Origin of the sequence: Microcystis wesenbergii FACHB-1317 (assembly GCF_014696875.1) — a bacterium.
GTDB lineage: Bacteria > Cyanobacteriota > Cyanobacteriia > Cyanobacteriales > Microcystaceae > Microcystis > Microcystis wesenbergii_A.
Genome location: NZ_JACJQV010000085.1, coordinates 1 through 40,730, shown reverse-complemented (window position 1 = coordinate 40,730; position 40,730 = coordinate 1). Strand labels below are relative to the sequence as shown.

Genomic DNA, 40,730 nt, shown 5'->3' with positions numbered 1-40,730 from the left:
TTCTCCCAATCCTTTTCTGATCGGCTTTTGGCTAGTTGCTCAAGCTGGATTGTTTCTTCCACACCCCCTTCTTTTTCAATAATTACTTTTCGATTTTTGGCCAATCCTCCTAATGGGACTTAGACAAAAAACAAATCGAGAAAAGCCTCAACTCCAATCCCCGCTTGGGATTTACTTCGAGAAGCCCAAAATCGCTGAAACCCAGATATATCAAGGAAAATCATAAATCGAGGTTAACCCTTTGTCCCGTAATGGTTTGAGCCTTTTTTGCTGACCGAAAACGCCTAAGTCCCATTAGACTAAAAGGATAACTTAATAAAAAATCCCAATGTTAAACAAACAATTTGAGTCCAATCTAAAAGATGCAGCCTCTAAGCTAACAGGCTTCAAGAAACGAGCTTTCATGGCGCAAGTAGCTCAAGATTATTTTCAATCTTCGCCAAGAAAAACGGAAAGTCAATTAGGATGGTCAAGAAAAGCGATAGCGACTGGATTAAAAGCAGAAGTGTTGAACGGGGAAAAAAGTCGTACAAAATTTGATATTATAGATAAGAAAACAAAGTAAATATACACCAATAAATGTGAATAAGCCATGCTAACAATTTTCCCAAAACTAATGAAAGAGCTTCTCAAGCCACTCCCCAAAAATGACTATCCCGCATTAAGTACATTTACTTTTGTGTCCTGTTGGATAGGTTTGGCGCTGGATAAAAGTATCGTCAGCATGAGAGACTTAAGCGCACGCCTGAAAATGCAAGGAATTAATGTCAATACGTCAACTTTTTCTAAGGCGAGTAAAATCCGAGAGACAGAACCATTTGAGAAAATCATCAATAAATTAAATAAAAGTTTAGTAAACAAAAAAGGAAAAGAAGCAGCTCAAGCTTTATTTCCAATTGACTCGACAATAATCTCACTGACAAGTAAACTGTTGTGGACAAAAGGATGGCATCAAGTAAAATTATTTTGTGGACTAAATAGTATCACCACAGAAGTGGGGGGGATTGTGAGCAATTTTGGTCAAGGACATGACTCTAAAGAAGGGAAAAAAACTAGAGAAGAAATTCCTGTAAATGGAGTTGGGGTAATGGACAGAGGCTTTTCTTCTAATGAAAGAATCAGAAAATTATTAGAGAAAAAAGACAAGCACTTTGTTTTAAGGGTAAAAAATGATATGAAGCTAGAAATGCTGGAAAATGGTCAGAGCAAGCTAGGAGCAGAAAAAAGAGAAGTAGAGGTAAGAATCGTTGAGTTTTGTGATCTAGAAAGTCAAAGTGAATTTCGGATAGCGACGGACTTACCCTTAGAAGGAGAAGGGGGGGTAAGTAATGAGGAAATTGCCGAAATGTATCGACAAAGATGGCAAATAGAACTTCTTTGGAAGTTCTTAAAAATGCACCTCAAGCTTGACCGTTTAATCACAAAAAACGAGAGAGGAATTCGGATACAAATTTATAGCTGTATCATCGCTTATTTAATTTTACAGCTAATAGATATTGAAGAAGTATTTGGCAAAAGCTTATTAGATAAATTGCGCTATTTACAGAGTTTTATGTGTCAACATATCAGCTATGTACACTGGTTTAGGAAAATTGTCTATTCAATCTGAAAAATGGCGTTCTGGGGTTGTCATGTTCTTAAATGTAAAGTTTTGTTACGAGATTCAACATTTCTGGATTAAAAGAACTAGAAACAGGAATCACTTGTGGGGATAATTATAGAGCAAGAGGGCGGAAAAAAACGGAAGAAATCCTGATAAATTTAGAAGAAGAGATTAAAAGTTTAGGGTCAACCTATTCGCCAGCTGACCCTAAATTTCAATCAACATTTGCTTATGCTAAAATCAGTGCTAGAGCCGTGGAAGAAGCTTTAATCGAAGAAAAAGGGGATAAAGATGAGGAGTTACCTTGTCGTCAAACCATTGGGGATATTTTAAATCGGATGGGATACCGTTTAAAAAAACACAAAAAGTGAAGCCTTTCAAGAAAATTCCCGAAACAGATAAAATCTTTGAGAACCTAGCTAAAGCGAATAAAGAAGCCGATGAAAATCCGAAAAGAGAATTTCTCTAGATTCTAAAGCCAAAGTAAAAATTGGGGATTTATCAAGAGAAGGAAAAAGAAGAATCCGAGAACCAATCAAAGCTTTAGATCATGATTATAGCGGTTCTCACACCTGTGTGGCACAATTAAACCTTTGCTGATTAAGCTTTTCAACATCGATAATGTACCTCTTGCGAACAGGAAACGCTATATCAATGTTCTGGGGTTTTAGTTCCATTAGGAATTCTGGATGTTCAAGGAGGAAATTTTTCAATATATTTTGGGACTTCAGCCGAAACATCCGATTTTATTGTTGATTGTTTGACCTGATGGTGTCCAAAAAATCAGGCTAAATATTTAGGAATAGAAGAGTTAGCAATTAACTTAGACAGTGGGATGGCGCAGCGTAGTAATAGAAGTCAATTTATTAAGCGAATAGTTCAGTTTTATTTAGAAACAAAACTAAGAATTCGTTTAATTTATTATCCGCCTTATCATAGTAAATACAATCCGATTGAGCGAGGCTGGGCTATCTGGGAAAACTCCTGGAATGGAGCGATTTTCGAGTCAAAAGGAACTGGATTATCTTGGGCATCTAATCTGACTTGGAAAGGCAATCATCCTCAGATTCATCTAATAGAAGAAAATTATGAAAAAGGCATAACTGTTAAGTCTTCCGAATTGGAATTTTTTCAACAATTCTGGCAATCTTCTGAAAGTTTGCCGAAGTGGGATGTGACTATTAGCTCTCCTGCAAACAGCAAAAATCTTCCCTTAGGTGAGGAGACGGTCGACAGCTTATCAGGGATCAGATTTGAGTTTTTAGTTCACTGTTTACTAATCCGGTGAAAAAGCGTTCGACTGACGGCTGACGGTTTAGATGGATAATTAATTAAACCTCTTGCATAATTAATTTTTCATGGTTCAAAAACGGCAAAAATAAGGATTAAATGGCATAAAATCTGTAAATAGACCATTTAATTGATTAATGCTCATTTTTAATTCTCCTGACTACTGGCTACTGACTCCGTTCGGACCTCGGCGTGAGCTTTTGTCGAACGCTGATCTCACGGCCGAAGCCTAACCCTAACAACGATTTTTGATTTCTGCAAGAGGTCTATTGTTCCCCCTTAGGATTTGGTACATTATTTTAGCGCAAGTCTCTTGATTCATGAATCGACCTACTATGAGTTGATTCATGAATCAACCTACTATGACTGGACCTGGGGAGCAGGGTAGGGCTGATTCATTCTCCGAATCTAATTCTTTTTTTGCTACCTTTAATCGCTTATGAGGTAAGCAAAGCACGACGTTTTGACAAATTTTCAGCAAACCCTACCTACTTAGTCAATAGCTTAGTAGGGCAAAGTAAACCAAAATTGTGAACCTTTTTCGTCATTATTCATAATGCCAATTTCCCCTCCGTGACCATGGATAATTTGACGACATAGATATAAACCTAGTCCTAAACTAATCTGATTATTATTATTGCCTCGTTGATAGCGATCAAATAATTGTTTTCTCTGGGTTTCGCTAATTCCCACCCCATTATCGGCAATAGTACACCGGAGATAATTGCCCTCTAGTCTAGCTGACAAAGTGATAATTATCCCTTGGGGATTGTGTTTAAGGGCATTGGCTAATAAATTCTCAAAAACTCGCCAGAGATGGTGAGCATCGGCATTAACTAAGGGTAAATCGGGGGAAAAGTTATTAATTAAAGTTGCTTGATTTTCCCTTAATCTTAACTCCCATTCCTGACTGATTTGTTGACCAATTTCGTAGAGAGATAAAGGCTTTAGTTCTAGGGAAACTCCCCAAAGATCATTCTGTCGGCTTTCGACAAGAGAATCAATTAAAGTTAATTGTCGATCGCAACTGTTGGCCATCTGTTGTAAAATCTTCCGGGATACTTCTTTAGTTTCTCCCTGAGAATTTTTAATTAAATTATTTAAGATCATTGACATCCCGATCACGGGATTGCGGAGATCATGAGAGACAGCATGAAGATAAATTTCTAAGGTTTCCTCAGCTTTTTGACGTTCTTGAATTTCGTTTTGTAGTTGTTTTTTTTGACGAGAAATAGTTAATTGATTTTCGATGCGGGCCATCACTTCTTCCCCTTGAAAAGGTTTAGAAATATAATCGACACCTCCCACTTGAAAAGCTTTGACTTTATCTAAGACATCATCAAGAGCGCTGATAAAAATCACGGGAATTTCTCTGGTTTTTTCATCAGCTTTTAACTGTTCACAAACTTGATAACCATTGAGATCGGGCATATTAATATCAAGGAGGATCAGATCGGGAATTAGCGATCGCACTGTATTCAGGGCCATCTGTCCATTAATCGCTTTGCGTACCTGATATCCCTTCTCGGTGAGCATAATCGACAATAGCCTCAGATTATTGGGCAAATCATCGACAATTAAGACACTAGAGCGCGGTGTGAGTTGAGTCATGCCGGTTATTTTATAACTCAAACTATTTAGTAAAAGTGTATAAAAAAACAGACGCGACACTCGCATCTGTTACAAAATTAACTATATTTTGAGGACAAGAACATCTAAGGATTTTCACCACCCACAGCGATGCCTGTACCATAAATCTGAGCATTTGTCAAGTTAATTCTTTCCATTGATGCACCCGTCACATCAGCATCATAGATCATGGCACTGGTGAAATTAACGCCATTGAGATTAGCTTGATTCAAACTGGCATTAGTCAGAAGAACTGCGGTCAAATTTGCGCCTTCTAGGTTAGCATCGGTCAAATCTGCGCCCTCTAAGTTAGCTTCCTCCAGATTAGCTCCCTGTAAATTCGCTTTTCTCAAATCTGCACCGATTAGATGCGCCCCTCTTAAATCGGCACCCCGGAGATCACACCCCGGACATTCCCCCGTATTCAATAATTGTTGCACCTGTCGGGGATTTTCCGCACCGACGGGGTTAATCAGCAGTAAGGAAGCTAGGGAACCTAGGGCAATCATTAAAGTCCTTTTCATCGTTTTAGCCTCCTCTTTCGTTTTCTTCTCTACTTTTAGGATAGGAAAAAAGCTGCTAACCAACTTCCCCCGATCGGGCTAATTCTCCTGTTATCTCACTTTTGCTTGCTTTTGCTAGTCGATCTCTCCTTTTATTACTGTTGCGATCGCATCTCGGGCATTTTCCTTAAATTCCTTCACATCAACCCGACTTAATAACCAAACTGCTAGGATCATTCCCAATGCTTGCACGAGAAAAACTAAGCTATAGGCTAAAACCGGACTAGAAAAGATAACTTTACCGATATTTAAAATCGTACCGCCTAAAACCGTGGCTAATCCCCGGGCGATCGCTTGTGATAATCCCCAAGCGCCGATAAAAGTTCCCGCAGTTTCGGCAGCGGTTAAATCTAACATTAAACTGGTAGCTCCAGCAGTAATCATTCCCGAAGCTAAACCGAAAAAGAGCAAGCTTGATTTTAATAAACTTTGATTAGCAGAAAATCCGGCAAAAATCAAGATAATAAAACAAATTGTTGCAAAAATACAGCCATATTTAGTGGTTTTTTGTTTACCGACGCGGGGAATGAGCATAAATCCCGTGGCAGCGATACCAAAAAGGGTTCCGGTTCCCCAAAAAGCGTTTAATTGGGTGGTTTGGGCGATACACATCCCAAAAACCTCGCCCCCAAAAGGTTCCATAATTGCATCCTGCATAAATAAACTCAAAGTCATCATCAGCAGAAAGGTGAAAAATAAACCAGTTTGCCGACTAGCGGTGAGAACCTGTAACGCATCCTTGAAGGTAATTTGATCCTCTCTTTGCACAAGAGTGGAACGGGAACTAAAACGAGAATATTTTTTTTCTACGCCAAAAGTCGCTAAAATACAGAGAACAAAAACGATAGCGGGCATGATCGCAAACACGGGGTTAATATTCGCCTGTAGTTGCGGAATATTGGCTATAGGGGCTGATTGAGTCGGAGCATAGGTCAAAATATTTGTACCGCAGATATTGGGAGTATCCAGCAAACGAGAACTAACGATCGCCCCGACGACAATTCCCACCATCAGCATTGACCAAACTATACCAACTAATTGCGATCGATTATCTTCATCGGACACATCCACTAAGAGGGCAGCAAAAGGGGTAGAACTGGCACTTAAAGCGAGTCCGTAGAGGGCGAAAATTAAGGCTAAGAGGGCAATCCAAGCGTAGGAAATGGTATTCCATCCCGAAGTTTGAATACTAAGTCCCAATTGCCAGACTACCTGCAAAGCAATAAAAGCTAAAGCGGTAAAAACTGCCGCCCCAATCCAGACATAACCGCTGCGATGATGACCGAAAATAGTTTTACCGTCGGATCTTTGCCCAAACCAGATGCGTGCTGGACTAACAAACTGGTGCATAGCGATCGCAGCTGCGGCAAGAAAGGGTAAAACTTTCAACTCATCGATCATAATCCGATTGAGAACCCCCAAAGTCAGCAGGGACATAATACCTAGTCCCATTTGAAAGAGTCCTAAGCGAAACATGGTGAAAAGTCCCAGTTTTGGCAGGGGTTTTGGGGATGAGTGAGTAGAATGGGGAATATCGCTGGTAGCCATGGTTAAATCAATACGGGAAAAAAGCCGGTATTTAAAAATTTAACGCAGGACGAGCAGACATCTTCTGGGGATTTAAATTTCTATCTCCGATAACCAAGTGGTCAGATCTGTCAAGCTGGTAAAATCGAGCAGCGCTTCTCCTAAAGTTTCTAATTGTTCTAGAGATAGTTCTCGGATTTGTTGGCTTAAAGTCGAGGATATTTCACCTAAACGACGGTTAAGTAGCCGTAGAATCAAAGAAACCGCTTCTTCTCGTCTTCCTTCCTCTCTTCCTTGTGCTTTTCCACTTTCCCGGATATCCTGATAAATAACTGATTCGCGCATAATTTCTTCCCTTAATAAACTTCCGATGATTTCCTTACTTAATACTAACCCCGCCAGAATTGCTGTAGCGGCGGCTAAATTGCTTTTTTCAGTTCTACCCTCGATATTATCAATTTTTGCGGCTACTTGTCGTAGAATTTCGGGACGATTAGGGGTTTTTCCTAGATTGGCCAAGGGTAACAATCCTGATAATCCTAACATTTTCTCGGCTGGAATTTCCCAAAGACGAAGCACTTCGTATTCATGACGGGTATTGGGAAGGATAAAAGCGTTTTCCTGCACCAAAGGTGATGAGGTTTCTTTCAGGTAAATTACCACTTGTCGCATGGTTTTTTTGGGGAAGCGACGATAGACTCTAGTACGATAATCTAACATCCGAAAGGACATTTTTGGGTCAGGATCGGTCTGGAATTCGAGATGAAGAATAATCTGATCTGATTCTAACAAAATCAGGGCATCGGCCCGAATCGGTTCTAGAGACAGTTCCGAGGGACTCAATTGGGTGAAGGAGAGGGGTTCTCCTAATAACCATTGGGCAAAGTCACGACTATAATTTTCGGCGAGAAATTTACAGACATTATCATACATTTCTTGATTCTAATCAATGAGATATTTAAGTAGGGAGGCACAATCATTTGTAGGATGGGTTAGCGGTAGCGTAACCCATCGGGGCGTTGGGTTTCATGCTTCAACCCAACCTACGTTCATCTTATATTTAATTCCACCCACCTACTTATAGTGCTTCTCATCAGTATAAAGTGTAACCTAATTTGGTATCAACAAGCGACTACCCAAAAGGAAAACTTTGTACCTCATCATTAATATAACTGTTGTAAATTCGATCGAGAGATGGGGAGAGGAAAGTGTAGATAACAATAAAACTGAGCCTCAAGGAGACTCAGTTTCTAGTTTTTTAAGAGCGGGAAATTAACGAATGTACTCTTTGAGGATACTATTACGGTTAGGGTGACGCAGTTTCCGCAGGGCCTTGGCTTCTATTTGACGAATGCGCTCGCGAGTGACGTTGAAAATCTGGCCGATTTCTTCGAGTGTTTTCATCCGGCCGTCATCTAAACCGTAGCGCAGCCGCAGCACATCGCGTTCGCGAGGACTCAGGGTATCGAGGACATTTTCTAAATCCTCGCGTAATAGATTTTTAGAAACTTCATCTTCTGGGGTTTCCCCATCCGCTTCGATAAAGTCTCCTAAACGGGAATCTTCTTCTTTACCGATGGGAGTCTCTAGAGAAATAGGTAATTGGGCAGATTTGGCAATAAAACGCAGTTTTTCAATGGTCATCTCCATCTTGGTGGCGATTTCTTCCTCGGTGGGTTTGCGACGCATTTCCTGAGAAAGAATCTTGGTGGTTTTTTTGATCCGGGAGATGGTTTCGTAGAGGTGGACGGGGAGACGAATGGTGCGGGATTGATCGGCGATCGCCCGGGTGATGGCTTGACGAATCCACCAAGTGGCATAGGTGGAGAATTTATAACCCTTTTCGTGGTCGAATTTTTCGGCGGCGCGGATCAAACCGAGGGAACCTTCTTGAATTAAATCTTGGAAGGAAAGACCGCGATTCATGTATTTCTTGGCGATCGAAACCACTAAACGCAGGTTCGATTGTACCATTTTTTCCTTAGCGCGACGACCATGGTACAAACGACGCTTAAAGGCCGATAAGTATTCCTTTGATTTCGCCTGCCATTCTTCCAGCATGGGAGCCATTAGCTCCGTTTTAGCTAAATAAGCCTTAATATCCGATAATTTCGCTTCTTTTTCCGATTTTTCAGCGATAATTTTCTCGATGCCCTCGAACAAGAAAACCTGTTTTCCCCATTCGGCATCGCTATAGAGGCGAAAGTCCTCGCGAATGCGTTCTAATTTCAGTAGATCGGCGATTTTTCTCGCTAATTCGATCTCCTCTTCCGCTCTCAATAACCGAATCCTGCCGATCTCTTGCAGATAAATCCGAATCGAATCTTCTGTATAGGGTTTTTTTCTAGCGGCGTCGCGACGACGAGCGCTGGCAAGGCGGCGGGTTTTTTTGCCATCGTTGCTATCGCTGACTTCTTCTAGCTCTAACTCGATATCCTCATCATCGAAGTCTTCGTCTAGGTCAATCAAATCTAAATCCAATGGCGGCTCGGTAAGGGTTAGTACATCGTGGGCCTGCATCATGCCGTTTTCCTCTTGCTCCTTCTGTGCAAAACTAGAAGATCGAATCTCAATCTAGGTGATACTGAACAAATTTGTGTCTCAAATCCGAGACGGGGAAAGACTTTTCCGATTGTAGCTTTAATTACAACAAATGGGAGAAGATTTTTGCTTAAATTCTCTTGTGTCGATGGGATTTTAGCGACACGGAATGCTGTTTTAGCTCGGTCAACTCATAATCTGGCTCCTGCAAAAATTGGATAAATGGCTGGAGGACTGAAATCCGATCGCTCGATTGTCTGCGGTGTTGACCAGATAGCTAAGTATCAAAGGAATTATGGGGTGGGTTAACTGTTCCCATTGACAAGGGGAACAGCATCCCTAGGTGCCTTTGCTAATTTTTTCTAGTCCTTAGCCATTGTATTTAATTTGATCGGATTCTTGCGGATAAATTTCATCCCTCATTGCTTTTACGGGAATCTAATCTTAATACAAATGTATTAAGATTGTTAGAGCGCAAGCTCATAATATTAAGTTAGCAACATTTTAGAAATTTGCGAGACAAATTTAAGATTTTCTCCAATAGCACCGTGGGGTGTGGGGTGTGGGGTGTAGGGTGTGGGGTGTGGGGTGTAGGGTGTGGGGTGTAGGGTGTGGGGTGTAGGGTGTGGGGTGTGGGGTGTGGGGTGTGGGGTGTGGGGTGTGGGGTGTGGGGTGTGGGGTGTGGGGTGTTTTCTCAGTGAACTGATAACTGATAACTGATAACTGATAACTGACTCCTAACCCCACGGACCAACTTGTTCAGCAAACCCTATCTAGACTTGTAGCATTTCTGGGGTTTTTTCCTTCTGCTGCAGTGCCACGTGGAGACGGTTTAAGGCGCTGACGTAGGCACGAGCGGAGGCGACAATAATATCGGTATCGGCTGCGCGAGCAGAATAGGTGCGTCCTTCGTAACGGAGACGGATAGTCACTTCTCCTAAAGCATCGATTCCCTCGGTCACTTCTCGCACCGAGAAAGAAATTAATTCGTTCGGAATCTGCACCACTCGATCGATCGCTTTGCAGAGAGCATCCACTGGCCCTGTCCCAATGGCCGCATCGGATAACTCGCTACCGTCGGGATTGCGAATTGTTACCGTGGCCGTGGGTCTGGCGTTATTGCCACAGGACACTTGTACTAATTCGAGGCGGAAGTGATCGGGAACCGTATCGATTTCATCGTTAACAATCGCTTCTAGATCGCGATCGGTGATTTCCTTTTTGCGATCAGCCATTTCCTTAAACTGGATAAAAGCGTTATTAAGTTCCGTTTCCGAAAGTTCAAAACCCAATTCCTGTAACCGAGAGCGAAAAGCGTTGCGGCCAGAGAGTTTACCGAGAACGATCTGATTATGGGTTAAACCGATCGATTCTGCATCCATAATCTCATAGGTGAGTTTATGTTTTAACACCCCGTCCTGATGGATTCCCGACTCGTGTGCGAAAGCGTTAGCACCGACGATCGCCTTATTCGGTTGCACGATCATGCCGGTAAGATTAGAAACTAGGCGAGAAGTGCGATAGATTTCCTTGGTGTTGATCTTGGTTAAAGGTTCTGTGGACTCTGGGGGACGACCGAGGAAAGGATTAAAATAGGAGCGCCGCACATGAAGGGCCATCACCAATTCTTCTAGGGAAGCATTACCGGCACGCTCACCGATACCATTAATAGTACATTCCAACTGTCGAGCGCCATTTTTAACCGCTTCGAGGAAATTAGCCACCGCTAACCCTAAATCGTCGTGACCATGGACGGAGATAATCGCTTGGTCGATATTGGGGACATTTTCCTTAATACCACGGATTAAAGCCCCAAATTCGCTAGGGGTGGTATAACCGACGGTATCGGGAATATTGACGGTGGTGGCTCCTGCGGCGATCGCTCTTTCGAGGACTTGATAGAGGAATTCCGGATCGCTGCGGCCGGCATCTTCGGGGGAAAATTCCACATCATCAACGAAGGATTTGGCATAGGCCACCATTTCCGGCACAATCTCAAGAACTTCCTGACGAGTCTTCTTAAGTTTGTATTGGAGGTGGATATCAGATGTGGCTAGGAAGGTGTGAATTCTGGGCTTGGCGGCGGGTCTGAGCGCATCGGCGGCTGATTTGATATCTTTTTGAGTAGTGCGGGCTAATCCGCAAATAATCGGGCTATCAGCTTCGCTGCCGACGCTGGCGGCAATTTTCTGCACCGCATCAAAGTCCCCCGGACTAGCGTGGGGAAAACCCGCTTCAATGACATCAACTCCCAGTCGTGCCAGTGCGCGTGCTATGGTTAGCTTCTCATCCACATTTAAAGCGGCACCCGGGGACTGTTCCCCATCTCGAAGGGTGGTATCGAAGATAATCACACGATCTGGACTGGTATTCATAGTTTTTTTGTACCGTTAACGAACTTGGGAGTTGTTCCTCTAATTATAGCAGCCGAGGCCGCGGGGATTGTTAAGGAAAATTGCCCTGAGAATTTCTCGACTTGCTCGCGCTTTTCCGGCTTGCCCTCTTTTTGGCTACCATAGAGGATATAGATAAATTGGCGAGGTAGTTAACAATGTTTGGCAAACCAGCGAAGGAACCGAACCCACCGGAGGTAAAAGACCTACAGGAAGTGATGTTTTCAATTAAGCAAAATCTCGAACCAGATCAGGATAAAGCTGATATTAATCTTGTTGAGACTCCTACTCCAGAGGTGGTTACTGTAGTTGAGAATATTAGTAAAATTCTCTCTCCCTATTTTATCGTTTTGGTGGGTTTATTCCTCTATGATCGGAATAGTTTTATCGGTTTTTTATTAGTTTTTACGGGAGTTTTGGCAATTTTTGGGGTTTCTCTCAAGGATATTAATAAACTCATTGAAGAAGGAAAAAAGTTTTTCCAATCTAAGTAGTTTTCTCCTCTGGATAGAGCAGTGATCTTAATGGTGAGGTGGCAAGTCTCTACTGTTAGGAAACGACTAGAGGGATGTTTTTTTGAGTGATCAGTCAGTAAACAGTGAACTGATAACTGATAACTGATAACTGATAACTGATAACTGATAACTGATAACTGATAACTGATATAAGATTATGTCTTTAGTTGCATCTTTACTTGATCGAGTATCTCCTCAGAGTTTACAACAATTGCGAGCCAGTGATCGAGCTTGGCAAGCTTTGCGTTTAGAAAATCCAGTTATTCCTACGGTAATTAATCAAAGTCAAGAATCTTTAGGAGAGACGGATTTTGATCTAGTTATTGCGGGGGGAACCCTAGGAATTTTTATCGGGGCTGCTTTGCAAACTAGGGGCTGGCGTGTGGCATTATTAGAAAGAGGTATTCTGCGCGGTCGTGAACAGGAGTGGAATATTTCCCGTTTAGAACTAAGCAGTTTTTTAGAGTTAGATTTATTGACCGAAGCTGAATTAAATCAAGCAATAGCGACGGAATATAATCCTGCTAGGGTGGGATTCTATCAAGGTTATGAGCTTTGGGTTAGAGATATTTTAAATATTGGTGTTGATCCAGTTTATTTGCTAGAGACTTTAAAAACTAAGTTTTTGCAAGCGGGAGGAAAGTTATTAGAAAATTCGGGGTTTAGGGAGGCGATTATTCATCCCGATGGGGTAATGGTTAAAACGGGAGAAGTAACTTTAAAAACCCGTTTATTAATCGATGCCATGGGTCATTTTTCGCCAATTGCAAAACAGGCAAGAAAAGGAGAAAAACCCGATGGAGTTTGTTTAGTGGTGGGTAGTTGCGGTCAGGGTTTTCCCAGTAATGAAACTGGTGATTTGATTTATTCTTTTACCCCAATCTTGCACCAATGTCAATACTTTTGGGAAGCATTTCCCGCTAGGGATGGTCGGACAACTTATTTATTTACCTATCTCGATACCCATCCCGATCGCTTTAGTTTAGAATTTTTGATGGAGGAGTATTTAAGATTACTGCCGGAGTATCAAAAGGTGGATTTAGAAGCGGTCAAATTTCAGCGTTTTCTAGCGGGTTTTTTCCCTGCCTATCGTCAAAGTCCTTTAAAAATGCCCTGGTCAAGAATTCTGGCAGTGGGAGATAGTAGTGGTAGTCAATCTCCAGTAAGTTTTGGTGGTTTTGGGGCAATGGTTAGGCATTTAAAAAGGCTAACTTTCGCCATTGAGGAAGCTTTACAAATCGATGCTTTAAACCGAGAAGATTTAGCTCTTTTACAACCTTATCAACCGAATATATCGGTAACGTGGCTATTTCAAAAAACCATGAGTGTCCCGATGTCTGCTAACCCTAATCCCAATCAAATTAATGACTTAATGAGTGGAGTTTTTCGGGTAATGGATAAGTTGGGAGATGAGGTATTAAAACCGTTTTTACAGGATGTGGTGCAGTTTTCTTCCCTCTCAAAAACTTTGCCTTTGGTTAATCCTCAATTAGTTTTACCGATGATTCCGCAAGTGGGTATCAGTCCTTTTATTGATTGGACGGGACATTATTTTAATTTAGCTTTGTATAGTGGTTTATATCCCTTAGCAACCACCTTAAAACCTGTTTTAGAAAAGTTACCCGACAAGCAAAAATATCTTTATCATCGTTATTTGGATAGTTGGAAATATGGCTCTGGGGGAGATTTTATCAGTAAATCCGTTGAGTAACGCACAGAAAACGGGTTTCTCGGAGAAACCCGTTTTCTGCTGATTTAGTATGATAACTGATCACTGATTTAATCTTTATCTTGAAAAAATTGTTGATCGAGATAATTGACTTTAGCATAGGGTTCTAAAGCGGAGAGAATTTGTCGGCCATAACTGCGAGCATTGACACGATTATCAAGAACAGCCACACAACCTTGACACTCCCGGAGAGACTGAACAGATTTCTGAATTTCCCTCACTGCTGTGGGTAAAAGATAGGCACGAAACCAGTCGAGATGTTGTCGTTTATAGTAGGCAATTTTGCCAGCAACGAGAGGATTTTCGGGGGAAGGTAAGGGTAAAGTTGCGATAATTAATAAACTGGGAGTAAGAAATTTTTCTTGATGGGTTTGCCAGAATTGCCAACCACAAACCAGAATAGTATTACTATTAATCTCAGTTTTTTCCACTTGCACTCGCGAACCGTAATCGGCTGCGATTTGGGTGGCAATTTGTGCCTTGAGGGGAACATCTTCAATCAGGATTACTATCGGTTGTTCACTGGTATGATTAGCACTAACTAATTCCCGCACTTGCTTTAATAACATCGGTTGAAATTCGGGAGTATTGGGGGCGCTGATGCGATCGGGTAGATATAAATGAATATATTCACTTTCGCGATCGGCTGCAAACTTTAGAGTTAAAATATCTCCGATACCCTGATTTTGACGGTATAAATTAGCGGATTTTTCGCTATCTAAAAAACTGCCGATTAAAACAAAGGGTTGCTGCTGCCAAATTGGTTTGAAAAAACTAGCCACCTCCAAAGGACTGATTTTTAGGGTGAATTCTTCTCGCTCTCGATCTACTGATGTCCAGAGGAGATAATTATGCTCGGGGATTTTTGCCGCTAAAAGTTGCCAAACAGAGTCAGTGGTTAAGTCTTGATGCAAGCGTTGCAGTAGAGCAATTATATATTCTTTTTCCTTGGCATCAATAAGATAGCAATTATAGGGATTTATTGGATGACCAAGAATACTTTGGCTAAGTTGTGCTTTAATTAAGTCTATAAACTCTCTATGCTGGGGATATGCTGACTCTAAAGCGAACCATTGTTCGGGAGTAATGGTGACGGTGAGATAGTTGACTAGACAAGTTTCTAAATCTTCGGCTCGATCGATTATCGTGGCGATATTCTGGGGAAAATGACCGAGATTGCCCAATTTATCCTCTAACCATTGTTGGGGTGTGGTGAGGAGTAAACCGGTAAAATTAGCGGGAAAGCGATCGCTTTTGAGGATAGCTCGCTGAGTTTGTAACCATGTTTGCAGATGGGGGATTTCCACTTCTAACAGTAGATTTAATTCTGACTCGGGGGCAACTATCAGAACAGGTGTATTACCTAAAAGAGCCGGGGTGAGATAACTGAGACAATAACGGGTGAGAGTGGTTCCAGTTTGTATGAGAGAGGACCGTTTTAAGCGTAAAGCTCTAGCCACCAGTCGCCCCATAGTGAGATGATGAGACCAGTAAAAGCGTCCTTGTTCGCGTAAAAAAGCGCGTAGGGAAGAATGAACCGCTGCTTCTAATAAAACCATCTCATCTCAGTTATTGGTTATCAGTAGTCAAACCCACCCCCGCGAGTTTACCGTGGATACTTTAAGTTTATGGTGTCCCATCTGCTTTTTACTTGCGACTTGGTGTGAGATGATTTAGAAATGTCTATTTTATGAGAAGGATAAAGAAAAGTAATGGCAGAAATTCAGTTTTCCAGGGGGTTAAAAGAACCGGTTGTTCCCGATATCCGCTTAAGTCGCACGAAAACGGGAGAGAAGGGATCGGCAAAATTTTACTTTGATCAACCGACTATCCTCGGAGATCAACAAACCGAGGAAATCACGGGGATGTATCTCATCGATGAGGAAGGAGAAATCGTCACCAGGGAAGTAAAAGGCAAATTTATCAACGGTAAACCCATGGCGATCGAAGCTACGGTTATTTTTAATTCTCCCGCAGAGTGGGATCGTTTTATGCGTTTTATGGAACGTTACGGTAGCGAAAACGGTCTAGAATTTACTAAATCTTCCTGATTTGGCCCTTAGCTTTCGGCAATTTGTCAAAAAACCCGCATTCGGGATCGATGCGGGTAGAGGTGAAAAATCAGAAGAAAAACCTATTTAACTGCCAACAATTCCACATCGAAAAGTAAAGTCGCGTTGGGAGGAATCACCCCACCGGCACCCCGCGCACCATAACCTAATTCTGGGGGGATAATTAAGGTACGCTGCCCCCCGACTTTCATCGATGCGACTCCTTCATCCCATCCTTTGATCACTTGACCAACTCCAATGGTAAAGGTAAAAGGTTGATTGCGATCCTTGGAACTATCGAATTTTTTGCCGTCTGTCAGGGTTCCCGTGTAGTGAACAGTTACTTTTTGACCTTTTTGGGGAGTTTCTCCAGTTCCTTCCACGATATCGATGTATTTTAGTCCCGAATCGGTGGTAACTGCTTGATCTAAATCCATGGAGATGATTTCCTTATTAATAGTTTGAGTGATAGGGGGTGGATTGGTTTCGGCGGCGATCGCATTGTTTTTTTCCCCTCCACCAAAGAGGGAAGCAGCGATTAAAAATAAGCCACAAACCGCAATAATAGCAAAACTGAGCAAGATTTCGCGCATTGATTTCATAGTTCCCTAACGCCAGAGTTTATTCTCTAAGTCTCTCACCTGTCGTTCTAATCTATCAATCCTTCCCCGCAGTTCATCCATTTCCGATTGTCGGGGAACCCCTAAATCCTGCAAGATCTGGCGAATATAGCGTTCTAAGTTGTTCTCGAAGCTCCCCTGTTCAGACTTCATCTGTGTCATCAGATCATCGACAAAGTTTTTAGCCTGATCAGAATTGATTTTACCGTCTTTGACTAATTCGTCGCTCACTTCTTTGATCTTTTCTGCCACCATGGAAGTGGTGCCAATACCCATCAGCAGCAATTGTTTAATCCAGTCGCTATTATCCATTGTTTTCACACTTTTCAAGGAGACGGGGATAAAAATATCCCTATTCCATTATGGACTTTTGCGGCGGTAACGGCAGAGCGATCGAGCAGATAACCCGCCAAGGCTATTCCAGTGGAACTACCACCATCTAGGTTTAAACCGTCTTTTGCCGCCATTAACAGCAAAATTCGGGCTAATTCGCCTAAAGTTGCCCCCCTTCCCCCGACGCGATTATGGATAGCAACTAGCAGAATTTTTCCTTCTTGGCTAACTGCGATCGCACTGCGGGAAGCTTGTTGATTTTGGAATGCCGGACTAAATTTTTCGGCATTTCCATCCAAAACTATGCGCCCATTCTGCAATAATAGGGGTCCAGCACCTAAAATCTGGGGATAATTGGCAAAATCTCTCGGTAGGGTGACGCTATCGAGGTTGACTGTCTCACCAATCTTTAAATTAATATCTGTCTTTCGGCAGATGACTAAATAGCCATTTTCCGGTATGTCTATACTATCCTGTGGCAAAAGATTATTTAATTTCTCCGTTATGCGATCGCCTTGCACGACTAACCCAGTTTCGCGCTCGGTGAGGGGATGATAATTATTTCCCCAATCACGAGTATAACGACTGCAGCCGGCTGCTACAAAGGCACTATTTAACTGGGTTAGGGGAAAACGTTGTCCGGTGGCATTAATCAGGGTTTCCTCTAAACTCAGGCGATCGATTCTGATTTTACCACGATTATCCCATGCGATCGCTCCTCGGTTTAAAATTGGTCCAGATAACCATTTGCCATCCACACGAATTGCCCCCAAAGGTAACTGATTATTACGATTAAAAAAGCCGCCATTAATCATCGCTACCGCATTACTTTCGCTATTAATCGTGATCAGAGGATTAGTACCGCGCATTGAGGTGGAATTAGCGGTGATTGGTTTAATAGTTATCTGAGGATTTCTGGGATCGATTTCTAACCAAGTCACGGGAAACCAATCTTTGTCTAACTGGATATATTTTTGATTCCAGATTAACCCTGGTTGCCAAACAATGCGCTTTTCATCCATAGCATCGGGACGAGAATCAATGATAATTCGGGGAGGATTATCCACACTGCCGATCTGTAATCCGTAGGCAGTGGGAAGGTTAATTTTTAAACGACTGATCACCCCATTATTTTCTAAGGAAGTGATCTGAGTGGGTAAGTTATTATTAGAGTTTCCTAGATCATCTTCATCGTTATTTGGGTTACTGTTGCTGATAGTTTTGGGTTGAAACCTAGAGATAAGTGATTGTTGGGCATTTCCTTCTAGGGTAATCACTGCTTGATTTTTTGCCTGACTAACTTGCCAAAAGGTCGGGCGATCGAGTTGAATAATAATCCTTTGTACTGCTCCATAATTTTCTAGCTGAATATCTTGAATCTGGGGAGCAGGAAAGTTAATAGTTAAACTATCGCCATTAATAGTGGTTGTTGCCCCCATTGTTAGTAAAATATCCGTAACGTCTAGCCAGCGATCGGAATTGATCAAATTAGCTGATAAAGTTTGTAAATTAAACCAGCTTATCGGTTGCTTTTTCGGATCATTTGTGCTAAGAAAATCCATGCCGAATAATTGTCTTGCTCCCGTGTCACTCATGGCAATTCTGGTACTATTTGCTGCTGTCCACTGTCGCCAAGATACGGGCAAAGAACGACCATTAAGAATAATTGTTCGTCCCTGTTGCTGGTTTGATAAATCCCGAGAAGCTAAAGTTATTGGTGATCTATGATCGGCTAAAGATATAGCTGGACTGCCAAGAATTATCAAGGAAGTTACCGTTAAACAGATAGATTTGATAGTCAGGTAATTTAACTTCATAATTATCTCCCTAAATCACCTTGTTTAAGGGGAAATTTGACGATTTATATCCTTGGCAAGAGAGGCTAGAAAGGAGGCTATTTTCTTGATGGATAACCTCTAATAATTCTTCAGGTGTTACTACCATAGGTTTAGAGTTATATAGATAACTAGAGGCTTTTTTAAGTTGTTGATCGTAGGTAACTAAATAATCACAATTAGCGGCACTACTTAAAATTAAAACATCATTCGATTGTACCAAAATATTGCGAATATCTCTAGCATTTTGCCAATATTGATCAAGGTTAACTAAATCAAAATCCAAGATAGTCACCTTTTCTTGAATCCGATCGACTATTTCAGGATGATTACGAACTTCTGCCAAAAATAATAACTCTTGTAAAACGATCGCATTAAGAGCAAGACAAACGCGATCGAGTGTTTCTCGATCGAATAAATGTACACTGGCAAGATCTCCTCGTAGATAAGAAGCCAAAACATCAGTATCTAAAAAAACTAGAGGTTTTTCCATTGATTTTCTTTTCCTATTTTCCCAGAAACAATATAATTATAGCGTTTCTCAAATAGATGAGGTTCGTTCTTGTAGCTGAAATAGTTGATATGTGCTTCACCTTGACGAGAAAGGCTAGATCATCGACGGCAATAACAAATTATAGCAATTGTCAGCTTTTTTGATAACGCACCTGAATGGTGATTACTGACGACTGATGCTAATATGGAAAGATAAAAAACTAGCATCCGCAGGGAAAGGGTTGTCACATTGACGCACACTTTTTTATTAGAACCGGGACGATGGAAATTAGAGGGAAGTTGGTTAGAACGAGATCAAATGCCCAGACCGATCAAGGGTCGCCTACTAATCGCTTGGAGTCAAGACAATTGGTTTAGTTTAGTCAGTAAATTAATCTTTCCTGATGGGGAAAAAGAAGACATTTCCTTTCAATACCGCGGTCGTTTGGGAACAGGAAAAAGAGAATATACTTTTGTGCTGCAACAAAGTATTTTAGGACAAATCGAAGGAGAAGGTTGGATCGGTGCTGATACTATTATCCAACGTCATTGGGTATTAACAGACAGCCGGCGCGGGGGTTTTGAAACCTTTTATCGCATTAATAACAACAGTTATCATCTTGCCAGTGGTATTCTCAATGGTCACTACCTAATCAGTACCATGGAAGCGATTCTGGAACGTCAACCTTAAACTGAAGACTGATGACGGAGAAACGCTGGCAAATCGGTCGCATTTACAGGTTTTAGCTAGGTAAATGCTGATAAAAGAGCGATCAATCTTAATACAATCAAAGGGATACTTTCTTAAATAACTTCAAGGGGAGAATAAATAAAAGCAATCTCCTGACTTCTGACTTCTGAATCCTAACCCCACCAACAAACTTTTTGCCGCAAACCCTAATTAATTCTGTCTAGGTACTGATCATTCTTTTGACCTAAAGATGAGTGTGCTTGAACCTTGATGATAAAGAGCAATGATTTTTTCCGTGACTTCTGTAATAGTGAGATGATCGGTATTAACTTCGATCGCATCTGCGGCTTTTCGCAGGGGTGCTAGGGAGCGATTACTATCCAAATAATCCCTTTTTTCAATCTCTTGGGTTAATTCTGCGAGACTAATCCCCCCATTTCCCTGCGCTTCTAAGTCTTTTAATCTCCTTCTCGCTCTTTCTTCGGCTGTCGCTGTCAAAAAAATCTTTAATTCCGCTTCTGGGAAAACATTAGTACCAATATCCCGACCTTCCACAACTATTCCCCCCGACATTCCCATCTGTCTTTGCAGGGTGACTAACTGCTCTCTCACCGCTTTTTGAGCGGCAATTCTGGACACTTGCGAGGTAATTGCGGGAGAGCGAATCTCTAAAGTCACATCCTGCCCATTAATCTTCACTATAGTCACATTTTCGGGACTATCGGCCGGGATTATTTCTATCTTCGCTAAAGATAATAACTCGGCGATGGCCGCTTCTGCGGACAAATCCAGACCGGAATTCACCACTAACCATGTCACCGCGCGATACATCGCACCGGTATCGAGATAGGTTAACCCCAATTTTTCCGCTACTAAGCGCGTTACCGTCGATTTTCCCGCTCCAGCAGGCCCATCAATAGCGATAACTGGCCGACGTTGACGCAAGATTATATTATCAATTAAACGGGTTTGGCCGACCGATCCAGCGATCGCTAATAAGCCCTCTGTCTGGATCTGCTCGATCGGTTGTAAACTCTGGGGATGGACTAAATCCAGATACTGAGGGCGAAATTCTGGTACTCTGTCGAGATTTTTTTGCACAATAGCCAGTAGTTTTTCCCTTTGTCTTTCCCCTAAACGAAAACTTTCGAGAGCTAATTGCAAACTTTGAGGGATAATTGTCGCTTTTTCCCTTTCTGTGACCGATAGATACTGATTGCGAGAACTAAATGCTAATCCCGATGTTTCTCGCACTGTAGCACAAGGGCGAATCTCGATCGCTAAATTTAAATCCCTGACTAATTGCCGGATAACCGCTAACTGTTGGGCATCCTTTTCGCCAAAATAGGCGATCGTCGGTGCAATTATATTAAATAACCTGGTGACAATTGTGGCTACTCCCTGAAAATGTCCCGGACGAAAAGCACCACATAACCCGCTAGTCAGAGAAATCGGGGGAACAACTGCGGTTATCTCCTCAGAATCACCAATTCCTAAAGTTTCCGCACTGGGAGCAAAAATAGCAGCAACTCCCAAAGATTCACACAATTGGCGATCGCTGTCAAGGCTGCGGGGATAGCGAGAAAAATCCTCTGTGGGGCCAAATTGTAGAGGATTAACAAAAATACTGACCACAGTTACCTCCGCTTCCGTCACTGCGCGTCGAATTAGACTAGCATGACCTTTATGGAGGGCGCCCATGGTTGGCACGAGGGCAATACTGTGATCATGGCGATAATCAGCCAAAAAAGTGCGTAAACCGGGGATTGTTGTGAATATTTGCACAGGGTTCACTCCTTTAATAGCCTATTCCACTACTATTCGCCAGGGGATGCTGCCCGATGATCGATTCGGCTGCTTCCGGGGAATCGGCTTTAAATAATAACATCCCATCGCCTCTTTCTGTCCAATGATTCCCTTTTTGCCTCCTGTCCTGTCTCGGTTAACCGCTGCATATATGCTTGTTTAACAAACTAGGGCATAATTTTTTTCAGGACAATGACTGGTGAGCAGCCCGACAATTATATAGATTAATGGCAAAAAAGACTTGACAAAATCCCTCGATTTGACCTATACTTTCTAGTATAATGGGAATCCGTGCCGAAATATATATAAGCCTTTTTAGTCCAGACTATTTCAAAAAACTTTCTGCAATTACAACCCCAAAAAAAACTTGAAACAATATCAATTAATACACTTGATCGGTGAATCGAATACGGAACCTTCGATCGAGTCGAGGGCGAATTAATCAGCAGTAATCAAGTTCCCCTATTCGTTGTCACGATTTGGCTAAAACGAAACCTAGATCATCAATTTCAATTTATCACCCTCAAACCCCGAAAGGAAAAATAAACCATGGCGCAACTATACGAAGAAGTGACCCTAGCCCGCGACGTTCCCGAATACAATCTTAAGCAGGGTGATTCGGCGATTCTTGTTGATATAGTTGCCCATCCGAAGGGGGGTGAGGAAGGATATGTTTTAGAACTATTCAACGAAGTCGAAGAATCGGTTAACGTCGTCATTGTCCCGAAATCGGCGATTGAAGAAGAGGAAAAAGAAGGTTCCTCGTTACTTGGTATGGTTCGATATGGGGGCATAAATTGACTAAATCCTTATCTGGCAAGAGACTTAATTGATTAGTTCGTTCTAAAGCGAAAACAATTGACAAAAATCGCAGCAATGTCTGTCTCTATCGGGGTTTCATTCCTTATAACCCCCTCCACTGCATAACACAAATAGATTAATGGCGAAAAAGAGTTGACAAAATCCCTCGATTTGACCTATACTTTCTAGTATAATGGGAATCCGTGCCGAAATATATATAAGCATTTTTACTTCCGCTATAAGTTTGTCCGAGAACCAATCGAGAAAACCATAAACGGGTCATTGGAGGAGCCTTATGCCAGAATCTAAATCTGAGATTATTTCAGTTAAAGTTAAAGAAAATGTCACCATGTTAGTGGAAGCGAGAAGTTTCGGTGGTGAACGGGAAGTATCCGATCAAATATTTGACTTTCAAAGTGTGGCTGATACAATTGAGGCAGTTACTGAATCGATCGCTGCTACGATAAGTAAAGTGAAACCCAAAAAGGCCACCGTAGAATTTGGGGTAGAAGTCAGGGTAAAATCTGGTAAACTAACCGCTTTAATTGTGGAAGGTGAAGGAAAGGGAAATTTAAAAATTACTCTGGAATGGGGGGGATAAATTGATTAAATGCTTACCCCGGAATCTCTACCCCCGTACACTGTCAGGTTAAAGTTAATCTATGGGTCAGGAACAGGCTTTTTTGTGGGACAAGGGTTAATTTTGACCTGTCTTCATGTGGTAAAAGATGCGCGGGATAATCGCGAGACTATCGAGATAATTTGGCAAGGTCAAATTTCTGGGGCTAAAATTATCGACTTACCGAATCTAGATGGGATCGATCTGGCTCTTTTACAATTAAACTCGCCTTTAGATCACAAATATGTCGATTTTGATCACGATTTACAATTAACAGATAAATTATACACTTTTGGCTATACCAACGATTATCCGAACGGTGATCCTAGTGACTTTGAGTATATAGGTTTAACGGGGGATGAAAACCCCTTAATCAAGTTTAAATTAGGGCAAGTACAACCCGGTTTTAGTGGTTCACCTCTGTTAAATTTACGCACGGGGAAAGTGTGCGGAGTGGTGAATAAAACCAGAGATGAGTTTACTGATTTAGGAGGAAGAGCGATTCCAGTTCAGACTATTTTTAAATATTTTCCGCAATTACAACCCCAAAAAAATGCCCATAATCCTTTTAAACCCACTTCCGGAGGTATTGAAGAAATTCAGCAGATTTTTGGCCGGGAACAAGAAATTAAAGATATTTTTGAGGTTTTAAATTCCGGCAGTAGTGCTGCTATTATCGGGGAAAGGGGAACGGGAAAAACCACCCTGCTTTGGGGAATTTACCATCAAGCAAGGGAGTATTTACTTAGTCAGCGACAACCCTTGTATTTAAACTTAGAAGGATTAGCAGGAGATAAGGATTTTTATTATGAATTATGTAATCAGATTGGTATAGCTGCGAATTACGATAAACCGCTCAAAGGAACTAGATTAACTAGGGAATTAGAAAAACACAAAATCCTGTTATTATTGGATGTGGTAGATAATATGACTCAAAAATATTTCAGCTATCAGCTTAGAAGTCAATTAAGAGAGTTGGCCAATCGTCCCGATCCACCTTTAAGATTAGTAGTAGCGGCTAATCGTCCCCTTGATGTTTTATTTCCTGATAACAAAGGAGGTGACTCACCTTTCGAGGGAATTTGTCAACAATTTTCGATTAAATTATGGGATGAAGCTAAAATTAAAGAGTTTATTAGTCATCGTCTAAGTCAAACCAGAGTGACTTTTACTGAGGAGGAAATAAGTTCTCTTGTTAGGCAAAGTCAAGGAAAGCCGCGAGAGGTGATGCAAAGTTGTTTTAAACTTTATCAAACCAAAGTCAATAACTCAGCATCCCGAACTTAGGTTATAACTAAATAATAAGTTGATTTAATTTTTGGGTTTGCTCCTACCTTGATAAGGGGGGTTTGATCCCCCCTACCCCCCTTGATAAGGGGGGTTTGCTCCTACCTTGATAAGGGGGGGTTGATCCCCCCTGCCCCCCTTGATAAGGGGGGTTTGCTCCTACCTTGATAAGGGGGGTTTGATCCCCCCTGCCCCCCTTGATAAGGGGGGTGTTTGACAGTTAACACCTAACTACTTAATAAACCATCACCGGGTAAATAGCTAGAGATAGAAATTATGAAGGAAAGCACCGTCCCCAGAATTAATCTCGCTCCTAAACTCAAACGCGATTTATCTTTATGGAATCCTTTTGATTATCTTTTGCTGTTGTACTGGGTGTTTTATTTTCCCCAAGCAGTGCGCTGGTATGTGGAAACGAGAGGCGGCGGCGATGAATTAAAAGAACAGAAAACATGGCGCGATAAAATACAATTTCTCCGCGACCATCCCGTACAATTGCGTCTAGGTATTCAGGGTCTTCTCTTAACTGTAATTACCCCTCTGATTATCTGTAGCATAGCGGCAAATTTAGGACTTTCTGTTAATTGGGTGGGCGTGGGGTTCGGCGTGGTGTGGGGCGTGGTGTACGGCGTGGGGGCCGGCGTGGGGGCCGGCGTGGGGGCCGGCGTGGGGTTGGGCGTGGTGTCGGGCGTGGTGTGGGGCGTGGTGTGGGGCGTGGCGAACGGCGTGGCGAACGGCGTGTGGAACGTGGTGTGGGGCGTGGTGTGGGGCGTGGGGTACGGCGTGGGGTACGGCGTGGCGAACGGCGTGTGGAACGTGGTGTTGGGCGTGGTGTACGGCGTGGGGTTCGGCGTGGGGTTCGGCGTGGTGTCCGGCGTGTGGAACGTGGTGTCCGGCGTGGGGTTCGGCGTGGTGTCCGGCGTGGTGTTGGGCGTGGGGTGGAGTGTGGTGTTGGGCGTGGTGTTGGGCGTGGTGTTCGGCGTGGTGTGCGGCGTGGGGTTTATATTCGCCTTTTTCCGTCTTGATAATTGGCTAATCGGGCTTTTGGCTGGTCCCCAAGGGCGACTTTTTCCCCGTATTACCCTTCTACCGCTGCCGGGGTTAACCTCGACTCTACAACAATGGTTACAGCAAGACTGGGAAACGGCTATTAATAACCTCAATCAATACCTTCGGTACAGCCGCCAGTTTATTCCTGTCCTTGCCGCTGTTAATCGCGTTTTATCGCAATTCCCAGAGGCAGAAATTATCTATCGCGTCTCCCGTCTGGCAGAAAATCCCTCCGATTGGCAATTGTTAAAATATGCGTCCGCGAAACCGTTTTCTTTTCCTGACAGCAAAATCCGTCTAGATACCCCTGCTCGTGCCGCCGCCGCCGGTTTTTGGTATCTTCGCCAACAGGACACCGAAAAAGCCGAAAAAGCCTTTGCTGTGGTACGTTCCCTCGCCTACGGGGAAGAAATGTATAGCCTCGCCCAAACTTTACACCGATTTAGTCAGGCAGCAACTCCCGATAGTATCGCTTCCCTGGAGGTTGCCCCCATTGCCCCAGAACCGTCATTACGTCCGCAAACTTGGCAAGCTATCAGCAGTTTAAATCGAGTTATCGCAGAAATGGCTTTAGTCCAGAGAAGTTACTCCCAACAGACCAGATCCCTCGCTCTTAATCGGATTATCGGGGAATTAATCGATATAGCCGACCAACAGGCGGCCAATTTACCCCCAGCAGAAAAAGAATTAATCCTTTCTATCGTCCTAAAATGGCTAAAAATTAGCGCATCCATCGCGGGAACGGTGGGAACGGTAACTATTACCCAACCGATTCCTAATCCCTACATTATCGGTGATCCGGTGATCGGTCAACGCTTTGTTGGTCGTGGGGATATCCTGCGGGAACTTCAGTCAATGTGGTCGGGAGATAACCTATCCTCCGTAGTTCTCTATGGTCATCGTCGCATGGGTAAAACTTCGATTCTACGCAATCTGGAGGCCTATCTTCCACCAAATGTCTCCGTTATCTACATTAATTTACAGCGCTTGGCCACAGTAACCAGCCTAGCCGAAGTTCTCCTGACTATGGCTGAGGAAATCGCCCAAACTTTGGCAATTGATGCCCCAGAAGAGGAAAAAATCTGCCAACATCCAGAAATGTATTTTAATCGTTATTTAGACCGTCTGATGCGCCAGATTCTGGCGGAAAAAGCTAAAACTGGTTTAATTATTGCCCTCGATGAGTTCGAGATAATTGAGGATTTAATCGAAGCGAATACCCTCCCCCAGAATTTCCTCGGCTATCTGCGTTCCCTTGTCCAGAGTAGTCCGCGTCTAGCTTTTGTTTTTGCCGGATTACATACCCTAGAGGAGATGACTGCCGATTATTTTCATCCTTTTTTTGGCAGTGTTTACCCGATTCCAGTTAGTTTCCTCTCTCCTGAGTCCACTCGCGTTATCCTCGCTAATCCCGTTGGGGAAGACGAGGATTTTCCCCTAGACTATACCCCATCTGCTTTGGACAAAATTTATCAACTTACCCACGGTCAACCCTATTTAGTACAATTGATCGGCTTTCATCTGGTACGTTTTTATAATAAACAGGTCTTTGAGTTGCAACGTCCCCAAGATATTCGTTTTCAGGTGGAAGATGTGGAAAAAGCTATCGATGACGAGTTTTTTCAAAGGGGGAATTATTATTTTACGGGTGTCTGGAAACAGGCTAAACAAGATGCGGCCGGACAAGGGGAGATTTTAATAGTTCTTTCTCCCCATCTGCAAGGATTAACCCGGGCAGATTTACTGTCCAGCACCGGACTAACTGCCACAACTCTCGACCGGGCCCTAAAAACCCTTGAAAATCATCATGTCATCGAATGCCAAGACTCTCGTTATCGGATTGCTGTGGAATTATTCCGCCGTTGGGTATCGGAAACAATGGCCTAAATTCTTTTGTTATATTTTTGGCTAATATCTCAGCCCCAAATAGGGGGGTTACAGGGCAGCACGGATTCCCACTATAACAAAATAATAGAGCAAATCTGGAAATTTGTCAAGGCCTTGGCAATTTTCCGATTAAAATTGTTTGTTGAGATGGGGTAAGGGACAAAACCCGCCCAGCCTCGACGAAAAACTTTAGTATAATCAAGAATATTTAAGTAAGTGGTTTCAATTAAATTGAAGATAGATTTTGTCCTTGATCCCCCCTGCCCCCCTTGATAAGGGGGGTTTTGATCCCCCCTGCCCCCCTTGATAAGGGGGTTTTGATCCCCCCTGCCCCCCTTGATAAGGGGGGTTTTGATCCCCCCTGCCCCCCTTGATAAGGGGGGTGCCGATAGGCGGGGGGATCCCCCTTGATCATGGGGGTGTCTGACAATTTTTAATACCCACCTACTTATTATTTATTAGCTTTTCTGTCTAAGATTGATGTTAAAGGCTGTTCTGTTCGATTTTAATGGGGTGATCATCAATGATGAACCAATCCATCAAGAGTTAATCAATGAAATCTTGCTCGGGGAAAATTTACTGCCCCTAGGGTCGGAATTTGCGGAGTTATGTCTGGGAAGAAGCGATCGCGTCTGTTTGCGTAATGTTCTCACCCGTCGCGGTCGTCAAGTGACCGAGGAGTATCTGACTAAGTTAATTAACAAAAAAGCGAGTTTATACCGAGAAAAATTAGAAAAATTAGAGAAACTTCCTATTTATGAAGAGATATACTCTTTTTTAAAACGAGTTAAGGCCAGGGATCTACAAATCGGTTTGGTGACGGGAGCAATACGCTCGGAAGTAGAATCGATCTTGCAACAGACGGGCCTTGGGGATTATTTTAGTGTCATTGTCACCGGTGATGAGATCAGCACCAGTAAACCTCAACCGGATGGTTATTTACTGGCCGTAGAAAGATTCAATCGTTGGAATTTTAATCTGCAATTGCAACCCTGGGAATGTCTGGTGATTGAAGATACTTTTGCCGGTTGCGAAGCGGCAAAAAGAGCGGGAATGCAGGTGGTGGGAATCGCTCATACCTACCCCTTCCATTTTATGCAGAGAGTGTCTAACTGGGCGATCGATAATTTCTCCCAACTAGACCTCGATCGCGTGGAAGAAACTTTTAGCCAAATCGGGGATAAAAAGGAGCGATCGGGATTTTTAGGCGATCTATGACCATCTAGAGGCGATTAACAAACCGAAAATCCCTACTTGCAAAAATCGGCAATTCGTGTTATGATAACAAAGCTACTGAGAAAATGCGGGTGTAGTTTAGTGGTAAAACCCTAGCCTTCCAAGCTAATGATAGGGGTTCGATTCCCCTCACCCGCTTAGGCTGTTGTGCAGTCACACATTATCTGTCGTCTGATGGATAAGAGTTTTTGGCTATTGTAGTAGATATCTATGGGAGAAGTTCAGTGAGTAACGCACAGAAAACGGGTTTCTCGGAGAAACCCGTTTTCTACTCATGGGCAAAACAGAGTTTGGTTCTCACAAGATATCTATAATCTTAGAGGAGTTGGAAGTATTAAAAAAATTTTGAGCCGGTTCGGCTAGGATAGTGAAAGAATACCGAGAGGACGTGAGCATGACACCAACAACCACGAAAACGCTCTACGATACCGATTTCGCTCTCTGGATCGACGAAACAGTAGATCGATTAAAAGCTGGGGATTTTGCGGCGATCGATCTGGACAATTTAATCGAGGAGGTGGAATCCTTGGGAATTAGTCAACGTAAATCGGTTCATAGTTTTCTGGTTCGTTTACTGGAGCATCTCTTAAAACGGTGTTATGTCCCTCTCCCGGATTGTTATCGGGGATGGGAGATCGAGAGCCGGAATTTTCGCAACGAGTTAAAAAAAGAGTTTAAATACTCACCGAGTTTAAAAAGCTTTCTAGTCGAGATCTTCGAGGAATCCTACGGGGAAGCGTTGGAGTCGGTGCGCGAGGATTATCCTGATACCGATTTTCCTAATGTTTGGCCTTTTGCGAAGGATGTGGATACTCTGTTAACTGAAAAGTTTTGGAGAGATGGACAGTGAGGGAGTAAAGATAAAAAGTGAGATTGCCATAAAGCTTCGGAGTAATTGAGAGCAATGCAATACTTAAAAAATATCAGTCTAGCCAAAGACTGGAAATTAGATAAATTGGGCGAATGTTATCAAAAAATATCGACAAACTATCAGCCTGTTGAAAAGGGAAATACGCCTTATACAGAACTTGAATATATAGCGAGCGGTTTTCCCAATTTAGTTGGTCTCGGTCTTGAATCTAAAGTTAAAATTGGTAAGATAGAATTTCCTGTTAATGACGTTTTATTCGGAAAGCTACGACCTTATCTACAAAAATATTTAAATGGTTTTTGTGCAACAGACATCCTTGTTATCAGGGTAAATGTTCGGCTTTTACCTGAATTTTTACTTTATACAGTTCCTGACAATTTGTTTGTTAAATATGCAATTTCAACAACTACATTAGACCTAATTTCGGAAAAAATCAATCAACATCGGGCAAAATTAAATACTTTACAAGATTTATCTCAGAACCTTCTCCATCAACTGATGACCGCTCAAATCCGAGTTGATGACCTCGATTTATCCGCCATCGACCTTGAACTAGGAGAAGGAGGCGAATAACAATGCTAACTTTCGACGAACTTTGGGAACTGCTCATCGCTCAGGATGAGAGTGTTCAGATTGAAGTAAAACGAGGATCGGAATTCGGGAAAAGCTGTTGGGAAACGATTAGTGCGTTCGCCAACGAACCAGGATTAGATGGCGGTTACTTGATTTTAGGAATTAAAGCTCTAGAGGGTAGCGACGGCGATAAATACGAGATCGAAGGACTCGATGACCCGGACAAAATTCAACGAGATCTCGCCAGCCAATGCCGGGAAGTGTTTAATATTACGATTCGCCCGCGGGTAGAGACAGTGACTAAAAGCGGAAAAACCCTGGTCGTCGCTTTTATCCCCGAAGCCCAGCCCTCGGAAAAACCCGTTTATATTACCAGTAGAGGAATCTCAAAGGGCGGGTTTAGACGGATCGCCTCCACCGATCAGAGACTAACCGAAACAGATATCGAACTTTTCTATCGGGAGCGTAACTCCCAAAGCTACGACGCTACTCCCTTTCCCGATGCTACTCTAGACGATCTCGCTCCCGAAGCGATCGCCGCTTACCGTAGAGAGAGAAAAGCTTTTAATCCTGATGCGAGCGAACTCAATTATGATGATCGGGAATTGTTATACTCTCTGAACGCGATCGTTAAACATCCTACCCAAAAAGGAGAATACTGCCTTACCTTTGCTGGCTTAATTCTATTTGGAAACGCGATCACTCTACGTCGCCATTGCCCCATGCACCGTATCGACTACATTCTTGTAGAAGGGAAAGAATGGGTCGCCGATCCCGATAAGCGTTTTCAAGTCGTTGAAGTCCGGGAACCTCTACTGTTAGCGATTCCTAGACTAATCACCCTGGTACTCAACGATCTGCCCAAAGCTTTCAGTCTTGACGAAAACGGTATTCACAGAAGAGAAATCCCTATCATCCCTCGTAGAGTAATTCGGGAGGCAATTGTGAATGCCGTCATGCACCGCAATTATCGAGAGCGAAGTCCCGTTCAAATTATCCGTTTCTCCGATCGTTTAGAGATTCATAATCCAGGCTATTCTCTCAAACCTACAGATCAATTCGATCAACCGACTTCAAAAACTCGTAACGAAAAAATTGCCACAGTTCTCCATGAAGTGAATATGGCGGAAACCAAAGGATCGGGTGGTAAAATTATGTTAGACAAAATGTTAGAGGCTAATCTGACTCTACCTCTATTCGTTTCCAACCGAGATAGAGATTATTTTCGCGTCACTCTTTTTACCCATCATCTTCTCGATGACGAGGATATTCAATGGCTGACACAATTTAAAAATCACACATTAAGTCCAGATGAAACAAAAGCACTTGTGGTATTAAGACAAGTGGGAATGATTAATAACTTAATTTACCGTGTTACTAACGATGTTGATACTCTCACCGCCAGTCATCATCTAAGACGCTTACGGGACGCTGGATTGCTCGAACAGCAGGGTAAAGGCTCGGCTACTTGTTACACTCTGGCTTCAGGCGCTCAGTCCGCTCGGCCCGATCGAGACAAAGACTCTAATCCGGAAAGTAACGCGAGAGATCATAGCTTATCTGGACAGCTGGACACCTCTAATCCAGACAGTAGTACAGAGGGAGCGGAAAGCTTATCTGGACAGCTGGACACCTCTAATCCAGACAGTAGTACAGAGGGAGCGGAAAGCTTATCTGGACAGCTGGACACCTCTAATCCAGACAGTAGTACATTTGCGTCTAAACAACTTGAGCTTGATCTATTCGCTGTTGTTGAATCGGAATCTTTAAAGGAACGGTTAGCGAGCTTAGGGAAGCGACCCGGCACGAAAGAAATAAGAGAATTAATTCTTGACTTATGTGAAATCAAAGATCGCTCATCAAGCGAACTAGCATCGTTACTACAACGAAGCAGGAAACATCTACTATGCGAGCATATTAAACCTTTGATCCAGGAGGGAGAGCTTGAATATACAAACCCAGAAAAATTGAACGATCCTCATCAGACTTACCGAACCACTCGCCAATACAAAAAAATCTAAGTAGAGCGTATTTATCTCATGCCTAAACCAACAGAGAGCAGAAGGGTTCAAAGTCGTATCCTAACCTACGCAGGAGAGAGCGGACGGCAGATCGTCCCTCGTGCCGAAGCCGAAACCCGAAGAGGATTCCATAACTTTAATTGCGCCTACCTAGTATAGGTCTAATAAAGTTGTTAAGTATTGCCCTTAATGATCGAGATCGGGTTAGCTTGGAGATAGCAGTGAGCATTCAGCTTTAAACACTTAATAACTGCTAACCGAATCATTGATAAGGGGGTTTTTTCATGGCTTTTAGCCGTTCTAGCGGTATTTTGCTTCATCCCACCAGTCATCCCGGTCGTTACGGGATTGGAGAACTAGGTAGAGAAGCCTATCAATTTATCGATTTTTTGGCTCAAAGTGGTCAAAAACTCTGGCAAATTCTCCCTTTAGGCCCGACAGGGTACGGTAACTCTCCCTACATGAGTTTTAGTGCCATTGCTGGCAATCATCTCCTGATTAGTCTCGATCTTCTTCGGGAAAAAAACCTGCTTAGTGACGCAGATTTCGAGGATATTCCCGATTTTCCCCTCGATCAAGTGGATTTTGATAAATTGATCGCCTGGAAAATTCCCCTACTTAGAAAGGCGGCGAGCAATTTTGTCAAGGGTTCTGACACAATTCTTTACAAACAGTTTGCCGGCTTTTGTGCTGGCAATGCCGATTGGTTAGAGGATTACGCCCTATTTATGGCTTTATCCCACGCTTACCAGGGTAAAGCATGGATGGAATGGCCGACAGAAATTCGCGAACGTCATTGGGGTGCGTTGGAAACACCGAAACAGGAGTTACAAGAGGAGATTTTTCTGCACAAATTCCTGCAATTTGAGTTTTTTGAGCAGTGGTTAGCCCTAAAACGCTATGCTAACTCCCTCGGTATCGAGATTATCGGTGATATCCCCATTTATGTCTCCCATAATAGTGCCGATGTTTGGGCAAATCCGCAGGTTTTCCGACTAGATCCCCAAACCGGTAATCCCTTGGAAGTGGCGGGGGTTCCCCCGGATTATTTCTCAGAAACGGGGCAATTATGGGGAAATCCTCTTTATAACTGGGATTATCTCAAAAATACGGGCTTTGACTGGTGGGTACGCCGTTTAAAAGCGGTTCTTTCCCTAGTCGATATCATCCGTATCGATCATTTTCGCGGATTAGAGGCCTATTGGGCGGTGGCTTTTGGCCAGGAAAACGCTATTAATGGTCGTTGGCTCAAGGCCCCAGGTTATGATCTCTTTAATACTATTGGCGCTCGTTTAGGTAAATTGCCGATTATTGCCGAAGATTTGGGCGATATTGACCAAGCAGTTCTAGATTTTCGCGATCACTTTGCCTTCCCTGGTATGAAGATTCTCCACTTTGCTTTTGGGGGTGATGCGGGTAATCCCTATCTTCCTTTCAACGTCGAACGCAACTGTGTGATTTATACCGGCACTCACGATAATAATACCACTGTGGGCTGGTTTCAGGATAACGCCAATGACTACGAAAAAGCGCGACTTTATCAATATCTTGGCGCTCCCAGTGGTCAGGGAGTGGCTTGGGATCTGATTCGACTGGCCTATAGTTCCGTGGCTAATCAGGCGATCGTACCGTTACAGGATGTGTTAGGTTTAGGATCGGATGCGCGGATGAATACCCCCAGTGTCGCAGAAGGCAATTGGTCATGGCGCTATCGTCAGGAAGCTTTAACCGGAGAATATAGCGAGAGATTGCGAGATTTAGTCAATCTTTTTGGCAGAAATCGTTAAATAGGGTTTGCTGAAAAAGCTTTTCCTGGGGGCAGGGTGTGGCCCCCCCAACCCCCCCGACATCGGGGGGGCAGGTGGGGTGTGGGGTTTTACCGATTTTGAGGTAGTCAATTACCTAATTTTCAGGGAAAAAGTACCTGAATTTTCCCCCCGATCCCCGCAACGGCTGGCACTTTTTGAGGAAAAAAAAGTCTAAAAGTCTTATCCAACAAGGTTTTTAGATTTATTCAGCAGACCCTAAATATCAATCCTTTTTTCGAGACGTTACTTCTAACGTCTCTTTTTGTCCGGTTAATGTGAGGGAGAATTTTTTAGCAATCTTTGCCGGATGCGATCGAGATTTTCTCGACTATTGACGGGTAAATGGGGTAAGGGTAATTCTAAATTAGGCCAATTACTCAAATCATGGCAGGGACAGGATAAACCCGATTGGCCCAGTACCTCAATTGGTACAGGTATAGTACAACGAGCGCAGGGATGAAATTCCCATTGAGGGGAAAGTAAGTCTTGGATAGTTTGTTGAGTACCTTCTAGATAACAATCGCCACTTTCAGGATCGAGCATTTTTTGCCAACAATCTTCAAACTCCGACGAATAGCGATCGCCATTGAAAATAGGCAGCGGAAATAGCATAGCTTGGTTTTTGGGACAAACAACTTTTTTTCCCAATTGAAACCAATGGGCGAGATATTTTTTAACGGCGGAGGTGTCTGACATATAGTTTGTGTGGAGGCTGCCCTGATTATTGCTCTTACCATCAATCCTAGCGTTAACTTCTGGTGTCGGACAGGTCTTAGGATGATTGATGATCTAGTTTAATAATTATTTTAGTAACTGACCATCGGGAGCTAGATTAATCCCAATAAACTCACCATTAAAGCTTTTTGGGCGTGCATCCGATTTTCCGCTTGCTCCCAGACTTTTGATTGTACACCCTCGATCGCCCCGTTGGTAATTTCTTCCTCCCGGTGAGCAGGTAAACAATGGAGAATAATCGCGTCTTTGTCAGCGTGACTCATTAGCTGTTCATTGACTTGGTAGGGCTGAAAAACGGGAATTCGGGCATCAGCGAGGCTTTCCTGTCCCATACTTGCCCAGACATCAGTATAGACCACCTGAGATTCTTTTACGGCCGTAACGGGATCGTCGGTGATTAAGATTTTACTACCGGTTTTCTCGCCAATAGCTTGGGCGCTGGCGACAATTTCCCCATCCGGTTGATAGTTTGCGGGGGAAGCAACCCGCACATTTAACCCCATCAAAGCGCCACCTAAGAGCAGAGAATTAGCGACATTATTACCATCCCCCACATAGGTGAGGTTAATTCCCCGTAAAGTCTGAAAAGTCTCTTGGATAGTCTGTAAATCGGCTAATATCTGGCAGGGATGTTCTAAATCCGTTAAAGCGTTGATAATCGGGATGCGCGAGTAATTAGCAAAAGCTTCTAAATCCTCTTGTTTAAAGGTGCGAACTGCGAGAATATCGAGATAGCGATCGAGTACCCGGGCCGTATCGGCTAAGGGTTCCCCGCGCCCCACTTGGGTTACACTGGGATTAAGATCGATCACCTGTCCCCCTAACTGGTACATAGCGACGGTAAAGGAAACCCGGGTCCTGGTGGAAGCTTTATAAAATAGCAATCCTAAGACTTTGTTGCAGCTAGGGTTAAGATTACCAGCTTTAAGCTGTGCCGATAGATTGAGTAGGGCGCTGATTTCTTGGCTACTCATGTCGGTTATTCTTAAAACATCTCGTCCTTTTAAAGTGGCTACCATTGGTTTTTCTCTCGATAAACAGGGGTTTTGATTGGGCTTTATGGCAGTTAGCGAGGCTGCAAAAATCTTGGGTAAAGACCTTATTATAATCCAGTTTTTTCGCTATTAGGCAATTTTTCCCGAAAATTTTCATTGTGGGGGATGTTAGTCCAGCTAACACCCCCACTTTTTCTGTTAAATTAGGTAGGTGTTAAAAATTGTCAGATTCCCCCTTATCAGGTGTTAAAAATTGTCAGATTCCCCCCTTATCAAGGGGGGATTAAGGGGGGATCGGCACCCCCCTTATCAAGGTAGATCCCCCCGCCTATCGGCACCCCCCTTATCAAGGGGGGCAGGGGGGATCCAACCCAAAATCTAATTTCTACTTAACTAATTTTGCCCCACACTTAGAACAAAAATTAGACGAGGGCGGGTTTTTGTGTCCACAATTACCGCAGATAATTAAAGCTGGGTTAGCCACTTCCGTCACCGGAGAAAGAGGAATTTCTCCACCGCTATCCAACTTATAGTTATGGATTAACTGCAAAATAATTGCATCTTCCCGTTTATATTCTGTATTATCTTTTCCTCCTGTCAACTCCTCGGAACGTTGTTGTAAATATTGGATAAAAGTCCGATACAAAGCTTGTTTTTTCTCGGGAGTGGCTGCAGCCTGTAACTTAGCCGTCACCTGACTTTGAATTTTTTCCTTATCTTCGCGACAAGCTTTTACTTCTAACACCTGTACCGCATCTTCCCAACTGGTGGCGATATCGACTTTTTTTAATCCCGTTGCGGTTTTAATTTCATAGCGAATTGTTTTCTCATTAGTGACTCGATTGACTTCTGGAAAAAGCACTTTTAAAGCCCGGGCTGTCACCACCAATTGATAAATACTCGGATCTTCGGGAAAAACATCCCAGAAAGGAGGTTCCTTTTGGATATGTACGGGGATGGGTAAATCGCGATTTTCCCCCATTTGTTGAGCGCGTTTAGCGAGAATAAATTCTCCTTTCCAGTCCTGATAGGATTGCCGCAGTTCTCGCATTCCCTCGAGACAGCGTAGGGAAAACCCGCCAATTTCCTGCACGAAGACAAGACGATGTTTTTCCACTTCTCCCAAGGGTTTAATATCGTCTTCGTTGGCAATAAATTCCCGCAGTTTCGGCATAATTTTTTGGGCTGCAGGGTTATTGGTATTTCTTCCCCCAATCAGGGCAACATTTTGATTTAATTGCGGTGTAAAACCCGCATCTTTTCCCCGCAAAACCGCAGGATTAAGCATAATTAGGGGTCGCGATTTTTGGTAGGCAATGCGAAGATTATTGATAATATCGGCATCGTTGTTATAAATTTTTAACAAGCGATCGCAAGCGGCTAATTCCTGCTGAATGCGACTACTAGCGGGAGCATTTTGTAGAAGTTGATTAGCTTGGTTTAGGATAACTTGTTGAAAATCTCTTTGACGAATATCGGCAATCTCGGTGATGTCAAATAAACGCATATTTTCATCGGCGCGGCGCGTTTCTTTCCAGAGGGGGCTAGATTGCTTTAAAATCTCTTCTGAGAGGGGTAAACAAAGGTTATCCATACCTGTATCGTAGGCATTTTTGTTACCGGCAATCCCCGAGGCAAATTGTTCGATAAAGTCTTGATAAAGACCATTTAATTCTTGTCTGTCAAATAATTTAATCCCATTAATTAACAAAGCATCGGCACTATCGATCTGTTGATTAGCTTGGAGATTAAATAGATCGCGACTTTGAATTAATTTCTGACGAAAGCGATTAAAACGGCTTTCTAATTGATTAAGATGTTCCAGTAAACGATTAATAACCTCTACTCCTGCACCTCTGGTTTTTCGTTGAATATTGGCCATTAAATAGCCTTCCAATCCCGTTAAAGCTTGTTCACAATATTCTTCCATCTTATCTTTTTTCGAGATATGAAGTTTATCTTTCAGATCATTAATTTCCGCTAAGGCTGTATCGTATTCTCGTTGACGTTTACTTTCGTTTTGACTCCAAACCTGTTCTTGATCGCGACGGAATTTTTCTGCTATGTCGGTGAAGACTTGTCGTACTAAAAGAATAAAACTCTCGGCAAATTTTACTCCACGGTTTCGATCTTCAAGGATATTATAAAACTCCATTTCTAGGGACTTTTTTCCCCGTTGAATAATTTCATCCCGGTTACTATAAATCTTTTTCAGGTAATCGCCGTGTAGCCGTTCATCGGGACTCAATTCTAGTAAATGATTGCGTTTAAATTCCTCAACTCTTGGCGTTAAATAATCATTAATAAATTGCAGAATTTTCCCCTGTTCATTGCCTAAAATATTAACACCCTGTTTGGTACAAGATAGCCAATTATCTTGATTGATTTCCTGACGAGTTTCGTTAATCCATTGGGAGATTATGGCAATTAAAGAGCGATCCTTGTCGGCACATAAATCCATAATTAATTCCCCTTCGCTCAAGCGCATTCTTTTGAGGATATCACCTCTTACTAACTCCAACATTTGAGCGGGTAAAATCACGGAATCATTCAGCCACCAATTAATTAAATCTTTGGCTAAACGTTCCGATAAAGAAGTCCGAATTTGGGCAATAGGAATTTCAATAGTTGATAGCCCAAAACTCATAAATTGCTTAGGATAACCGCGGCCCCCAGGGTCAGCTTGCGCCCAAGAACCCTTAATATTATCTCTAATAGAACGCTTATGGGGTGCAAAATCAGAGGTCATATCTAGAAAAATATTTTGGGCGATCATTTCCCGAATTTGACCGAGTTTAAAATCACCTTCGCCATTTTTTGTCCCCACTAAATAGGTAAAATCGAAGGGGGGTAACTTACTAACCACTTCATCGACTAAACCGCTGCTAAACTGTTGATGATATTCGGTTCTGTAGTCAGAAAAGTAATTTAATTCCATCAGGGCAGCGTAACCATTAGCCAAAACTCGATCGCCGACACTAATCCCCGCAAATGCTTCAGGAGTGGGAACAATTGCCGTACTTAAAGGACTACTTTCCCCGCGTAACCAATTGCGAATACAGTAGCCTAGATCGATTAACATTCCGCTACCCGTACCACCGTTTAAAGACCCCGTAGTAAAGACATTAATAGCACTATTACTAACTTTAATTCCATAGCGATCGAGCATAAAGTTTTCTTGTCCTTTTACCCGTCTCACCGCGTCTAGAAATTTTCTTTGGATCTCATGATAATTACAAAATAAAGCAAAACGACCACAGGCGCGAATTTGTCCCGCCCCCGCTTCCAGGGAAGTAATATTTCTCTCTAATTCCGGGGGAAACCAACTATTAATCCAGGGATATCTATCCATGTCAGATACCATCTCCTGTACCTGTTTTCCGCTCACCCGGGACCAGTGTTTTTCGTTATCTTTAAAAGCACTGCCGGCAGCTTCAGGATTACTGATTTTATAATCCTTATCCGTGTCAACCACCAAAAAACTGACAATCGGAAAATTGCTCAAACTGCCATAACTTTCCTCGATTAAACGACGCAATCGCGATAAAATCTCGTTACCCGTGCCACCAATACCCACTAAAACCGTGGGAACCATGCTTTTTTCTTCCACTGCTGCTGGCATAATTACTTAACTCCTAAGACCATTTCTTGACGGTTGCGAGGGACTTCGTAGGTGAGGAAATCGTAGGCTAATTTAGTGTTAGGAAAAATTGCCCGCGCTTCCTCTAACAGATTGGAAATATCCAGAGAATTCCCCGGTAGATAACGGGGACTAAAATGGGTCATTAATAACAATTTTACTTGGGCTGCCAAGGCCACCTGGGCTGCCATCGTCGAAGTGGAATGAACACTTTCAAAGGCTAACCCGGCATCTTGGTGTGCAAAAGTCGCCTCATGAATTAACACATCTGCATCGCGTGCCAATTCGATCGAGCCTTCACAGAAAATAGTATCGGTACAGTAGGCAATTTTACGGCCGATTTCTGGTTCCCCGCAGAGGGACTGACCGCGAATTTTGCTGCCATCGGGGAGGGTGACAGTTTCCCCCTTTTTCAGCTTGCCGTAAATTGGTCCGGGGGGAATACCTAAAGCGTTGGCTTTTTCCACATCAAAACGTCCCGGACGGTCTTTTTCGGCGATACGATAACCATGGGCGGGAATACGATGTTTTAATAGCTGACAGGAGACGGTAAATTCTTCATCTTCGTAGAGTATGCCGGGGGAAACGGCATGGACACGCACCCGATTGGCTAAATTAGTATAGGAATACTTAGCACAAGCACGCAGATAGTCCCCTAGTCCGGGGGGTCCGTAGATGTCAATATCCTGAGCAGAACCGGCTAATCCAATACTGGCTAACAGTCCCATTAAACCAAAGATATGATCCCCGTGCATGTGGGTGATAAAAATGCGTCGGATTTGGGAACTTTTCAGGTCGCTACGCAGTAACTGGTGTTGAGTTCCTTCTCCACAGTCAAACAGCCATATTTCCGCCCGTTGCGGCAAACGAAGGGCGATACTAGAGACATTACGGGAACGAGTGGGAACCCCAGAACTGGTTCCTAAAAAAGTAATCTCCACAGGATAGCTGTCAGGATAGAGGATTCTTTTTCTAGTCTAGGCTGTTTTTATCGGTTTCTCGATCGAATTGCTGCTTTTCTGTATTTCATCACTTGAAAACAGAAAATCCTCTGATTTTGACCTAACTCTGCAATAACTACTGGCAGCCAGAAATACAACAGCGTCCTTATCATACTTTGTGCTTTTTGTCAAAAAAACTTTTTTTTTGCAATAAAACTACACAAAAAAAAGATCATCGTCGTGCGTGAAATTGACTAATTTACCCGTCTTAATTAGGATCACCTTCTAGATGTGGCAAGGGTTTCAGTCATTGCTGCCCAAAAAAGCACAAAATAACCCACTGTGAAATTCTATCAAATCGCTGTAAGGGACTTCCAAAAAATAAACTATTCATTCTCAAGAATAATAATCATTCTCGGAGTGTGGGAGGTAGGGGTCGATGGTTGCCCCCTCCTGCCAATTTTGTAGTAGAATTAATCCTGTACATTATTAATCAAGTTTTTCTTTGTAAGTGTATATGGAATTAACTGATTCTCTCAAGAAATTGCTCAGTGAAACTGCACTTCAATTAAAAGGTGCAGCTAAAAGAAGATTCATGGCCCAAACAGTCTTAGAATTAGGCTATGGGGGACAAACCCTTGCTGCACA

General features: G+C 42.9%; 34 protein-coding genes, 1 tRNA gene and 2 pseudogenes. 21 read left to right on the top strand and 16 right to left on the bottom strand.

Features of this window, described 5'->3' with window-relative positions; genetic code table 11:
* The first annotated feature begins 328 nt into the window (after positions 1 to 328).
* The 4 genes from H6F92_RS04740 to H6F92_RS04725 all read left to right on the top strand — a co-directional run bounded on the left by H6F92_RS04740 (position 329) and on the right by H6F92_RS04725 (position 2,891).
* Positions 329 to 565: a hypothetical protein gene (locus H6F92_RS04740; RefSeq protein ID WP_190356961.1), complete on the top strand. Its 237-nt coding sequence runs from the start codon at positions 329 to 331 to the stop codon at positions 563 to 565.
* 27 nt (positions 566 to 592) lie between these two features.
* A complete protein-coding gene (locus H6F92_RS04735) occupies positions 593 to 1,609 on the top strand; it encodes an IS4 family transposase (protein WP_190356959.1) in 1,017 nt (338 codons plus the stop codon).
* Positions 1,610 to 2,062: 453 nt separating this feature from the next.
* Complete coding sequence (locus tag H6F92_RS26980; protein ID WP_409805230.1) at positions 2,063 to 2,203, top strand: hypothetical protein; 141 nt, start codon at positions 2,063 to 2,065, stop codon at positions 2,201 to 2,203.
* 202 nt (positions 2,204 to 2,405) lie between these two features.
* Positions 2,406 to 2,891: an ISAzo13-like element transposase-related protein gene (locus H6F92_RS04725; protein ID WP_190356960.1), complete on the top strand. Its 486-nt coding sequence runs from the start codon at positions 2,406 to 2,408 to the stop codon at positions 2,889 to 2,891.
* A 506-nt stretch (positions 2,892 to 3,397) separates the two neighbouring features.
* On the opposite strand, the gene H6F92_RS04720 is transcribed toward H6F92_RS04725, so the two are convergent.
* From H6F92_RS04720 to H6F92_RS04695, 6 genes are all read right to left on the bottom strand, one after another.
* Positions 3,398 to 4,504: a hybrid sensor histidine kinase/response regulator gene (locus H6F92_RS04720; protein WP_190356958.1), complete on the bottom strand. Its 1,107-nt coding sequence runs from the start codon at positions 4,502 to 4,504 to the stop codon at positions 3,398 to 3,400.
* Between the two features lie 104 nt (positions 4,505 to 4,608).
* The gene (locus H6F92_RS04715) at positions 4,609 to 5,046 is read right to left on the bottom strand and encodes a pentapeptide repeat-containing protein (RefSeq protein WP_185240723.1); all 438 of its coding nucleotides are present in this window, start codon (positions 5,044 to 5,046) and stop codon (positions 4,609 to 4,611) included.
* 114 nt (positions 5,047 to 5,160) lie between these two features.
* Entirely contained in the window at positions 5,161 to 6,633 is a 1,473-nt protein-coding gene (locus H6F92_RS04710) for a BCD family MFS transporter (RefSeq protein ID WP_190356957.1), read from the bottom strand.
* A 72-nt stretch (positions 6,634 to 6,705) separates the two neighbouring features.
* Positions 6,706 to 7,545: an Rpn family recombination-promoting nuclease/putative transposase gene (locus H6F92_RS04705; protein ID WP_190356956.1), complete on the bottom strand. Its 840-nt coding sequence runs from the start codon at positions 7,543 to 7,545 to the stop codon at positions 6,706 to 6,708.
* 339 nt (positions 7,546 to 7,884) lie between these two features.
* On the bottom strand, positions 7,885 to 9,135 hold the full coding sequence (gene rpoD, locus H6F92_RS04700) for an RNA polymerase sigma factor RpoD (RefSeq protein ID WP_190356955.1): 1,251 nt from the start codon (positions 9,133 to 9,135) through the stop codon (positions 7,885 to 7,887).
* A 791-nt stretch (positions 9,136 to 9,926) separates the two neighbouring features.
* Complete coding sequence (locus tag H6F92_RS04695; protein ID WP_190356954.1) at positions 9,927 to 11,528, bottom strand: 2-isopropylmalate synthase; 1,602 nt, start codon at positions 11,526 to 11,528, stop codon at positions 9,927 to 9,929.
* A gap of 176 nt (positions 11,529 to 11,704) precedes the next feature.
* Between H6F92_RS04695 and H6F92_RS04690 the strand changes: the two genes are divergently transcribed.
* Together H6F92_RS04690 and H6F92_RS04685 are read left to right on the top strand one after the other, a co-directional pair.
* Positions 11,705 to 12,040, top strand: a complete 336-nt coding sequence (locus H6F92_RS04690; RefSeq protein WP_036402045.1) for a hypothetical protein — start codon at positions 11,705 to 11,707, stop codon at positions 12,038 to 12,040.
* Between the two features lie 178 nt (positions 12,041 to 12,218).
* Positions 12,219 to 13,772, top strand: coding sequence for an FAD-dependent oxidoreductase (locus H6F92_RS04685; RefSeq protein WP_190356953.1), 1,554 nt, complete (start codon positions 12,219 to 12,221; stop codon positions 13,770 to 13,772).
* Positions 13,773 to 13,840: 68 nt separating this feature from the next.
* Here the strand turns inward: H6F92_RS04685 and H6F92_RS04680 are convergent, their stop codons facing one another.
* Positions 13,841 to 15,349: a helicase C-terminal domain-containing protein gene (locus tag H6F92_RS04680; RefSeq protein WP_190356952.1), complete on the bottom strand. Its 1,509-nt coding sequence runs from the start codon at positions 15,347 to 15,349 to the stop codon at positions 13,841 to 13,843.
* 153 nt (positions 15,350 to 15,502) lie between these two features.
* Between H6F92_RS04680 and psb28 the strand changes: the two genes are divergently transcribed.
* The gene (gene psb28, locus H6F92_RS04675) at positions 15,503 to 15,841 is read left to right on the top strand and encodes a photosystem II reaction center protein Psb28 (RefSeq protein WP_002746239.1); all 339 of its coding nucleotides are present in this window, start codon (positions 15,503 to 15,505) and stop codon (positions 15,839 to 15,841) included.
* 83 nt (positions 15,842 to 15,924) lie between these two features.
* Here psb28 and H6F92_RS04670 read toward each other — a convergent pair whose 3' ends face one another.
* Genes H6F92_RS04670 through H6F92_RS04655 form a run of 4 tightly spaced genes read right to left on the bottom strand, consistent with a single transcriptional unit; the run spans position 15,925 to position 19,122 of the window.
* Positions 15,925 to 16,443, bottom strand: a complete 519-nt coding sequence (locus H6F92_RS04670; RefSeq protein WP_190356951.1) for an FKBP-type peptidyl-prolyl cis-trans isomerase — start codon at positions 16,441 to 16,443, stop codon at positions 15,925 to 15,927.
* Positions 16,444 to 16,449: 6 nt separating this feature from the next.
* On the bottom strand, positions 16,450 to 16,773 hold the full coding sequence (locus H6F92_RS04665; protein ID WP_002746237.1) for a phasin family protein: 324 nt from the start codon (positions 16,771 to 16,773) through the stop codon (positions 16,450 to 16,452).
* Positions 16,774 to 16,787: 14 nt separating this feature from the next.
* Positions 16,788 to 18,611: a phosphodiester glycosidase family protein gene (locus H6F92_RS04660; protein ID WP_190356950.1), complete on the bottom strand. Its 1,824-nt coding sequence runs from the start codon at positions 18,609 to 18,611 to the stop codon at positions 16,788 to 16,790.
* A 10-nt stretch (positions 18,612 to 18,621) separates the two neighbouring features.
* The gene (locus H6F92_RS04655) at positions 18,622 to 19,122 is read right to left on the bottom strand and encodes a type II toxin-antitoxin system VapC family toxin (RefSeq protein ID WP_190356949.1); all 501 of its coding nucleotides are present in this window, start codon (positions 19,120 to 19,122) and stop codon (positions 18,622 to 18,624) included.
* Positions 19,123 to 19,371: 249 nt separating this feature from the next.
* Here H6F92_RS04655 and H6F92_RS04650 point away from each other — a divergent pair, with 249 nt between their 5' ends.
* Positions 19,372 to 19,812: a hypothetical protein gene (locus H6F92_RS04650; protein ID WP_190356948.1), complete on the top strand. Its 441-nt coding sequence runs from the start codon at positions 19,372 to 19,374 to the stop codon at positions 19,810 to 19,812.
* A gap of 231 nt (positions 19,813 to 20,043) precedes the next feature.
* Here H6F92_RS04650 and H6F92_RS04645 read toward each other — a convergent pair whose 3' ends face one another.
* Positions 20,044 to 21,597 (bottom strand): bifunctional pantoate--beta-alanine ligase/(d)CMP kinase, encoded by a 1,554-nt coding sequence (locus tag H6F92_RS04645; RefSeq protein WP_190356947.1) that lies wholly within the window; start codon positions 21,595 to 21,597, stop codon positions 20,044 to 20,046.
* 426 nt (positions 21,598 to 22,023) lie between these two features.
* Between H6F92_RS04645 and H6F92_RS27165 the strand changes: the two are divergent.
* The 12 genes and pseudogenes from H6F92_RS27165 to H6F92_RS26975 form a co-directional block, all read left to right on the top strand.
* Positions 22,024 to 22,164 (top strand): annotated as a pseudogene (locus H6F92_RS27165) (DUF6883 domain-containing protein); the annotation flags it as partial.
* Positions 22,165 to 22,167: 3 nt separating this feature from the next.
* Positions 22,168 to 22,419 (top strand): DUF4926 domain-containing protein, encoded by a 252-nt coding sequence (locus H6F92_RS04640; RefSeq protein ID WP_190356946.1) that lies wholly within the window; start codon positions 22,168 to 22,170, stop codon positions 22,417 to 22,419.
* Between the two features lie 295 nt (positions 22,420 to 22,714).
* Positions 22,715 to 23,020: a CU044_2847 family protein gene (locus H6F92_RS04635; protein ID WP_190356945.1), complete on the top strand. Its 306-nt coding sequence runs from the start codon at positions 22,715 to 22,717 to the stop codon at positions 23,018 to 23,020.
* A 9-nt stretch (positions 23,021 to 23,029) separates the two neighbouring features.
* Positions 23,030 to 24,325, top strand: coding sequence for a S1 family peptidase (locus H6F92_RS04630; RefSeq protein WP_190356944.1), 1,296 nt, complete (start codon positions 23,030 to 23,032; stop codon positions 24,323 to 24,325).
* Between the two features lie 276 nt (positions 24,326 to 24,601).
* On the top strand, positions 24,602 to 27,262 hold the full coding sequence (locus H6F92_RS04625; RefSeq protein ID WP_190356943.1) for an AAA family ATPase: 2,661 nt from the start codon (positions 24,602 to 24,604) through the stop codon (positions 27,260 to 27,262).
* 480 nt (positions 27,263 to 27,742) lie between these two features.
* On the top strand, positions 27,743 to 28,480 hold the full coding sequence (locus H6F92_RS04620) for an HAD family hydrolase (protein ID WP_190356942.1): 738 nt from the start codon (positions 27,743 to 27,745) through the stop codon (positions 28,478 to 28,480).
* 85 nt (positions 28,481 to 28,565) lie between these two features.
* A tRNA-Gly gene (locus tag H6F92_RS04615) sits at positions 28,566 to 28,636 on the top strand.
* 256 nt (positions 28,637 to 28,892) lie between these two features.
* Entirely contained in the window at positions 28,893 to 29,348 is a 456-nt protein-coding gene (locus H6F92_RS04610; protein ID WP_190356941.1) for a DUF29 domain-containing protein, read from the top strand.
* Between the two features lie 54 nt (positions 29,349 to 29,402).
* Positions 29,403 to 29,942: a restriction endonuclease subunit S gene (locus tag H6F92_RS04605; protein WP_190356940.1), complete on the top strand. Its 540-nt coding sequence runs from the start codon at positions 29,403 to 29,405 to the stop codon at positions 29,940 to 29,942.
* Positions 29,943 to 29,944: 2 nt separating this feature from the next.
* Positions 29,945 to 31,963, top strand: a complete 2,019-nt coding sequence (locus H6F92_RS04600) for an ATP-binding protein (RefSeq protein ID WP_190356939.1) — start codon at positions 29,945 to 29,947, stop codon at positions 31,961 to 31,963.
* A gap of 284 nt (positions 31,964 to 32,247) precedes the next feature.
* A complete protein-coding gene (malQ, locus tag H6F92_RS04595; RefSeq protein WP_190356938.1) occupies positions 32,248 to 33,750 on the top strand; it encodes a 4-alpha-glucanotransferase in 1,503 nt (500 codons plus the stop codon).
* A gap of 7 nt (positions 33,751 to 33,757) precedes the next feature.
* Positions 33,758 to 33,946 carry a hypothetical protein gene (locus H6F92_RS26975; RefSeq protein ID WP_416338784.1) on the top strand — a complete coding sequence of 63 codons (189 nt, stop codon included), beginning with the start codon at positions 33,758 to 33,760 and terminating at the stop codon, positions 33,944 to 33,946.
* A 95-nt stretch (positions 33,947 to 34,041) separates the two neighbouring features.
* Here the strand turns inward: H6F92_RS26975 and H6F92_RS04590 are convergent, their stop codons facing one another.
* The 4 genes from H6F92_RS04590 to H6F92_RS04575 form a co-directional block, all read right to left on the bottom strand.
* Positions 34,042 to 34,467, bottom strand: a complete 426-nt coding sequence (locus H6F92_RS04590; RefSeq protein WP_190356937.1) for a hypothetical protein — start codon at positions 34,465 to 34,467, stop codon at positions 34,042 to 34,044.
* Positions 34,468 to 34,598: 131 nt separating this feature from the next.
* The gene (gene argF, locus H6F92_RS04585) at positions 34,599 to 35,525 is read right to left on the bottom strand and encodes an ornithine carbamoyltransferase (protein ID WP_190356936.1); all 927 of its coding nucleotides are present in this window, start codon (positions 35,523 to 35,525) and stop codon (positions 34,599 to 34,601) included.
* 361 nt (positions 35,526 to 35,886) lie between these two features.
* Entirely contained in the window at positions 35,887 to 39,123 is a 3,237-nt protein-coding gene (locus tag H6F92_RS04580; protein ID WP_190356935.1) for a tubulin-like doman-containing protein, read from the bottom strand.
* 2 nt (positions 39,124 to 39,125) lie between these two features.
* Complete coding sequence (locus H6F92_RS04575) at positions 39,126 to 40,082, bottom strand: ribonuclease Z (RefSeq protein ID WP_190356934.1); 957 nt, start codon at positions 40,080 to 40,082, stop codon at positions 39,126 to 39,128.
* 517 nt (positions 40,083 to 40,599) lie between these two features.
* On the opposite strand from H6F92_RS04575, the pseudogene H6F92_RS04570 reads away from it, so the two are divergent.
* Positions 40,600 to 40,730, top strand: a pseudogene (locus tag H6F92_RS04570) (ISAzo13-like element ISMae28 family transposase); the annotation flags it as partial.

Coding starts and splice junctions, on each gene's coding strand:
- H6F92_RS04740 (WP_190356961.1), top strand. CDS start 329: ATGTTAAACAAACAATTTGAGTCCAATCTAAAAGATGCAGCCTCTAAG.
- H6F92_RS04735 (WP_190356959.1), top strand. CDS start 593: ATGCTAACAATTTTCCCAAAACTAATGAAAGAGCTTCTCAAGCCACTC.
- H6F92_RS04720 (WP_190356958.1), bottom strand. CDS start 4,504: ATGACTCAACTCACACCGCGCTCTAGTGTCTTAATTGTCGATGATTTG.
- H6F92_RS04715 (WP_185240723.1), bottom strand. CDS start 5,046: ATGAAAAGGACTTTAATGATTGCCCTAGGTTCCCTAGCTTCCTTACTG.
- H6F92_RS04710 (WP_190356957.1), bottom strand. CDS start 6,633: ATGGCTACCAGCGATATTCCCCATTCTACTCACTCATCCCCAAAACCC.
- H6F92_RS04705 (WP_190356956.1), bottom strand. CDS start 7,545: ATGTATGATAATGTCTGTAAATTTCTCGCCGAAAATTATAGTCGTGAC.
- rpoD (WP_190356955.1), bottom strand. CDS start 9,135: ATGATGCAGGCCCACGATGTACTAACCCTTACCGAGCCGCCATTGGAT.
- H6F92_RS04695 (WP_190356954.1), bottom strand. CDS start 11,528: ATGAATACCAGTCCAGATCGTGTGATTATCTTCGATACCACCCTTCGA.
- H6F92_RS04690 (WP_036402045.1), top strand. CDS start 11,705: ATGTTTGGCAAACCAGCGAAGGAACCGAACCCACCGGAGGTAAAAGAC.
- H6F92_RS04685 (WP_190356953.1), top strand. CDS start 12,219: ATGTCTTTAGTTGCATCTTTACTTGATCGAGTATCTCCTCAGAGTTTA.
- H6F92_RS04680 (WP_190356952.1), bottom strand. CDS start 15,349: ATGGTTTTATTAGAAGCAGCGGTTCATTCTTCCCTACGCGCTTTTTTA.
- psb28 (WP_002746239.1), top strand. CDS start 15,503: ATGGCAGAAATTCAGTTTTCCAGGGGGTTAAAAGAACCGGTTGTTCCC.
- H6F92_RS04670 (WP_190356951.1), bottom strand. CDS start 16,443: ATGAAATCAATGCGCGAAATCTTGCTCAGTTTTGCTATTATTGCGGTT.
- H6F92_RS04665 (WP_002746237.1), bottom strand. CDS start 16,773: ATGGATAATAGCGACTGGATTAAACAATTGCTGCTGATGGGTATTGGC.
- H6F92_RS04660 (WP_190356950.1), bottom strand. CDS start 18,611: ATGAAGTTAAATTACCTGACTATCAAATCTATCTGTTTAACGGTAACT.
- H6F92_RS04655 (WP_190356949.1), bottom strand. CDS start 19,122: ATGGAAAAACCTCTAGTTTTTTTAGATACTGATGTTTTGGCTTCTTAT.
- H6F92_RS04640 (WP_190356946.1), top strand. CDS start 22,168: ATGGCGCAACTATACGAAGAAGTGACCCTAGCCCGCGACGTTCCCGAA.
- H6F92_RS04635 (WP_190356945.1), top strand. CDS start 22,715: ATGCCAGAATCTAAATCTGAGATTATTTCAGTTAAAGTTAAAGAAAAT.
- H6F92_RS04630 (WP_190356944.1), top strand. CDS start 23,030: ATGCTTACCCCGGAATCTCTACCCCCGTACACTGTCAGGTTAAAGTTA.
- H6F92_RS04625 (WP_190356943.1), top strand. CDS start 24,602: ATGAAGGAAAGCACCGTCCCCAGAATTAATCTCGCTCCTAAACTCAAA.
- H6F92_RS04620 (WP_190356942.1), top strand. CDS start 27,743: ATGTTAAAGGCTGTTCTGTTCGATTTTAATGGGGTGATCATCAATGAT.
- H6F92_RS04610 (WP_190356941.1), top strand. CDS start 28,893: ATGACACCAACAACCACGAAAACGCTCTACGATACCGATTTCGCTCTC.
- H6F92_RS04605 (WP_190356940.1), top strand. CDS start 29,403: ATGCAATACTTAAAAAATATCAGTCTAGCCAAAGACTGGAAATTAGAT.
- H6F92_RS04600 (WP_190356939.1), top strand. CDS start 29,945: ATGCTAACTTTCGACGAACTTTGGGAACTGCTCATCGCTCAGGATGAG.
- malQ (WP_190356938.1), top strand. CDS start 32,248: ATGGCTTTTAGCCGTTCTAGCGGTATTTTGCTTCATCCCACCAGTCAT.
- H6F92_RS04590 (WP_190356937.1), bottom strand. CDS start 34,467: ATGTCAGACACCTCCGCCGTTAAAAAATATCTCGCCCATTGGTTTCAA.
- argF (WP_190356936.1), bottom strand. CDS start 35,525: ATGGTAGCCACTTTAAAAGGACGAGATGTTTTAAGAATAACCGACATG.
- H6F92_RS04580 (WP_190356935.1), bottom strand. CDS start 39,123: ATGCCAGCAGCAGTGGAAGAAAAAAGCATGGTTCCCACGGTTTTAGTG.